This window comes from Streptomyces venezuelae, assembly GCF_008642355.1.
GTDB classification, from domain to species: domain Bacteria; phylum Actinomycetota; class Actinomycetes; order Streptomycetales; family Streptomycetaceae; genus Streptomyces; species Streptomyces venezuelae_B.
The window spans coordinates 1027123-1075566 of sequence record NZ_CP029193.1 but is presented as its reverse complement, the minus strand read 5'-3'; the positions used below and the strand labels follow the sequence as shown (position 1 = coordinate 1075566).

90 protein-coding genes and 1 pseudogene (2 of these 91 cut by a window edge) are annotated in these 48444 nt (G+C 68.5%); 82 read left to right on the top strand and 9 right to left on the bottom strand.

Translation table 11 applies throughout. The annotated features are described in order from the left end of the window. From DEJ47_RS04945 to DEJ47_RS36295, 30 genes and pseudogenes are all read left to right on the top strand, one after another. Nucleotides 1-288, top strand: the 3' portion of a protein-coding gene (locus tag DEJ47_RS04945) for a hypothetical protein (protein WP_150165315.1). The gene continues 51 nt to the left of window position 1, outside the view; the window shows 288 of its 339 coding nt (coding positions 52-339); its start codon lies beyond the left edge, outside the window; the stop codon is at nucleotides 286-288. After that, nucleotides 285-1322 (top strand): DUF5131 family protein, encoded by a 1038-nt coding sequence (locus DEJ47_RS04940; protein WP_150165313.1) that lies wholly within the window; start codon nucleotides 285-287, stop codon nucleotides 1320-1322. Before DEJ47_RS04945 ends, DEJ47_RS04940 begins: the two co-directional genes overlap by 4 nt. After that, the gene (locus DEJ47_RS04935; RefSeq protein WP_150165311.1) at nucleotides 1319-1663 is read left to right on the top strand and encodes a hypothetical protein; all 345 of its coding nucleotides are present in this window, start codon (nucleotides 1319-1321) and stop codon (nucleotides 1661-1663) included. The genes DEJ47_RS04940 and DEJ47_RS04935 overlap by 4 nt, the downstream gene beginning before the upstream one ends. Continuing rightward, the gene (locus DEJ47_RS04930) at nucleotides 1663-1857 is read left to right on the top strand and encodes a hypothetical protein (protein ID WP_150165309.1); all 195 of its coding nucleotides are present in this window, start codon (nucleotides 1663-1665) and stop codon (nucleotides 1855-1857) included. Before DEJ47_RS04935 ends, DEJ47_RS04930 begins: the two co-directional genes overlap by 1 nt. Continuing rightward, nucleotides 1854-2729 carry an AAA family ATPase gene (locus DEJ47_RS04925; protein ID WP_223828238.1) on the top strand — a complete coding sequence of 292 codons (876 nt, stop codon included), beginning with the start codon at nucleotides 1854-1856 and terminating at the stop codon, nucleotides 2727-2729. Before DEJ47_RS04930 ends, DEJ47_RS04925 begins: the two co-directional genes overlap by 4 nt. Nucleotides 2730-2791: 62 nt before the next feature. Then, nucleotides 2792-3085: a hypothetical protein gene (locus DEJ47_RS04920; RefSeq protein ID WP_150165307.1), complete on the top strand. Its 294-nt coding sequence runs from the start codon at nucleotides 2792-2794 to the stop codon at nucleotides 3083-3085. After that, nucleotides 3082-3453, top strand: coding sequence for a hypothetical protein (locus DEJ47_RS04915; RefSeq protein WP_150165305.1), 372 nt, complete (start codon nucleotides 3082-3084; stop codon nucleotides 3451-3453). Before DEJ47_RS04920 ends, DEJ47_RS04915 begins: the two co-directional genes overlap by 4 nt. Next, nucleotides 3450-3632, top strand: a complete 183-nt coding sequence (locus DEJ47_RS04910) for a hypothetical protein (RefSeq protein WP_150165303.1) — start codon at nucleotides 3450-3452, stop codon at nucleotides 3630-3632. Before DEJ47_RS04915 ends, DEJ47_RS04910 begins: the two co-directional genes overlap by 4 nt. Nucleotides 3633-3735: 103 nt before the next feature. Continuing rightward, the gene (locus DEJ47_RS04905; RefSeq protein ID WP_150165301.1) at nucleotides 3736-3930 is read left to right on the top strand and encodes a hypothetical protein; all 195 of its coding nucleotides are present in this window, start codon (nucleotides 3736-3738) and stop codon (nucleotides 3928-3930) included. After that, nucleotides 3927-4736, top strand: a complete 810-nt coding sequence (locus DEJ47_RS04900; protein WP_150165299.1) for a hypothetical protein — start codon at nucleotides 3927-3929, stop codon at nucleotides 4734-4736. Before DEJ47_RS04905 ends, DEJ47_RS04900 begins: the two co-directional genes overlap by 4 nt. Then, nucleotides 4733-4972 (top strand): WhiB family transcriptional regulator, encoded by a 240-nt coding sequence (locus tag DEJ47_RS04895; protein ID WP_150165297.1) that lies wholly within the window; start codon nucleotides 4733-4735, stop codon nucleotides 4970-4972. Before DEJ47_RS04900 ends, DEJ47_RS04895 begins: the two co-directional genes overlap by 4 nt. Beyond that, on the top strand, nucleotides 4972-6324 hold the full coding sequence (locus tag DEJ47_RS04890) for a DNA cytosine methyltransferase (protein ID WP_150165295.1): 1353 nt from the start codon (nucleotides 4972-4974) through the stop codon (nucleotides 6322-6324). The genes DEJ47_RS04895 and DEJ47_RS04890 overlap by 1 nt, the downstream gene beginning before the upstream one ends. Nucleotides 6325-6410: 86 nt before the next feature. Continuing rightward, nucleotides 6411-7685 (top strand): hypothetical protein, encoded by a 1275-nt coding sequence (locus DEJ47_RS04885; RefSeq protein WP_150165293.1) that lies wholly within the window; start codon nucleotides 6411-6413, stop codon nucleotides 7683-7685. 33 nt (nucleotides 7686-7718) lie between these two features. Next, a complete protein-coding gene (locus tag DEJ47_RS04880; RefSeq protein WP_150165291.1) occupies nucleotides 7719-8888 on the top strand; it encodes a hypothetical protein in 1170 nt (389 codons plus the stop codon). Then, a complete protein-coding gene (locus tag DEJ47_RS04875) occupies nucleotides 8885-9634 on the top strand; it encodes a hypothetical protein (protein ID WP_150165289.1) in 750 nt (249 codons plus the stop codon). The genes DEJ47_RS04880 and DEJ47_RS04875 overlap by 4 nt, the downstream gene beginning before the upstream one ends. Continuing rightward, nucleotides 9631-10035 (top strand): hypothetical protein, encoded by a 405-nt coding sequence (locus DEJ47_RS04870; RefSeq protein ID WP_150165287.1) that lies wholly within the window; start codon nucleotides 9631-9633, stop codon nucleotides 10033-10035. Before DEJ47_RS04875 ends, DEJ47_RS04870 begins: the two co-directional genes overlap by 4 nt. Next, entirely contained in the window at nucleotides 10032-10265 is a 234-nt protein-coding gene (locus DEJ47_RS04865; protein WP_150165285.1) for a helix-turn-helix domain-containing protein, read from the top strand. The genes DEJ47_RS04870 and DEJ47_RS04865 overlap by 4 nt, the downstream gene beginning before the upstream one ends. A gap of 239 nt (nucleotides 10266-10504) precedes the next feature. Further along, nucleotides 10505-10732 (top strand): hypothetical protein, encoded by a 228-nt coding sequence (locus DEJ47_RS04860; protein WP_150165282.1) that lies wholly within the window; start codon nucleotides 10505-10507, stop codon nucleotides 10730-10732. Nucleotides 10733-10761: 29 nt separating this feature from the next. Then, on the top strand, nucleotides 10762-10914 hold the full coding sequence (locus tag DEJ47_RS36305; protein WP_190415282.1) for a hypothetical protein: 153 nt from the start codon (nucleotides 10762-10764) through the stop codon (nucleotides 10912-10914). Further along, on the top strand, nucleotides 10914-11360 hold the full coding sequence (locus DEJ47_RS04855; protein WP_150165280.1) for a hypothetical protein: 447 nt from the start codon (nucleotides 10914-10916) through the stop codon (nucleotides 11358-11360). Before DEJ47_RS36305 ends, DEJ47_RS04855 begins: the two co-directional genes overlap by 1 nt. Nucleotides 11361-11435: 75 nt before the next feature. Then, nucleotides 11436-12812, top strand: a complete 1377-nt coding sequence (locus DEJ47_RS04850) for a hypothetical protein (protein WP_150165278.1) — start codon at nucleotides 11436-11438, stop codon at nucleotides 12810-12812. Next, on the top strand, nucleotides 12805-12933 hold the full coding sequence (locus DEJ47_RS37330; protein WP_263398886.1) for a hypothetical protein: 129 nt from the start codon (nucleotides 12805-12807) through the stop codon (nucleotides 12931-12933). Before DEJ47_RS04850 ends, DEJ47_RS37330 begins: the two co-directional genes overlap by 8 nt. Before the next feature lie 19 nt (nucleotides 12934-12952). Beyond that, a pseudogene (locus tag DEJ47_RS04845) lies at nucleotides 12953-13333 on the top strand (hypothetical protein); the annotation flags it as partial. 337 nt (nucleotides 13334-13670) lie between these two features. Then, entirely contained in the window at nucleotides 13671-13844 is a 174-nt protein-coding gene (locus tag DEJ47_RS36300) for a hypothetical protein (RefSeq protein ID WP_190415280.1), read from the top strand. Beyond that, a complete protein-coding gene (locus DEJ47_RS04835) occupies nucleotides 13841-14023 on the top strand; it encodes a hypothetical protein (protein ID WP_150165276.1) in 183 nt (60 codons plus the stop codon). Before DEJ47_RS36300 ends, DEJ47_RS04835 begins: the two co-directional genes overlap by 4 nt. After that, on the top strand, nucleotides 14020-14148 hold the full coding sequence (locus DEJ47_RS37325) for a hypothetical protein (RefSeq protein ID WP_263398885.1): 129 nt from the start codon (nucleotides 14020-14022) through the stop codon (nucleotides 14146-14148). Before DEJ47_RS04835 ends, DEJ47_RS37325 begins: the two co-directional genes overlap by 4 nt. Further along, nucleotides 14145-14609, top strand: a complete 465-nt coding sequence (locus DEJ47_RS04830) for a helix-turn-helix domain-containing protein (protein WP_190415278.1) — start codon at nucleotides 14145-14147, stop codon at nucleotides 14607-14609. Before DEJ47_RS37325 ends, DEJ47_RS04830 begins: the two co-directional genes overlap by 4 nt. Nucleotides 14610-14718: 109 nt before the next feature. After that, nucleotides 14719-15093 (top strand): hypothetical protein, encoded by a 375-nt coding sequence (locus DEJ47_RS04825; RefSeq protein ID WP_150165272.1) that lies wholly within the window; start codon nucleotides 14719-14721, stop codon nucleotides 15091-15093. Nucleotides 15094-15149: 56 nt separating this feature from the next. Then, complete coding sequence (locus tag DEJ47_RS04820; RefSeq protein ID WP_150165270.1) at nucleotides 15150-15449, top strand: hypothetical protein; 300 nt, start codon at nucleotides 15150-15152, stop codon at nucleotides 15447-15449. Between the two features lie 9 nt (nucleotides 15450-15458). Next, nucleotides 15459-15632: a hypothetical protein gene (locus DEJ47_RS36295; protein ID WP_190415276.1), complete on the top strand. Its 174-nt coding sequence runs from the start codon at nucleotides 15459-15461 to the stop codon at nucleotides 15630-15632. A 30-nt stretch (nucleotides 15633-15662) separates the two neighbouring features. Here DEJ47_RS36295 and DEJ47_RS04815 read toward each other — a convergent pair whose 3' ends face one another. Next, the gene (locus DEJ47_RS04815) at nucleotides 15663-16016 is read right to left on the bottom strand and encodes a hypothetical protein (RefSeq protein ID WP_150165268.1); all 354 of its coding nucleotides are present in this window, start codon (nucleotides 16014-16016) and stop codon (nucleotides 15663-15665) included. On the opposite strand from DEJ47_RS04815, the gene DEJ47_RS04810 reads away from it, so the two are divergent. From DEJ47_RS04810 to DEJ47_RS04790, 5 genes are all read left to right on the top strand, one after another. After that, complete coding sequence (locus tag DEJ47_RS04810) at nucleotides 15985-16290, top strand: hypothetical protein (RefSeq protein ID WP_150165266.1); 306 nt, start codon at nucleotides 15985-15987, stop codon at nucleotides 16288-16290. The two genes, DEJ47_RS04815 and DEJ47_RS04810, sit on opposite strands and share 32 nt — an antisense overlap. Beyond that, complete coding sequence (locus DEJ47_RS04805) at nucleotides 16287-16550, top strand: hypothetical protein (RefSeq protein WP_150165264.1); 264 nt, start codon at nucleotides 16287-16289, stop codon at nucleotides 16548-16550. Before DEJ47_RS04810 ends, DEJ47_RS04805 begins: the two co-directional genes overlap by 4 nt. A 341-nt stretch (nucleotides 16551-16891) precedes the next feature. Beyond that, nucleotides 16892-17077 (top strand): hypothetical protein, encoded by a 186-nt coding sequence (locus DEJ47_RS04800; protein WP_150165262.1) that lies wholly within the window; start codon nucleotides 16892-16894, stop codon nucleotides 17075-17077. A gap of 72 nt (nucleotides 17078-17149) precedes the next feature. Next, nucleotides 17150-17416 (top strand): hypothetical protein, encoded by a 267-nt coding sequence (locus DEJ47_RS04795; RefSeq protein WP_223828237.1) that lies wholly within the window; start codon nucleotides 17150-17152, stop codon nucleotides 17414-17416. Between the two features lie 28 nt (nucleotides 17417-17444). Then, on the top strand, nucleotides 17445-17975 hold the full coding sequence (locus DEJ47_RS04790; protein ID WP_150165260.1) for a hypothetical protein: 531 nt from the start codon (nucleotides 17445-17447) through the stop codon (nucleotides 17973-17975). A gap of 7 nt (nucleotides 17976-17982) precedes the next feature. On the opposite strand, the gene DEJ47_RS04785 is transcribed toward DEJ47_RS04790, so the two are convergent. The 3 genes from DEJ47_RS04785 to DEJ47_RS04775 form a co-directional block, all read right to left on the bottom strand. Then, nucleotides 17983-18246 (bottom strand): hypothetical protein, encoded by a 264-nt coding sequence (locus tag DEJ47_RS04785; protein ID WP_150165258.1) that lies wholly within the window; start codon nucleotides 18244-18246, stop codon nucleotides 17983-17985. Beyond that, entirely contained in the window at nucleotides 18243-18605 is a 363-nt protein-coding gene (locus DEJ47_RS04780) for a DUF6247 family protein (protein WP_150165256.1), read from the bottom strand. Before DEJ47_RS04780 ends, DEJ47_RS04785 begins: the two co-directional genes overlap by 4 nt. 163 nt (nucleotides 18606-18768) lie before the next feature. Further along, nucleotides 18769-19176 carry a DUF6907 domain-containing protein gene (locus tag DEJ47_RS04775; protein ID WP_150165254.1) on the bottom strand — a complete coding sequence of 136 codons (408 nt, stop codon included), beginning with the start codon at nucleotides 19174-19176 and terminating at the stop codon, nucleotides 18769-18771. A gap of 1025 nt (nucleotides 19177-20201) precedes the next feature. Between DEJ47_RS04775 and DEJ47_RS04770 the strand changes: the two genes are divergently transcribed. Continuing rightward, complete coding sequence (locus DEJ47_RS04770; RefSeq protein ID WP_150165251.1) at nucleotides 20202-21053, top strand: hypothetical protein; 852 nt, start codon at nucleotides 20202-20204, stop codon at nucleotides 21051-21053. A 51-nt stretch (nucleotides 21054-21104) separates the two neighbouring features. Here DEJ47_RS04770 and DEJ47_RS04765 read toward each other — a convergent pair whose 3' ends face one another. The 3 genes from DEJ47_RS04765 to DEJ47_RS04755 form a co-directional block, all read right to left on the bottom strand. Next, nucleotides 21105-21506: an NUDIX hydrolase gene (locus tag DEJ47_RS04765; protein ID WP_223828236.1), complete on the bottom strand. Its 402-nt coding sequence runs from the start codon at nucleotides 21504-21506 to the stop codon at nucleotides 21105-21107. Continuing rightward, entirely contained in the window at nucleotides 21503-22984 is a 1482-nt protein-coding gene (locus tag DEJ47_RS04760) for a peptide deformylase (RefSeq protein WP_150165249.1), read from the bottom strand. Before DEJ47_RS04760 ends, DEJ47_RS04765 begins: the two co-directional genes overlap by 4 nt. A 101-nt stretch (nucleotides 22985-23085) precedes the next feature. Beyond that, complete coding sequence (locus DEJ47_RS04755; protein ID WP_150165247.1) at nucleotides 23086-23331, bottom strand: hypothetical protein; 246 nt, start codon at nucleotides 23329-23331, stop codon at nucleotides 23086-23088. Between the two features lie 379 nt (nucleotides 23332-23710). On the opposite strand from DEJ47_RS04755, the gene DEJ47_RS04750 reads away from it, so the two are divergent. From DEJ47_RS04750 to DEJ47_RS04700, 13 genes are all read left to right on the top strand, one after another. Beyond that, the gene (locus tag DEJ47_RS04750) at nucleotides 23711-24097 is read left to right on the top strand and encodes a DUF6907 domain-containing protein (RefSeq protein WP_150165245.1); all 387 of its coding nucleotides are present in this window, start codon (nucleotides 23711-23713) and stop codon (nucleotides 24095-24097) included. Between the two features lie 107 nt (nucleotides 24098-24204). Continuing rightward, a complete protein-coding gene (locus tag DEJ47_RS36290) occupies nucleotides 24205-24381 on the top strand; it encodes a hypothetical protein (protein WP_190415274.1) in 177 nt (58 codons plus the stop codon). Beyond that, entirely contained in the window at nucleotides 24378-24563 is a 186-nt protein-coding gene (locus DEJ47_RS04745) for a hypothetical protein (RefSeq protein WP_150165243.1), read from the top strand. The genes DEJ47_RS36290 and DEJ47_RS04745 overlap by 4 nt, the downstream gene beginning before the upstream one ends. Next, entirely contained in the window at nucleotides 24560-24982 is a 423-nt protein-coding gene (locus tag DEJ47_RS04740) for an NUDIX domain-containing protein (RefSeq protein ID WP_150165241.1), read from the top strand. Before DEJ47_RS04745 ends, DEJ47_RS04740 begins: the two co-directional genes overlap by 4 nt. Before the next feature lie 80 nt (nucleotides 24983-25062). Further along, complete coding sequence (locus DEJ47_RS04735; RefSeq protein ID WP_150165239.1) at nucleotides 25063-25323, top strand: hypothetical protein; 261 nt, start codon at nucleotides 25063-25065, stop codon at nucleotides 25321-25323. A gap of 78 nt (nucleotides 25324-25401) precedes the next feature. Then, a complete protein-coding gene (locus DEJ47_RS04730) occupies nucleotides 25402-25599 on the top strand; it encodes a hypothetical protein (protein WP_150165237.1) in 198 nt (65 codons plus the stop codon). After that, a complete protein-coding gene (locus tag DEJ47_RS04725; RefSeq protein ID WP_150165235.1) occupies nucleotides 25599-25796 on the top strand; it encodes a hypothetical protein in 198 nt (65 codons plus the stop codon). The genes DEJ47_RS04730 and DEJ47_RS04725 overlap by 1 nt, the downstream gene beginning before the upstream one ends. An 11-nt stretch (nucleotides 25797-25807) precedes the next feature. Then, nucleotides 25808-25957: a hypothetical protein gene (locus DEJ47_RS36285; protein WP_161236728.1), complete on the top strand. Its 150-nt coding sequence runs from the start codon at nucleotides 25808-25810 to the stop codon at nucleotides 25955-25957. 94 nt (nucleotides 25958-26051) lie between these two features. Then, nucleotides 26052-26183, top strand: coding sequence for a hypothetical protein (locus DEJ47_RS37320; RefSeq protein ID WP_263398884.1), 132 nt, complete (start codon nucleotides 26052-26054; stop codon nucleotides 26181-26183). Between the two features lie 196 nt (nucleotides 26184-26379). Next, the gene (locus tag DEJ47_RS04715; RefSeq protein ID WP_150165231.1) at nucleotides 26380-26577 is read left to right on the top strand and encodes a DUF4236 domain-containing protein; all 198 of its coding nucleotides are present in this window, start codon (nucleotides 26380-26382) and stop codon (nucleotides 26575-26577) included. A 346-nt stretch (nucleotides 26578-26923) separates the two neighbouring features. Further along, entirely contained in the window at nucleotides 26924-28357 is a 1434-nt protein-coding gene (locus DEJ47_RS04710; protein ID WP_150165229.1) for a hypothetical protein, read from the top strand. Between the two features lie 45 nt (nucleotides 28358-28402). Continuing rightward, nucleotides 28403-29014, top strand: coding sequence for a hypothetical protein (locus tag DEJ47_RS04705; RefSeq protein ID WP_150165227.1), 612 nt, complete (start codon nucleotides 28403-28405; stop codon nucleotides 29012-29014). Nucleotides 29015-29072: 58 nt separating this feature from the next. After that, entirely contained in the window at nucleotides 29073-31340 is a 2268-nt protein-coding gene (locus DEJ47_RS04700) for a hypothetical protein (protein ID WP_150165225.1), read from the top strand. A gap of 90 nt (nucleotides 31341-31430) precedes the next feature. Here the strand turns inward: DEJ47_RS04700 and DEJ47_RS37315 are convergent, their stop codons facing one another. Continuing rightward, nucleotides 31431-31562 carry a hypothetical protein gene (locus DEJ47_RS37315; protein ID WP_263398883.1) on the bottom strand — a complete coding sequence of 44 codons (132 nt, stop codon included), beginning with the start codon at nucleotides 31560-31562 and terminating at the stop codon, nucleotides 31431-31433. On the opposite strand from DEJ47_RS37315, the gene DEJ47_RS04695 reads away from it, so the two are divergent. From DEJ47_RS04695 to DEJ47_RS04675, 5 genes are all read left to right on the top strand, one after another. Further along, nucleotides 31561-31971, top strand: coding sequence for a hypothetical protein (locus DEJ47_RS04695; protein ID WP_150165223.1), 411 nt, complete (start codon nucleotides 31561-31563; stop codon nucleotides 31969-31971). The genes DEJ47_RS37315 and DEJ47_RS04695 overlap by 2 nt on opposite strands. Nucleotides 31972-31988: 17 nt before the next feature. After that, nucleotides 31989-32180 carry a hypothetical protein gene (locus DEJ47_RS04690; RefSeq protein ID WP_150165221.1) on the top strand — a complete coding sequence of 64 codons (192 nt, stop codon included), beginning with the start codon at nucleotides 31989-31991 and terminating at the stop codon, nucleotides 32178-32180. An 88-nt stretch (nucleotides 32181-32268) separates the two neighbouring features. After that, nucleotides 32269-32790 carry a hypothetical protein gene (locus tag DEJ47_RS04685; RefSeq protein ID WP_150165219.1) on the top strand — a complete coding sequence of 174 codons (522 nt, stop codon included), beginning with the start codon at nucleotides 32269-32271 and terminating at the stop codon, nucleotides 32788-32790. Nucleotides 32791-32813: 23 nt separating this feature from the next. Next, nucleotides 32814-33116 carry a hypothetical protein gene (locus DEJ47_RS04680; protein WP_150165217.1) on the top strand — a complete coding sequence of 101 codons (303 nt, stop codon included), beginning with the start codon at nucleotides 32814-32816 and terminating at the stop codon, nucleotides 33114-33116. A gap of 49 nt (nucleotides 33117-33165) precedes the next feature. Then, nucleotides 33166-33354, top strand: coding sequence for a hypothetical protein (locus DEJ47_RS04675; RefSeq protein ID WP_150165215.1), 189 nt, complete (start codon nucleotides 33166-33168; stop codon nucleotides 33352-33354). Here DEJ47_RS04675 and DEJ47_RS04670 read toward each other — a convergent pair. After that, complete coding sequence (locus DEJ47_RS04670) at nucleotides 33351-33545, bottom strand: hypothetical protein (RefSeq protein WP_150165213.1); 195 nt, start codon at nucleotides 33543-33545, stop codon at nucleotides 33351-33353. The genes DEJ47_RS04675 and DEJ47_RS04670 overlap by 4 nt on opposite strands. Before the next feature lie 343 nt (nucleotides 33546-33888). On the opposite strand from DEJ47_RS04670, the gene DEJ47_RS04665 reads away from it, so the two are divergent. The 28 genes from DEJ47_RS04665 to DEJ47_RS04530 all read left to right on the top strand — a co-directional run. After that, the gene (locus DEJ47_RS04665; RefSeq protein WP_150165211.1) at nucleotides 33889-34425 is read left to right on the top strand and encodes a hypothetical protein; all 537 of its coding nucleotides are present in this window, start codon (nucleotides 33889-33891) and stop codon (nucleotides 34423-34425) included. Between the two features lie 190 nt (nucleotides 34426-34615). Then, nucleotides 34616-34858 (top strand): hypothetical protein, encoded by a 243-nt coding sequence (locus DEJ47_RS04660; RefSeq protein WP_150165209.1) that lies wholly within the window; start codon nucleotides 34616-34618, stop codon nucleotides 34856-34858. Nucleotides 34859-34969: 111 nt separating this feature from the next. After that, nucleotides 34970-35209 (top strand): helix-turn-helix domain-containing protein, encoded by a 240-nt coding sequence (locus DEJ47_RS04655; protein WP_150165207.1) that lies wholly within the window; start codon nucleotides 34970-34972, stop codon nucleotides 35207-35209. Between the two features lie 532 nt (nucleotides 35210-35741). Further along, nucleotides 35742-36140 (top strand): hypothetical protein, encoded by a 399-nt coding sequence (locus DEJ47_RS04650; protein ID WP_150165205.1) that lies wholly within the window; start codon nucleotides 35742-35744, stop codon nucleotides 36138-36140. 15 nt (nucleotides 36141-36155) lie between these two features. Then, on the top strand, nucleotides 36156-37511 hold the full coding sequence (locus tag DEJ47_RS36280; protein ID WP_190415272.1) for a hypothetical protein: 1356 nt from the start codon (nucleotides 36156-36158) through the stop codon (nucleotides 37509-37511). A 13-nt stretch (nucleotides 37512-37524) separates the two neighbouring features. Beyond that, nucleotides 37525-37812 carry a hypothetical protein gene (locus DEJ47_RS04640; RefSeq protein ID WP_150165203.1) on the top strand — a complete coding sequence of 96 codons (288 nt, stop codon included), beginning with the start codon at nucleotides 37525-37527 and terminating at the stop codon, nucleotides 37810-37812. Nucleotides 37813-37884: 72 nt separating this feature from the next. Continuing rightward, nucleotides 37885-38217, top strand: a complete 333-nt coding sequence (locus DEJ47_RS04635; RefSeq protein WP_150165201.1) for a hypothetical protein — start codon at nucleotides 37885-37887, stop codon at nucleotides 38215-38217. 12 nt (nucleotides 38218-38229) lie between these two features. After that, the gene (locus tag DEJ47_RS04630; protein WP_150165199.1) at nucleotides 38230-39072 is read left to right on the top strand and encodes a hypothetical protein; all 843 of its coding nucleotides are present in this window, start codon (nucleotides 38230-38232) and stop codon (nucleotides 39070-39072) included. Next, nucleotides 39063-39356, top strand: coding sequence for a hypothetical protein (locus DEJ47_RS04625; protein ID WP_150165197.1), 294 nt, complete (start codon nucleotides 39063-39065; stop codon nucleotides 39354-39356). Before DEJ47_RS04630 ends, DEJ47_RS04625 begins: the two co-directional genes overlap by 10 nt. A gap of 12 nt (nucleotides 39357-39368) precedes the next feature. Next, entirely contained in the window at nucleotides 39369-39584 is a 216-nt protein-coding gene (locus DEJ47_RS04620; protein ID WP_150165195.1) for a hypothetical protein, read from the top strand. Nucleotides 39585-39596: 12 nt separating this feature from the next. After that, nucleotides 39597-40307 carry a glycosyltransferase family 2 protein gene (locus DEJ47_RS04615; protein ID WP_150165193.1) on the top strand — a complete coding sequence of 237 codons (711 nt, stop codon included), beginning with the start codon at nucleotides 39597-39599 and terminating at the stop codon, nucleotides 40305-40307. Next, nucleotides 40304-40900 (top strand): class I SAM-dependent methyltransferase, encoded by a 597-nt coding sequence (locus tag DEJ47_RS04610; protein ID WP_150165191.1) that lies wholly within the window; start codon nucleotides 40304-40306, stop codon nucleotides 40898-40900. Before DEJ47_RS04615 ends, DEJ47_RS04610 begins: the two co-directional genes overlap by 4 nt. A 93-nt stretch (nucleotides 40901-40993) precedes the next feature. Continuing rightward, the gene (locus tag DEJ47_RS04605) at nucleotides 40994-41470 is read left to right on the top strand and encodes a helix-turn-helix domain-containing protein (RefSeq protein WP_150165188.1); all 477 of its coding nucleotides are present in this window, start codon (nucleotides 40994-40996) and stop codon (nucleotides 41468-41470) included. After that, nucleotides 41455-42336, top strand: coding sequence for an NAD-dependent epimerase/dehydratase family protein (locus tag DEJ47_RS04600; RefSeq protein WP_150165186.1), 882 nt, complete (start codon nucleotides 41455-41457; stop codon nucleotides 42334-42336). Before DEJ47_RS04605 ends, DEJ47_RS04600 begins: the two co-directional genes overlap by 16 nt. Before the next feature lie 26 nt (nucleotides 42337-42362). Next, nucleotides 42363-42722: a hypothetical protein gene (locus DEJ47_RS04595; RefSeq protein ID WP_150165184.1), complete on the top strand. Its 360-nt coding sequence runs from the start codon at nucleotides 42363-42365 to the stop codon at nucleotides 42720-42722. A 215-nt stretch (nucleotides 42723-42937) separates the two neighbouring features. Then, nucleotides 42938-43240, top strand: a complete 303-nt coding sequence (locus tag DEJ47_RS04590; protein ID WP_150165182.1) for a hypothetical protein — start codon at nucleotides 42938-42940, stop codon at nucleotides 43238-43240. 8 nt (nucleotides 43241-43248) lie between these two features. Then, the gene (locus tag DEJ47_RS04585; protein ID WP_150165180.1) at nucleotides 43249-43539 is read left to right on the top strand and encodes a hypothetical protein; all 291 of its coding nucleotides are present in this window, start codon (nucleotides 43249-43251) and stop codon (nucleotides 43537-43539) included. Nucleotides 43540-43662: 123 nt separating this feature from the next. After that, nucleotides 43663-44022, top strand: a complete 360-nt coding sequence (locus DEJ47_RS04580) for a hypothetical protein (RefSeq protein ID WP_150165178.1) — start codon at nucleotides 43663-43665, stop codon at nucleotides 44020-44022. Between the two features lie 21 nt (nucleotides 44023-44043). Then, the gene (locus tag DEJ47_RS04575) at nucleotides 44044-44229 is read left to right on the top strand and encodes a hypothetical protein (protein WP_150165176.1); all 186 of its coding nucleotides are present in this window, start codon (nucleotides 44044-44046) and stop codon (nucleotides 44227-44229) included. After that, nucleotides 44229-44441: a hypothetical protein gene (locus DEJ47_RS04570; RefSeq protein WP_150165174.1), complete on the top strand. Its 213-nt coding sequence runs from the start codon at nucleotides 44229-44231 to the stop codon at nucleotides 44439-44441. The genes DEJ47_RS04575 and DEJ47_RS04570 overlap by 1 nt, the downstream gene beginning before the upstream one ends. Beyond that, entirely contained in the window at nucleotides 44441-44803 is a 363-nt protein-coding gene (locus DEJ47_RS04565; protein ID WP_150165172.1) for a hypothetical protein, read from the top strand. Before DEJ47_RS04570 ends, DEJ47_RS04565 begins: the two co-directional genes overlap by 1 nt. Further along, entirely contained in the window at nucleotides 44796-44963 is a 168-nt protein-coding gene (locus tag DEJ47_RS36275; protein WP_190415270.1) for a hypothetical protein, read from the top strand. The genes DEJ47_RS04565 and DEJ47_RS36275 overlap by 8 nt, the downstream gene beginning before the upstream one ends. 41 nt (nucleotides 44964-45004) lie before the next feature. After that, the gene (locus tag DEJ47_RS04560; protein ID WP_150165169.1) at nucleotides 45005-45364 is read left to right on the top strand and encodes a hypothetical protein; all 360 of its coding nucleotides are present in this window, start codon (nucleotides 45005-45007) and stop codon (nucleotides 45362-45364) included. Between the two features lie 295 nt (nucleotides 45365-45659). Beyond that, nucleotides 45660-45908 (top strand): hypothetical protein, encoded by a 249-nt coding sequence (locus DEJ47_RS04550; protein WP_150165165.1) that lies wholly within the window; start codon nucleotides 45660-45662, stop codon nucleotides 45906-45908. A 3-nt stretch (nucleotides 45909-45911) separates the two neighbouring features. Next, entirely contained in the window at nucleotides 45912-46124 is a 213-nt protein-coding gene (locus DEJ47_RS04545; RefSeq protein WP_150165163.1) for a hypothetical protein, read from the top strand. 851 nt (nucleotides 46125-46975) lie between these two features. Continuing rightward, the gene (locus tag DEJ47_RS04535) at nucleotides 46976-47452 is read left to right on the top strand and encodes a hypothetical protein (RefSeq protein ID WP_150165159.1); all 477 of its coding nucleotides are present in this window, start codon (nucleotides 46976-46978) and stop codon (nucleotides 47450-47452) included. A 41-nt stretch (nucleotides 47453-47493) separates the two neighbouring features. Beyond that, entirely contained in the window at nucleotides 47494-47679 is a 186-nt protein-coding gene (locus tag DEJ47_RS36770; protein ID WP_223828235.1) for a hypothetical protein, read from the top strand. Nucleotides 47680-47733: 54 nt separating this feature from the next. After that, a protein-coding gene (locus DEJ47_RS04530) for a terminase (protein WP_223828234.1) crosses the window boundary here: on the top strand, nucleotides 47734-48444 show its 5' portion. 648 nt of this gene lie beyond the right edge of the window; 711 of the gene's 1359 nt are visible here — the first part of the coding sequence; it begins with the start codon at nucleotides 47734-47736; the stop codon falls past the right edge of the window.

The window sequence follows — 48444 nt, the reverse complement described above, 5'->3', positions numbered from 1 at the left end:
TCGATCTTCCGTCCCGGCGACTGCACCGGCTGCGGCCTCACCTACGCCGACCACGAGGCCGAGCTCCGCCGCCAGGAAGAGGCCCTGATCGTCGGCAGCTCCCGCGACGGCCACTGCCCCGACTGCAGCCAGGCCCGCCGCCTGTTCCGGTTCCAGCCGCCCGCCCAGCCCTGGCACGACCCCGACTACGAGCCGCCCGTCACGTTCCTGTGCACCGACTGCTTCAACAACGCCGCCGACGCCCACAACGCCATGGTCAACGCCGTCTTCGAGGAGGCGGCCCGATGAGCGCTACGACAACGATCGAGTGGACCGACGCCACCTGGAATCCGATCACCGGCTGCACCAAGGTCACGCCGGGCTGCGACAACTGCTACGCCGAGACGTTCGCCGAGCGCTGGCGCGGCATCCCCGGCCACCACTTCGAGAACGGCTTCGACCTCACTCTCCGCCCCAACGCCCTGACCATGCCGCTGCGCTGGCGCAAGCCCCGCAAGGTCTTCGTAAATTCCATGAGCGACTTGTTCCACAAGGTCGTCCCCGACTCGTACATCGCTCACGTCTTCGCGATCATGGCGTTGACGCCACAGCACACCTACCAGGTGCTGACCAAGCGCCACGGGCGGATGCGGTCCCTCCTCAAAAGTCACGCGTTCGTCGCCCAGGTCGACGGCTACCGCGAGGAGATCCGGCCTGGCTGCGGTGACTTCGACTGGCCGCTGCCGAATGTGTGGCTGGGCGTGAGCGTGGAGGATCAGAAGCGCGCCGACCTCCGCATCCCGGCGCTAGTGGAGACTCTGGCCGCGGTGCGATTCCTGTCGTGTGAACCGCTCCTCGGTCCCGTCGACCTGTCGGCGTGGATGCCCGCCGGGCCCGCGAACTGGCGCTGCCAGGAACCGTCCTGCCGCTGCTACTTCACCGGCCCTCTCCAGCGGCACTGCCCGAACTGTGGAGCCGACGGCATGTGGACCGGCAGCCACACCGGCAACGGTCGCCCGAACGGACAGCCGATCGGATGGGTCATCGCAGGCGGAGAATCCGGTCCTGGAGCCCGGCCGATGAGCCCCGACTGGGCTCGCGCCCTCCGCGATCAGTGCTCCGCCGCCGAGGTCCCGTACCTGTTCAAGCAGTGGGGTGCCTACCAGCCGACCGGCTACATGGCCATCGGCGCCTCCGACAAGGGCTGCGTGTTCGTCGGCGAGCCCATTGACGACCTTGGCCATCGCTGGGAGATGCGCCGTGTCGGCAAGAGGGCCGCCGGCCGTGAACTCGATGGCCGCACCTGGGATCAGTTCCCCACCACGACGGGAGTTGCCTCATGACCGCGACCGTGCAGCCCGCTCTCGACGGTAGCGTCCCCGCCCCGCACAAGACGAAGACGCAGCGGCAGGCGGAGGACTACGAGTCGTGGCTCGCAGAGGTCTGGCCCAAGTTCATAGACGCCGCCGCGACGGGCCGCGTCTTCACCTGCTACGAGATCGCCGACACCCACGACCTCCCGTCGCCGCCTGTACCTCAGGCGCACTGGGGCCGGCTGATGACGCTCCTCCGCGACGAGGGCTACGTGCGGACCGCGGGCTGGGCCTGCACCAACCGGCCCACCGCCCACCACTCCGGGGTCCGCACCTGGAAGGGCACCCCCGCCGCGAGGGGGCGGACGTGATGGCCGCCGATCCGCGCCAATTCCGCCTCCGTAACGAGGGCCCCGACGTGTTCGTCCTGATCTGCCTCATCTGCTTCGAGCCCTTCACGGACAACGCGCACGCCGAGATCCGCATCCAGGACCCGAACCCGCTCCTCGACGACATCCTCACCGCCGCCAACGACCACCAGCACGGAAGGGAACCGGACCTGTGAGCAGCCGCAGCAAACGCAACCAGCCGGTCGGCGACATGTTCCCCGGCATGACGGACGCCGACGTCATCATCAAGGGGCGGGCTCACAAGCTCCCCAAGAGGCCGCCGAAGACTGAACGAGGCGCCGCCTCCAAGTACGTCGGCATTAACGGCATCCAGTTCGATGTCCTGCAGATGCAGCGCTTCGACCCCCGCGACCTCGTCAAGGCCCTCGCCGCCGCCGCACAGGCCGGATACGAGGTCGTCCTCGTCGACTCCCTCTCCCACTTCTGGAAAGGCACCGACGGAACCCTCGAACAGGTCGACAAGGCCAAGTCCCGCTACGGCGGCAACTCCTTCGCCGGTTGGAAGGAGGGCACCCCGATGCAGAACGAAATGATCGACGCCCTGCTGTCCTTCCCCGGGCACGTCGTCGTCACGATGCGCTCCCACACCGAATGGGTCCTCCAGGAGAACGACCGGGGTCGCAAAGAGCCCGTCGCCATGGGAATGCGCGCCGAACAGCGCAAGGGCGTGGAGTACGAGTTCGACGTCGTCGGCGCCATGGACGTCACCAACACCCTGCGGATCCTCAAGTCCCGCTGCCCAGCCCTCCACAACCAGGTGCTCGAGCGGCCCGACGGCAGCACGGACATCGCCAAGCCGCTACTCGACTGGCTCAACGACGGCGTCGCGGTCACCGACCCGTCGGCCTGGATTGACGCCGCGACCGCCCCGGACGCCACCGCGGAAAGCCTCCTCGCCACCTACCGCGACGTCGAATCGCGCGGCGCGCTCGCCACGCCGCTCCTGCACCCGCAGACCGGCGAGCCGACCAACCTCGGTGACTTCATCAAGGAACGCGGCACCGCGCTCAAGAACGCCCAGCGGTAGCCCGCGCACGCCTGAGCCGGCCGCGGGCAAGGCGGCCGGCTCCTCTCCAAGGAGACCACACGATGCCTCAACTCCTCGTCCAGATCGGCGGCGAGACCCTGCCGCTCCGCTCCTGCCACTGGGTGCTGTTCGGCCCCAACGGCTGCGCTTATGCCTCCGAGTACGGAGACGGCGCCACCGGCCCGGAAGAAGCCCACCGCAACTTCACGCCCCGCCAACGCGACCGCGACCGGGAGACCCGGCAGGGCTACCACGTCGAGCTCCTCAGCAAGAAGCAGTGGCGTAAGCAGGCCGGGCCCTGCTTCTACCGCACCTGCACCCACACGCCCGTGCAGCAGGAAGTGGTGTCTCGATGATCAAGCGCCTCACGGTCGCCGAGCGGCTCGCGTCCACCGAGAAGGACGCGCTCCTCGCCGACATCACGAAGCACTCCGAGTGGGACCGCTTCCTCGTCGAGCAGGCCGTCCTCCACTTCGGGGAAAAGCACCAGACGTTCTCCTGCAACCAGATCCGCGACGTCCTCCCCGACCTCGGTACTGGCTTCCTCGGCGCCGCGATCAACTCACTCCGCACCGCCGGGATCATCGAGCGAACCGGCCAGTACGTGCCCTCCACCAGCGGCCCCACCCACGGACATCCCATCGCCGTCTGGCAACTCACCGCCAAGGGCCGCCGCATCGCCGCACAGCGACGCACCGCCCGCCAGCAGGGGAGGGCCGCGTGATGGAGGTGATCGTCTGCTACTCGCGCTGCTGGAACTGCATGTTCGGCCACTGCTACGACCCGCCGAAGCCACACCCCTGGTGGGGCAGCGAGGACGTCGAGCACGCCGTGGCCACCGGCCAGCCCACGCCCAGAGGTAACTGCGCCTGCCCCTGCGCCAAGCCGGAGGTGGCCGCCTGATGTGTCACCTCGCCCTCGTCGCAGGCCTGTGCGGCCTCGCCGCCAGCACCTTCGGAGCCCTGTACTCGATCACAGCCAATCGCCGGGGCAGGAGGCGGATGTGATGGCCGACGCCCTCGCCGTGATCCACACCTACACCACCGTCCTCACCTGGGCCGAACGCAGCTGGTACGTGGCCCTCGGCTTGTCCGCCCTCGTCGGCCTCGGCTACCTGGCGTGCAACCGCATCGGCGCCAGCTTCACCCGCGCACACCAGACCATCACCGACATCCAGACCCGGCAGGAGGAACAGCCGTGACCACCGCCGACCACACCCCGAGCCGAGCCTGCTACCTCCGCGGCTGTGACTCGAAAGGATGCAGGCAGGCCAACTACCGCTACATGAGCCGCTACCGCCTCGACCGAGAACGCAACGGCCGCCGACGCGTCGACGCCTCACCCGCCGCCGCACACGTCCGCAAGCTCGTCGACGCCGGCTGGTCCCGCCATCAGATCGCAACCGTCGCCGACTGTGCCGAACGCACCATCGTCTCCCTCTGCAACGGCCACTACCCGACCATCCGCGCCGACATCGCCGCCCGCATCATCACCGCACAACCACACGTATCCACCGTCGACGCCAAGTCCTACGTCGACGCCACCGGGACGATCCGACGAGTCCGCGCCCTCATGTACATCGGGCACCCGCTCAACGCCATCGCAGCCACAGCACGCGTCCACAGGGCGCCCCTCGGGAAGCTCATCAGCCACGAGCACCACCACGTCACCGCCGGCTACGCCCGCCGCATCGCCGCCGCGTACACGGCTATGACCAAGCTGCCCGGCAACAGCGTCCGAGCACGCAACCGGGCTCAGTCCAGCGGCTGGCACGGCCCCCTCGCCTGGGACGACATCGACGACCCGGCCAGCAAGCCCGAGACCGGGTGGCACAGCGAAGCCAAGGCCAGCACCAGGACCAGGACCAAGGTCTACGCCGATCCACAGCGCGTCGCCGCACTCACCGCGCAAGGCCAATCCGCCGCCGACATCGCCCTCCAACTCGGCTGCCACCAGCGGATCGTCGTCCGCGCCCGCGGCCGTGCTCGAGAGCAGGTGGCGGCATGAGCTTCGACTGGATGGCCGACGCCTTGTGCGCGCAGGTCGGGCCGGACCTGTTCTTCCCCAACAGTGCCGCCGGCTACCGGCAGGCCAAGCAGATCTGCGACCGCTGCCCCGTCCGCGAGGACTGTACCGAAGCCGCCGCCGCATACGAGGGCACCAGCCACCGCCACCTCCGCCACGGCACCTGGGGCGGACTCACACCCACCACCCGCACACGACAAAACCGGGAGGCCTCCTGATGTCGCTCACCTTCACAGACATCTTCTGCGGCGCCGGCGGCTCAAGCACCGGGCTGGTCGCCGCGGGCTTCGAACTGAAACTCGCCGCTAACCACTGGTCGCAGGCCATCGAAACCCACGCCGCGAACCACCGCGACGCCGACCACCTGTGCGCCGACGTCAACAACTACGACATGCGGCGCCTGCCCAAAACCGACATCCTCTGGGCATCCCCGATCTGCACCGAGATGAGCCCCGCCGGAGGACGCCGCCGCACCCGCGGCCAGATGGCCCTCGAAATCGACGAACTCGGCTCCGTGCCCGACGCCGCCTGGGAACGCACCCGCGCCACCGCCTACGACGTCATCCGCGCCACCGAAGTCCACCGCTACCAGGCCATCCTCTGCGAGAACGTCGTCGAGTTCGCCGTCGACTGGGAACTCTTCGACTGGTGGCGCAAGGGCATGGAAATGCTCGGCTACCGCTCGCAGGTCGTGTCCGCCTCATCCGCGCACATCGGTGGCCACGACAATGCTCCAGCGCCGCAATGGCGGGACCGCATCTACATTGTCTTCACCCAGCAGAGCATCCCGCTGCCGGACCTGAAGCCCACCCCGCCCGCCTGGTGCACCGCCTGCGAGCAGGACGTCGACGCCGTACAGACGTGGCGCAACGGCCGCCGCATCGGCAAGTACAAGCAGCAGTACGACTACCGCTGCCCCCACCGCGCCTGCGGCCACGCCATCGTCGAGCCTTACATTCGCCCGGCCGCCAGCATCATCGACTGGACCAACCTCGGCGTCCGCATCAGCGACCGCGCCCAGCACGGACTCCGGCCTCTCGTCGCCAACACCCGCAATAGGATCCAGGCCGGCCTCGACCGGCTCGGCGGCGACAAGCCACTGGTCCTCACCGTCAACCACGGCGGGCATGACGGCCGCGGCGTCCGCGCCGATGAATGGCCCCTCGCCTCCCGCACCGTAAAGATCGGCGACGCCGTCCTCACCCCTCCCGCCGCCCGCGACGCGTTCGTCGTCGAATACCGGCGCAACGGGGGAGCCGAGCCCGCCCACATCGCGCCACTCGCCACCGTCACCGCCAAGGGCAACCACCACGGGCTCGTCATCCCCTACCGCGACATCACCGACCTCACGGCCGTGATCCCCGCGCCGGAGATCGAAGACTGCCACTACCGGATGATCCAGCCCCGCGAACAGCTATACGCCCAGCGATTCCCCACCGACTACATCGTCACCGGCGGCAGAGCCGCCCAGACCATGCAGGCCGGAAACGCCGTCAGCTGCAACGTCGCCCAATGGGTCGGCACTCGCGTCGCCGACGCGCTCAACCGCACCACGGCAGCCGCCGCGTGACCGCGGCCCGCCCCCGCGCCGGACCCTGACCCGCGCGCCACCACCCCGCCGACCCATCCGCACCGCCTGATCGAAAGGAGCCGGACGTGAACTACAGCGACGACGACCTCGAGCCAGAGACGGACGAAGAGCTCTACCGCAACCCCGTCTGCTACGAGCCTGCGGGCCGCAATCTCGACCTGGACCGCCCGGACCTCGGCATCCCGGAGATCCCGGGGTTGCGCGAGAAGCTGCTGAAGATGCGCGGCCGCGTGCCTGTCGAGAAGCGCGGACTGATCTGCCCCGATTGCCGGGACCTGCGCCGCCGGCGCGCACCGATGTACTTGGTCCAGCGGGACGGAGTCTGGCTTCCGTCGCACTACCGCAGGCCGGGCGAGAAGCCGATCAGCCACGAATCCGACGAGCACATGGCCCGCAAGGAGCGCGTCGCCAAGGACTCCGAGGACCACGGCTTTCACGCAGAGGCAGAGTCGTCTACCCCGGACGGCCGTGCGCGCCTCGACGTCCGCATCACCGGCGACAACGGAATCGTCCTCGGCTACGAGCCGCAGCTCAGCGAGCAGACCGCTCGTTCCATGCGTCTGCGCGAAGGATTCCGCCGCCGCTCCAACGTCCGCTCCGTATGGGACTTCGTGGACCCCGGCCACGCTGGGGTCGGGACAGTGCCCTACGTCCGTACCCCCGGACTGCCCGCCTCCGTAATCCGGGTGCAGAAGAACCCGATCGAAGTCCGAGACGGCAACTACGTCGTCGAGGAGGGGCACTGTACCCCGGGCGGGTCCATCAACCGCTGCCCCAACAAGCCGTTCGACCCCAACAACCCCATTGCTGAAGCCTATTGCGGTGACTGGCACCGCATCCTCGTGCCCGAGCACCAGTCGAGCGCCGCGTCCGATACGGGGAAGGCGGCACTGACGCTGACCCGCTTCATCGTTGAGGCCGCCGGGGGAGCCCGCATTCCCTTCCAGCGCGAGGGAAGGTGGGGCTGGCTCCCTGCTGACCATTGGCACCGCTACACGGAGGCCAACGGGCCCGAGGAGAAGCCGGCCGACCGGGAGCGCACCGTGGTCCGTGACGGCGACAGGCGGTCGCTGTGCACGGAGGACCGGCCCGCCTCGGACTTCCGCTCCGAGCCCAAAGAGCTGCATACGAGCCGCACCGTCGTCCTTGAGACCCGCAGCGCGGTGCAGCCGGAGGCCTCTAGGAACATCGCCAAACCCCAGCCGCCCCTGCTCCGCCGCGTCACGCCAGGCCTGTGCGAATCCGGCACTACAGCGTGCGGCGCACCGGCCCGCCTCTACCCCTGCGGCTGGCGGTGCGACCCGCACAGCCCCGCCGCCATGGCGCGCCGCACCGACTGATCTCCCATTCGTTTCGTTCGAAAGAAGACCCTGATGGCACGTGGCCACGGCAGGATCCTCACCAGCATCTGGGAGGACGCCGACTTCCTGGCGCTCGACGAGAAGGAGCAGCGCCTCTACCTGTTCCTGATCTCGCAGCCCAACCTCAACCACGCCGGGCTGCTGCCTCTCACCCTTCGGCGCTGGTCCCGCAAGGCGCACGGGTTGACCTCTGCCGAACTGGAGAAGAGGCTCCAGGCGCTCGAGGCTGCCCACTTCATCGTCATGGACGACGACACGGAGGAAGTCCTCATCCGTTCGTTCGTGCGCAACGACGGTGTCTGGCGGATGCCGAAGGTCATGGGCGCGATGATTTCCGGCGCCCTGGAGATCTCCTCCCGGCGGCTGCAGGCCGCGCTGCTGGCAGAGACTGACCGTATCCCGCTCGACGAGCTCAGCGACGAGCCGACCAGGATGAAGGGGCAGAGCGGGCCGTCGATCCGGCAGCAGGTCGCCTCGCACATCGAGACCCTCCGCAAGGCCTTCCGCACCCCCGAACCAGACCCCACGGGAGGGGGTTCGCGAACCCCCTCCGCACCCCCTTCGGCAACCCCCTCCGATACCCCTGGCGAACCCCCTCAGGAAATCCCCTTTGGGGTGAATCGCGAAGATGCCCGAACCCCCTCCGATACCCCTCCCGAGGGGGTTGCCGAAGGGGTTCCTCAGGGGGGTCCGAAACCCTCTACGCGCGGGCGCGCGGGCGCATCACGCGCGCATTCCCCTGCCCCTGCCCCTGCCCCTGCCCCTGCCCCTGCCCCTAACCCCCTTGTGGTTGAGGTAGGAGTCAAGACCTCAGGTAGTAGCGAGGCGAGCACCACGCCGCCTGACGGCGACGCCCCCATCGACCTCGACGGGTTCGCACTCAACGACGGCATGCGCCGCTGGGCCCACCGCGACGGTTACGCCGACCGCGTCGACATCGACTACGAGACCGCCCAGTTCGTCAGCCACTTCCGCGGCAATGGCCAGCGACGCAGCAACTGGCACGAGGAGTGGCAGAAGTGGATCCGCCGCGCCCACAAGTGGGCCGTCGAGAACCAGCAGCACCGCGCCAGCAACGTCGTTCAACTGCCCTCCGGCCAAACCCTCACCGGCACCGACGCCAAGGTCGCCGGCTGGGCTGCCATCGCCGACCAACTTCGCGATCAAGGAGACTCCGCATGAACCCGACCGAGGCGGCTGAGCTTCTCGGCCACGCCGCCGCCTTCGACAACCGCAACCCCTCCGCCGCCGCCGCTGTCGCCTGGGCCGCCGCCCTCGACGACGTGCCTCTCGACGCGGACGCCAAAGCCGCGGTAGCGCTCTACTACCGCACACCGCCGCAGGACCCGAAAGACCGCCTGTGGATTCTGCCGCACCACATCAAGGCCCTCCGCAGCAAGATCCGCAGCGAGCGACTGGAGAACTTCCAGTACGAGCCGCTGCCGGACGAGACGGTCCCGGAGTACTTGGTTCGCTACAAGGGCCAGGTGCAGGCCATCGCCTCTGGTCGCGTCGCTGCACCGTCGGGCCGTCTGGAGCTCGAGGGCGGGGCCGACCGGTTCATGCACGAGCTCGAATCCCGCGGGCTGAGCTTCGGAGGCGAGGCCGCCGATGCGGAGACCGCCGAGGCTGATCTTGTCGACTCGGTTCGCCGCTCCGGTCCTCTCGGCGTCGAGTGCCCCGCCTGCCTGGCGGCGATAGGCCGTCCCTGCAAGTCGCCGGGCGGCTCGGAGAAGCAGCCGATGGGAAAGCCGCGCGCCACCCCGCACAGCGCCCGACTGCGGGCCAGCAAGGGAGAGTCCGAGCTCGCGGCGGAGGAACGGCTCGCCCGCGAGAACGCGATCAAGGCGCGGTCCGCGCAGCACCTGGCCCGCGAAGCCGAGGACATCCCCGACGCCGTGATCGTCGACGAGGGGGCCGCGTCGTGAGCACCGACTGGCAGCCCACTCCCGCAGACATCGACGCTACCCGCCAGGCCCGCAAGTCCGGTGACTTCAAAGCCGCACTGCGCCAGCAGATAGCCGACGGCCGTAACCGGCTCCAGCCCGGCGGCTCCAGCTGGCCGGTCAGCGGCAAGCGTAAGGACCTGTACGGGATCAGCTGCCCACGCTGCACCGCCGGCCCTGACCAGAAATGCCACCTCCGCACCCGCGACAAAGCCCTGCCCAAACCGCACCAGCAGCGCATCGCCGCCTGGGCCCAACTGGTCGCCTGCTGCCCCGAATGCGATGTCGCCCCGGGGACTCCCTGCCGCCTCGACGGGTTCGCCCTGCCCGCCGACACCGTCCACGCCCGCCGCTACCAGGAAGCCGAGGAAGTCGCCGCATGAGTGCCTGGCATGCCGTCCGTCCGTGCTGGACGGAGGCCGACGAGTTCGACGTCGAGATCATCGTCCGTGAGAAGCGGGCCGCTGAGGGACTCACTCGGCTCGAGCGGGTCCTCGTCGCACGCGGCCTGACCGAACGCCAGGTTCCCGGTGACGAGATCGCCCGCATCGTCGGGGTCTCACCGCGCACCGTCTGGCGATGGCGGTCCGAAGGCTTCCGGCAGGCCGCCTGATCCCGCACGTTGAACCGCGCCCCGTCGCCCCTGTGGCGCCTCGCAGCCGCTCGTTGCCCCTCGGGGTGTCCCGGCCGCTCCCAGGCCCGCAGACGGCCGTACAGCAGATCCGGGTCAACTCCGTCCGGTTACTGGCCGGTTAAGTCCCTGACGGCCTCGACCCCCCGCCCTCGACGCTCACCCGCACGCTCCCGCCAAAGGCCGCCCACGGCCGCATAGCCCGCCGATTTGAGGCATGAATGCCCGACACCCAAGACCCCTGGCAGCCAACCCGACCCATTCCCGCCCACCGACGGAAGGGCGCCGGCGCCCTCAACCCCGCTCAACTCGCCCTCGCCGACGACCTCCACACCCGAGCCCTCGCCCTGCGCGCAGCCTCCGACGGCGACCTGTCGATACGCGAAGCCGTCCATCTCGCCGCCGTCCAACTCGGCCTCGAAGCACCCACACCCGAAGACACCCCGTGATCCCCGACCCGACCCGAAGGAGCAGCACCGTGGCCACAGCCGAGTCCGATTCGTCCGCCCGCCCGGAGTCGAACAGGTCAGCCCGCCATGTCGTCGAGCATGCACTGGTCGACTACGGCTACAGGCCCGAAGTCGCCCGCGAGCTCGTCGACCAGCTCATCGCCGAGGGGCGTGAAACCTGATGCCGATCCACCTCAAACCCCCTGCGCACAACCCGAAAGGCCCTGACGGGCAGGGTTGGAACCGCATCTCGCTCGGCAGCCTGGCCGGCGACCAGTGCGCGCTGCGCCCCCGCGACTACAGCCACCTGCTCGAGTCCCAGAACACCATGCGCGCCCACTACGGCGGCTACGGGCCGTGCACCTCAAACGGCGACTGCACGAACTGCCCCCTCTTCCAGGCGGCCCCGCGCCGCCTGCAGGCCTTCGATGACCGGGTGCTGGTGCGGGTCAACGAGCGAGACGGCGAGCCGTACCTGATGAACCGGGAGGAGGACGGCTGGGGCTCGCTGGCATGGCGCTGGACGTGGCAGGACCTGGCGCGACTCGACGGCTGGACTGTCGGCCGGCGGTACTCAGACGAGCACTCCGACGGGTTCTGGCTCGAACGCGCCACCCCCGCCCCGTGACCGCGTGTGTGCAGCGCCCGGCCGCTATCCGGGCGCTGCACCCTCCGACCCTCCCAGACCCGACCGGAGTTGACCATGAGTGAGATCGACTACGAAGCGCACTACGAGCCCCTCCCGCCCGCTGATCGGTACCAGTTGGCGTGGCGGAACGCCCGAGCGCGGGCCCTGTTCCTGTCCGGCGAGCTGACCCGCCGCGCCCCGCTCCTCGGCGAGTACGCGGCCGAGAACACGAAGCTGCACCAGTGGCATGACGAAGATCGCGCCGCGCTCACGGAGATGCGGGCCACGATCGAGCGGCTACGCAAGGAGCGTGACGGGTTCCGGGATCAGCGGAACGCCGTGTTCGCGGACAACGAGCAGCTGCTGGCCCGGATCGAGGAAGCCACCGAGGCGCGACTGTGGGCGGAGAACGAGGCCCGCGCAGCATCCCACCACCCCACCGTCCCGCCAGTGCCCGCTGACACCGACCTCCGCGACCACTGCCTGGACAACCCGCGTCTGACGGCGCGGATCGGCTATCCCGTGCGATGCCCTCACTGCCCGTCTGACGCTGCTCCGGTGCCACCGACGCACTGGACCAAGCACGTGCAGCGGCACCACCCGGAGGCGCCAGCCACGGTGCCCGCCGACGCCGACCTCCGCGCCCAGGTGACACGGGCGCTGGACGCTGCGTTCGCGTCCTTCGACCCCGAGCGCACCGAGGACGCCGAGCTGTCCGGCCACCTCGCCGAGGCTGTCCTGCCCGTCCTGCTCGCCCGCCGCCCATTCGACGCGCAGGCCGGACTGCAACGCCTCGCCGACGACCAGCAGCGCGGGGAGGAGCTGGAATCCGGATGCGCACACTGCGGTGGCGACCACGCCTGGGACGACTGCGAGACGTACACGGCGGTGGTCCGCGACGACAAGGTCGCCAACCGGGACGCCGAGGTCGCCGCGACTGCTGACCAGGTGGAGCGAGCCTTCGCTGCTGAGCTGAACGATGAGCGCGCTCTGAGCCTTCACGACGCGCTGGTCGTTCTCCGCGCGAAGCTGCCGTGCACGTGCGCTCGATCACAGGGACTGCACGCAAAGGGATGCCGACGGTACGTGGCGGGACACGAACTCCTCAGCCCTGTACGGCGGCTGGCCCGTGCCCGCGAAGAGATCCGCCGCATGGCCGACGAGGCGCAGCAGGCGATGCCGTTCACCCCCACCGATGCTGGCCCGCCCTGCATACCCGATCACAGCGTCGCCGTGCACTGCCCCGGATGCGCTGCCGACGAGGCGCAGCAGGCGGGGTCCGGTCGGATCGTCGCCCGTCGAAGTCCCGCCACCGGCAGCGTCTACTGCACCACCCACGCCACCCCCGAGATGACCCCGCTCACCTCCAACGACCTGCCCGACGGCGCGCAATGCCAGATCTGCGGCATCGACGTGCTCATCGAGCAGGCGGGGGAGTCCGGCCGTGGCTGACTTCACGACGGAGACCGTGACCCGCACGATCCGCCGCTGGATCATCCCCGCCGCCGAGCCGTGGGGTGCTGCGGCTGAGGAGATCGTCATCGAATTCCAGACCGAAGCCCACGCCAACTAGCCCACCGCCAGGAGGAACTATGTCGTACCCGCAACTGCTCACCCCCGAAGAGAAGCTCGCCGACGCGAAGGCCCGCCTCGACATCCCGAAGATCGTCGTGATCTGCGGCTCCACCCGGTTCATGCCGGAGATGGTCGAGGCGGATGTGCAGGAGACCGCCGCCGGGAAGATCGTCGTCAAGCCGGGCTGCAACATGAAGGCCGACCACCCGCTGTGGGCAGACCCTGCCGAAGCCGAGGCGCTGAAGGCCCGCCTCGACGAACTCCACCGGGCGAAGATCCGGCTCGCCGACGAGGTGCTCGTCGTTGGGGGCTACGTGGGGTCGTCGACCCGAGCGGAGATCGCCTACGCGCGGGAGCTCGGGAAGCCCGTCCGGTTCACCCACCCCGCGGTCGATCCCGACCTCACCTCGCTGTCGAGCTGCAGTGGCTGCGGCGGCACCGTCGGGTGGATCGACTGCCCGACGGGCGGTTGGTGGGCGCACGAGCAGCACCCGGGCGATGGCCACGACGCCCAGCCGGGGCCTTCGGGCTGCCACGCAGCGCTCATGCCCCTCGACTCGCGGCCGGTCGAGAGCTGCGTCGTCCATGGCGGGCACCGCCGTCACCGCTCACGGAGCGGTGAGGCGTGGACTGATGCCGACTCCGGCCTGAACGACGAGCCCGCCGCCTGACCACCCACCCCCGGGGGCGGCGGTCCGGCCGCCGCCCCACCCCGAACCGCAAGGAGCACGCACCGTGAGTAGCTACATGCCGCCCGTCGGCGGATCCAAGCACGAGTACTTCCCGTTGGACGACGAGTGCGTCTACGCCGACGGCGACAGCTTCCCCGAGCACGACTTCCCGCCGGTCGGCGAGGGCGACGAATGCCGTCGCTGCGGCGCCGAAGCAGACCCCGAGGACCCGTCGTGACCGCCCGGCAGCCGGTGCGGTGGATGCCCGACGAGCGGTCCCGTCAGATCCTCGCCGCGTTCGCCGCGAGCAAGGAATCCACCCCGTCCGTGCTGCGCCGCGCCCTCGAACTCCTCGCCCAAGCCGACGGCATCGTCGACCACCGCGGCAAGGTCAAAACCAGCGGGAGGCAGACGTGACCGTCACCTGGTCCGAACCGTGCGACCTGTCCGACACCGACCTGATCACCGAAACCGACCCGGACGAGCGGCCCGCCGAACAGTGGGCGGACATCGAGGACGTGGACACGGGGGAGTGGCTGTGAAGCCGACCCTGACCGCACGCGAGCTCAAGGTGCTCGAGCTGATCGCTACCGGGTTTACCTACGCGGAGATCGCCGAGCAGCTGTCCATCGGCGTCGACGGCGCAAAAGGGGCGGCGAGCCGCATGATGATGCGCCTCGGCGCCCTGAACGCCCCGCACGCCGTCTACCTCGCCACCCAAGCCGGAATCCTTAAGCGGCGCCGCGGCAGGCCGTCAGGGCCCCCACGGCAGCCCCTCACGGCCCGGCAAGCTCAAGTCCTCACCACCGCGGCAGACGGGGCCAGCCTCACCGTCGTCGCCCGGCGGCTCAACAGCACCCGCGAACAGGTCGCCGCCCGACTCGCCGAGGCGTACCTCCGCCTCGGCGTCACCCACCTACCCCGCGGCCAACGCCGCACCGCAGCCGTCACCGTGGCCCGCAAGCGCGGGCTCATCCCCAACCCCGCCAAGGAAACCGCATGAACACCGCCCTGACCGCCCTCATCTGGCTGGCCTGCGCCTGGTTGATCGCAATCTTCGTCGCAACAGCCGTGGCCATCCACCGGATCCGCCGAGACCGCAAGGAGCAGCCGTGACCGATCGCCCGGCCCCCGCCGACCGCAGCCGCCTCCTGGCCTGGGCCCGCGACCTCTACATCGCCGCCGACCCCGACCTGGCCGCCCGCCACCAACACGCCCTCGGCCAGCTCGAAGACGCAGACCCGGAGGTGAGCCGCGCCGCCGTTGATGAACTGTCCGCCATCCTGCACGACGCCATCGACGCGGTAGGAGGACAGCCGCAGCACCGGGGATGGGCCAACGATCGCCGAAGCCGCCGCGGACGACCGGGCGCACTGGAACGACAAATACGCGGGAGGCAGCCGATGAGCAGCAGTCTCAGCTGCCGGCCCACACTCGAACAGCCCACGAATATCCGGCCCCTGCGGCTCCGCGCCACCCACGCCTGAACCGCGGCATACGCCCCATCAAGCAGGGCAGCCTCACCACCCCGTAAAGGAGACACATGCCCCCAACCCCAGACCCGATCACCGACCTCGTCGAACTCCTGCACCAGGCCGGACTCGGCAACACCACGGTCGAACGCAACGCGCACGGCCACATCCTCATCCGCCTCACGCCCGACGACACCACCACTCTCGTCCGGCTGCTGAAACTCGACAACGATTGGGATCTCGCCCTAAGCGGCCTGCGGACGCTCGGCGTGCGGTTCATCTCCTGCTGCATTACCCCCGAGACCAGCGCGATCACCCTGACCGACAGCAACACCAGGCACCTCGCCACCCGCATCCGATACGCCCTCTAGGAGGCGATCATGTACGACGATGAGATTCTGCCCGGCACCCCCCTCTTCGACGACGAAGAAGACGACGGCCTCGGGCGCCGCATGGCCGGACCCTCACCCGACACCGCCCGCCTCATCGGCCAGCACCTCGTCGACCGGCAGGCGGAAGGCCGCGCCCCGTACTGGCCCGACTGGGACGAGTAGCCGCAGCGCTCAAGGCGGAGCTGCCGCCCGCTAGTCCCGCGACGGCACCCGGGCGGCAAGCTCCGACAGCAGCCGGCCCGCCACCTCCCCATCCACCCGCTGGCCGGCCACCACCGCGGCCAGCACCCCCACCACCCCCTGCGCCTCCGACAACGTCAGCAGAGGGAGGAGCTCGTCATCGTCCATGACCAGGGCAACGACGACGGCGCCGGCCGGACACCGCTGCAGCAAATCCCGCGTCACCCGGCCGCCCGCCCGGCCGAGCGGTACCATCCGACTGTCAGCCGGAATCACGATCCGTGAATCCACATCCTGAATCACGATCCGCGAATCCCCAGCCGGGAGGACGACGATGAGCGACCAGCCGTGGACCATCGACGCCATCGCCCACGCGATCCCCGCAGCCGACACCCGGCAGACGTTCCTCCGCGAGGTCAACCTCACCCCGCTACCGGACCTCCCCGACGTTCTCGCCCGCTGGCAGCGGTTCGTCGAACACTGGCGCGACGAGACCGCCCCCAAGCTGGACAGCCTTCTGGAATACGCCCGGAAACACGGCGGCGAGCTGCCCCCCGAGTACGCCGACGACGGCAGTACCCCGGACTTCCTCAACCAGCTGCGCGAGAACACCCAGAAGCGGCAAACTAACGCGGCGTGACCTATGAGCTCATCGTCCCGCCCAGCATCCAGCGCCAGATCGCCGGGTTCCCTGTAGGCGACCAGGCCGAGCTCATCGCCTTCTTCGACCGGCTACCGGACGAGTGCGAGCAGATCACCGAACCCCGCGGGCTCGAGGTCCCGGACAGCCCCGTCCGCATGCGCATCAAGGGGCTCAGCAGGCTCGTCGTCACCGTCCTGCTCAACGACACCACGATTACCGTGACAGTCATCGAAATAACCGAACCACACGGCGACTGACACGCGAGAGCCCCCGCCCGGAACACTCCGGCGCGGGGGCTTTCGTGTGTGCGGCCACCAGCCGCTGTCGGGGACCTGCTCGCACCTACGGCGCCCTCGCCGAGCCCCGATGACTGGACGTATATCCAACCGCGCACGAAAGCGTCCGAATGGTGGGCGCCGTGGCGCCATGCGCCCCCTCATGCACCGCGCCCCGTACATATGCCCCGCTATCCGACCGCTCCAAGGGGAAGGGACACAGCACGGCTAAACGCCGAAGCCCTCCGACGCAGGACAACGGCTTCCCAACCAGCCTGCACCAGAGGGCCACACCAACCAGGCGAACCTAGAAGGAGAAGCACGTGACCGTACCTCAGTGTGTGAATGCCCCCGATGACGGGTGGGCACACGGCGCGAATGAGTGGCACATAGTCGTGATCACCGTGACAATCATTGTGATTGTGCTCGGATGCGCCGGGGTGACCCCCGACTGGATCATCACCGCTGCCACGCTCGTCGGCGTGGCAGCCGGAGCGGCCCGCCGGTAGATCGAAGCAACGTCCCCTCCCGCCCGGAGGGGACGTCGCGCACTGCCGCTATGACGCGGGACCCTGGCGGCAATGCACGGAGTCGCCATGGCCTGGGGCGACCGCGAGCACATCCCCGCCTTGGAGCAGGACTGGCGCTACACCCGCCTCCTCAACCTCACCCGGCGGCTCCTGGACGCACCCGTGCCCGCCTGCGGTAACTGCACCGGCGGGACGATCACCGTGCAGGACGCCGACGGGAACGAAACCACCATCGACTGCGGGGAATGCGGCGGCAGCGGGGAAGTCGGGGCCATGGTCGACAATGAGGACGACGGGCAGGCTGGCGGCGGGTGGTAGCCCGACGTCGAGATCAGAGGACTCCACCGTGGATGCAGGACTCGCAGCGCTGCTCGGCACCGGCATTGGCGGCGTCCTCGGAGCAGGCGGCACCCTCGGGGCCGCCTACCTCACTGGCCGGACGCAAGGCCGCAGCCAGCACGTCCATTGGCGCCGGCAGGGACGACGCGACGCGTACAGCAACCTCATCGCCGCCGTCACCGCGTTCAGGCATGAGACTGACCTCTACTTCGGCGATCGAGACCGCGAAGCCCCGCCAGAACAGCTAGCGCATCGCCGAGAGCGCATGGAAGGACTGTGGGCCGCAATCCGGGCAGCAGTGCCCGTCGTGCTGGTCGAAGGACCAGCAGACGTCGCAGACCAGGCAATGAAGATTGATCACTGCGCGGAGAACGTCATCATCAACCTGGACCTCGCAGAGGGCGGCACCGGCGGCCACTTCGCCGAGGCCCACTCGAACCTGGTGGCAATCAATTGGGGCCTACCCGAGTTCGCCGAGCTCGCCCGCAACGCACTCGATACACCAGACAGCAAAACGCTGCCGGAACCGCAGGACTGAACAGCCGCTAAGCGGACGGCCCGAGGATCTGCACGATGTACACGCGCCGCCGCGGGCGGTGCAGCTGATACGACACCACCCACGGCGTCTCCGCCACCTGCAACAGAGCGCTCACCCCCGGGTCGCCGTACTCCGGATCATCCGGATACTTGACCTCGGCCGCGGCGACCAGCCGCGCCGCAATCCCATCCAGGTGCAGTCGCTGCTCTGCGGGCAGGGCCGACCACGATGCAAGCGCATGCCCGTCGTACTCGAACTCCCAGCCAGTCACGGCAAGACAAGATCAGCCGTGATCTTGTGCAGCAGTTCACTCATCTCCACCGCCACCGCCCGTGCTTCGTCGTCGGTTTTCGCTGCACCCATTGCAGCCTCCAGCTCACGCACCCGCGCCGCCGTCGCCGGCACCCGCATGCGCTCCACCCACACCGCCCACTTACGCAGAAACGCCGAAACCGGCGCGCCACTCCCAGAAGCGGCCGACTCAGCCGTAAAGGCAGCGAACTCCCTGTCGAACGCGGCTGTCTGCTCCGGATCCAGACGATCCACCGCGGCACGCAGCGCCCCCACCGTCACAGCAGGACGAGGAAGCACCGGCTCCGACGGGGACGGGCTCATGGGCTGGTCAGACACGATGAACACTCCTGTACACACAGGGGATTGAAGAAAACACAAGGGACCAAGAAGACCCCGCACGGCACACTCTCAAGCCGCACGAGATCGACTGGCCAGAACGGGAAAAGACACCCCGCAGACGGCCGGAAGGGGCGAGGCCCGAAGACCCCGACCCACACGATCAAACGTCGGCAGCTACACGCCCCAGCTCTCGCAGTCGCGCCTCGAACGCGGCCACACGATCCGCCGCGGTCTGAACCTCATCCGGCGACAGATACAGGGACTGCACGTCCTCGAAGTCCACGACGACCATCGGTCCGTCTTCCGGCCCGCCGCGATCCGACATGAGGACCCGCGCCGACGCCAACAGTCGGAGGGTGCCGTCCGGGCGCGGAACCAGCAGATCCACGGCCGCGCCCTCGTGCGTCACGTCCTCCAGGAACCGTTCGTTCTCCGCGACATGATCAGTGACGCACCAAGGTTCGCAGCGAACCCACACCTGCTGGCCATTCACCAGCGCCGGACGAAGACGAGGCGGGAGAACGGTATCCGCGGCAGATGCCGCCTCAATTGAGTGCGCTAAAGTCATTGTGAAGCCTTCTCTCTGATACGGAGCGGGTTGAACTGATCAGCAGCTGGAACTGCTGGTTGCGGCGGCCGGGCGGAAGCCCGGCCGTTTCGCGTTCGTGCTCTGACCCGACGGAGCTGGGCTAGTGCTGACAAGGCGAGCACCAGCTACGGCCGACAGGCAGAACCTAACCGGTCCTCAAGGCGGACAGCAAGCGGATCCAAGAACAAAACCCCAGGTCAGGCAACGGTTGTTGCCCTAGAGTGGGGTCGCCACCCAGGGCCCGCGGGTTCAGTGGCCGGGGGTTCCAGCGCCTGGTCGTTCACGTTCCTGGGAACCTACCGGACCAGTACGGACAAGCCACTGGCCTAAGCAACAGATCCGGAAGGATCGGATCTACACGAGGTAGACGCGCTCCCAACATCGAGAGCAATACCAGGTTCTGACCTGCACACTCTGACCTCACACTTCCCGCCCCACGGGACGGGCGGCGCCCTGCAAGTCCCGCAGTGCGCCCCTGTCCGGCGTATTCCAACATGGCCGGAACTGGACGACGTTGTGACGCAGTACGAACCTACCGGCCCCGCAGAACCGGCCATCGAAAACCGGCGCCACGAGAACTGCCGAGACTCGCCGAGACCCGTGCGACGTAACTGCAAAACTGAAAGTGCCAAAGTCACCGACCTGCAACATGAACCATTAGGGCATGTCCGCGACCACCTCCTCCCCGTCGAGCGGGACGGCTGGAAGTCGACGTTACGGGTGCGCGACGGCAGCGCCGGCACGTACCAGACGTCGACCGCCAAGCCGCTCACCAGCACCACGCCCGACTTGCCCGAGACGGTAGGGTCTGACGCGCGCCCCACGAAGTGCGCGGCACAGGCGAGGCGCAGGGGCCGAACGGCCCGAAGACGCCAAGCCGGAGGGCGGTAGCGCGGGCTGGCACGTGCGCCGGTCACGTGCCCCTGTTGACCGGTTCACGCGCTTGTCGACCATTCAACCGGGCCCCACGCTGGCGACGTCAGCTGACAACCACAGGGGGGCCCATGGCGATTTTCGGCAACGACAACGCAGACCTGCTACGGCAGATGTTCGACCAGCTCGGACGGATCGGCACAGACCTCGCCGCCCTCAAACAGCAGGCCGCAGACCAGCAACTCGCCATCGACCAGATCCGGCAAGACACCACCGCCGCCATCACCACCGGCCTCACCGAAAACCGCGCCGTGATCCGCGACGGGCTCGACCGCACCCGTGACACGATCGGCGACCCGCTCACCCGCATCAGCACCGAACTCGTCGCCATCCGAAGCAGCGTCAACAGCCTCGACAGCCAGCTGAAAGCGCGCGCAGAGCAGCAGGTACCGCCGATCCCGCGGCCGGCTCCTGAGTCCGCACCAGAGCCGACTCCGGCACCGCCCCCGGAACCCGTCGAGGACGCCGACAGTGAGCATGTCGTCGGCTTTACCAAGCCCGTCGACTACGACCCGGACATGCCCGACGACGAGATCCTCACAGCCGCAGCCGGCGTAGCTCACGCCACGCTCGAAGCCCACCGAGACACCTGGGCCTTCCTTGTCCAGACCGCAGGAAACGCTGAACACTTCCACATCCCCGGCGCCGTCAACGACGAGGACGGCTTCGTCGAAGTCCGGCTGTCGGGCCCCAGCCTCGTCGCCGCGATCATCAGCCTCGCCCACGTCACACGCGACACCGACAGCCCCGTCACCCGCGCCATCGCCGGACACATCCAAAACAAGATCACCCGGGCGGTGCAGGCCATCATCGACCACCCCCGCACCAACGGCACCGGCACACCCGTCCGCATCACCATCGACGACCAAACCCAAGCAGACGAACCCGAGGGGGGTGACGAGCGGCCGACGACCGGCGGCTAGACAACGCAATGCCCCCGCACCCTGGACCGAGTGTGGGGGCGGTGCCGCGGCTCAGGAGGGCAGAGCGGGCCCGGCCAGGTATTCCCACACCGGCCCGTACACGCCGCCAGGGATCCGAGCCTGCATCTCGTCGACCGTCACCCACTCCGCCGCCGACACTTCACGTGGCGACGCCACGCCGGCGGCACCCGACAGCCAGCGGCAGGCGACGTACACGACCCGCCGCTCCGTCACCGGATGCACCCGCTCACCAATCACCGCCAGCGGCTCCACGACGACACCCGCCTCCTCCAACGCCTCCCGGGCGGCGGCTTCCAGAGGCGTCTCGCCCACGTCGACCTTGCCCGCCGGGAATTGCCAGACAAGGCTGCCCTCAGAGATGGTGCGGCGGATCAGCAGCACATCGCCCTCGTGCTGCACCACCGCACCCGCGACCAACGGCAGGTCCGTCACGGACTGCCGTACTTCCAGCCACTGCCGGTCCCGCGGTACTCCGACACAGGGATCGGCTCTACGCCCTCGCGCATCCGCGACCGGTACAACTGGCCGTGCAGGTGATCGACTTCGTGGGCGACGAGGCGGGCCAGGCCGCGCTCGAAGATCGTGATCCGCTCGGTACCGTCGATGTCGGTGTGCTCGACGGAGATGGCGAGCGGCCGGGGGACCTTGCCGCGGACGTCGAAGAAGCTCAGACAGCCCTCGTACTGCTCATCGGTGTCGGGCGACTCTTCGACGATCTGTGGATTGAACAGCGTGATCGACTCGCCGTCCGGGGTGCGGACGATTGCCGCAGCCCGGTCGATGCCGATCTGCGGGGCAGCCATACCCATGCCCTTGCCGAACACGTGGACGGTTGCGGCGCGCTCGCACGCGGAGACGAGCTCGGCCACGACTCTGCGGGCATCCTCAGCCTCGGCCGGGAGATCGAACCTCCGCGCCGTCTTGGCGAGGATCGGATCGCCCTCCTGGACGACACCGACGGCGCGCATCCTCTCGCTGGCCTTCGCTTCGGGCATGGTCTCTGTCACCTGCTGGGACTCCTCAAGATCGGGGCGCTGGCGGAACTTCCATTCGAGCCGGTACCTGGCGTGCAGCGGCGGGTCCTCCGTCGACCACGAATAGATCCGTCGGCCGCCCCCTTCGGTACGCCGGATCGGCGTGCGCAGGGGGCCGCCCTCGGCGGTCATGGTCGTCTCGGTGCCCCACACCGTCGGGTCGATCTCAGCGGGGAAGTCGAGGCGCACGCTCATGCGCTGCGTTGGCAGGCGCACCGCACGCTGGAACCAAGATCCCCATTTTTCATCGGTAACGGTGTAGCTGTACTCAAGCCAGGATGATTCGCCAGGATAGAGCGGAGACTGGTCGAAGAGGAGCCACAACTCCTTGAACGCGTCCCGATCGTGCTTGACGCGCCACGTCAACGGTTCACCGTCGAGAGAGGCACTGAGACCGATCTCTTCCCAGGTGAGCGGGTTCTCGCGGTAGTGCCGATTCGAGCGCTCCGGGTCGCCGGGGTAGCGGTCGACTGAGATCCGGATCAGGTAGCGGGTGACTGGGTCGGGGGAGTCGTTGTACAGGCGGCGTCGCTGTGTGGCCCGGTACACGTGTCCGTCGTAGTGCAGCGTCGTGTCCTCGTGCTCGACGATCAGGTTCGTCGTGTGCGAGTCCTCGCCATTCGATGCAGGGTGCGGGGCCACGGGGTGGCCGTGCTTCACGATGTCCCGGAACGCTCGCCGGATCGCCCCGCCAGCCTGCAGGGCATCGTCCGCCAGGTTGGCGAACTCCTCGGAGGCGGGCAGTTGTCCGCCCTCGACCTTCGACACGTAGGACGGCGTGTAGCCGACCTCGCGCGCCAGCTTGGACTGACTCTTGCCGCGAATGTCGCGCCAGTGCTTCAGTTCGGCGATGAACGCTTCGGCTGCCGCCTGCATGGCCGCCCCCTGTGACTGTGATTGATCTGTGAGTGATCGGCTATCAGGCTGCCGTCACATCTGCGTTCGGGGATTCCCTCATGGGCATGAAGGATCTCGATTCACCTGCCCTTGGCGATCTGCTCGGCCCGCTGGGCTGTAACGCCGCCCATGATCGAGCCGACCTCTCGGTATGGCCTAGCCCCGCCGTCGTAAAGCTCAACGGCGATGCGCTGGCGCACCTTCCGGAGCTCGTCGTCGAGGCGAGCCTCCGCAGTGACAGTCGCCTGGAACCGGAGTGCTGGGTCGCTGATGGCTTCGAGTTCGGCGATCAGCGCATTGATTGCCGGGTCCAGGTTGGTTGTCATGTGTCGAGCGTAGAGGTGCCTCCAATGGTCTTCAAGTCCGCGCTTGACAGCTGGAGTTGGGGAGGTCTACCTTCGGAGGTGTCTTCAAGTCTTGACTTGAAAATCGGTGCCGATCACTCCTACCGGACCCAGTCCGCGATCAGCGCTTCACAAACAAAAACGGGCTGGACGCTTGCGACTCCTACATCGCGCACGCCCAGCCCTGACCACCAGGTTCTGTAGAGGAGACCCTGTGGCTACCCCGTATCTTACGGCTGCCTCTGTGCAGCCCGCGGCGGCCCCTTCGGCCGCTCACCCCGACACCCCCGTCCCGTACTCGGTGACCGACGCTGGCGCTCGTGCCCTCGCTGCTCCCTGCGTCAAGCCCGGCTATCGGCTGGTGCCTGCGAGGGTCGGCAGACCCGGCGAGCGGGTCACGATCTATGTCGAGTGCCCGACGGATTGGTGCATCGTCGATCATGTCGCCGAGCCTGTGGGCGCCGCCGAGGACATCAATCACCAGGGCGCCCCCGCAGTCCTGAATCTGGCGGCCGACCAGGCGGCCGGTGTGCCGACCGCGGTGTACCTGTCGTGGTGGCCCGGCTCGCACGATGTCGCCGCCCAGCCGTGCCTGGCCGTCGACGTTGACCGCGACGTGGCCGTGTACGGCCGCACCGGAGCGCTCGCCATCGCCGACCAGATCATCGCCTTCGGGCAGGACGTCCGCCGGCTGGCGGAGACCCTGCCCGAGGACATGGTGCTCCCGACCGGCGGTGAAGAGTCGTGACGACCGCAACCCCCACCCCCCGCCCGACCGCTCCGCTCCCTCCCGTCGCTGTTGAGGCTCTGTCTCGTCTGGAGCGCGCGTTCGCTCCGCCCGCGGTGGTCGTCGCTGTGACGCGCTACGAGGTCGCCTCCGAGCGCACGGCGGAGTTGTCGCACCTGATGGATGTCCGTGATCTGACGCGGTCCGAGTTCGACGCCCTGTTCGACGCGCAGACGGTGATGGCCGGGGCGCGGGCGACGCTCGCTGAGGCCGGGCAGCTGCACCTGATCGAGGTGCAGTCGTGAGCGCCGCGGTGGTGGCGCCGGAGCCCACGGTCCTGCACCGTGTCCCGGCCGGTAATCCGCGCGGCTCCTGGCCGGCAGATGAGTTCGCCGCTGCCCGCCGTGCGGAGGGTGTTCCGGCGGAGACGATCTACGACTATCCGTCGGACGACTTCCTGGTCGTGGTGAAGCCGGTGCAGTCATGACCGCCCCCGACACGATCCTCACCGCCGATGTCGTGGTCCTGTCCCGGGACCGGCGGGTGCTGCTGGTCGAGCGTGGCAAGCAGCCCTTCAAGGGCTACTGGGCGCTTCCCGGCGGTCACGTCCAGGCGGGCGAATCCACTCTCGCAGCCGCTGTGCGTGAGCTGCTGGAGGAGACGGGCGTCGAAGTCGACCCGGTCGGCCTGGACTGCGCGGGCACGTTCGATACGCCGGGCCGTGACCCGCGCGGCCAGTACGTGACGGTCGCCTACCTGACTGTCCTCCCCGCTGTGGTGCCCCCGACTGCCGGTGACGACGCCAGCGCTGCCGTGTGGTGGCCGCTCGACCAGCTGCCGATGCTCGCGTTCGACCACGCCGAGATCCTCGCCGCGGCGACCGCTGTCTGCCGCTCCACCCCCTGATCGCCGTGGGCGGCGGTGTCCGCGGCTCCCCTCCACCCGCCGCCCACGGCTTCCACTTCTTGATCCCTCGAAGGAATCTCATGTCTAAGCCTGCATGGCTGCAATCCCAGCTCGATGACCGCGCCCGCACCTCCGATGCGATGAGTGCCGCCGCGGACCAGATGAACGTGTGCCGCGGGATCGCAGCCGACCTGAACGCGAAAGGCCAGGACCACACGTCGGATCCGTTCTGGCGGGCCGCCGTCGGCGAGTCGCACCGCCTGGCCGCTGAGGCCGAGGTCCTCGGCATCGACGTTCACGACATCGGTGAAGAAGCCGCCCGACGCCGCTTCACCCCCTGATCGCCGTGGTGGCGGGGTGCCGACATCCCCCGGGCCCCCGCCACCACGGCCCAACCCTGATCCCCGAGAGGATCCGTCATGTCTGACCTTCTGTCTGTCGCGCCCGCCCCGACTCCGCCGCCGTTGTCGGTGGAGGAGCAGCTGGTGGCCGACTGGATGGCGGCCCGCGCCGACGACGACCAGGACCGGATGCGGTCGCTAAGGAAGTTCGCCCGCGCCATCGACCCCGACCTGCTCGCCGAACTCGACGGCTTCAACACCCCGGCGGTGGCGTGATGGCCCGCTACACCGTGACTCGCCGCGGCACGTCCGGCCCTGGCGCCGGGGGCGACTACACGTACACCGCCCGCGCCGACAGCCCCGAGGGCGCGGTCACCAAGACCGCCGCCAAAGCAGCCCGGCTGCTTCACCGCCTCAACCGGGGCGGCACCGAACTCGACCCCGAGCCGGTGAACGTCACTCGCATCAACTGAAGGAGACCGTCATGGCGTTGCCCGAATGGATGGAGAACTACCCCGGGGCGCCGCAGCCCATGGAGCCCGACGCCGACGAGCCGGTCGGCATCAAGACCCACCGAGCCTGTGGCGGCGAGGGCTGCGGCGCCTGCGATGACACCGGGGTTGTCTACCCCTGAGAGCCCAGGCCCCGGCATCCATGCCGTGAGGGCGCCCGATCGACTCGGGCCCGGGGCGCGCACCACCACACCTGCCACCTAGAAGGAGAACTTCATGAACGACTTCGAGCGCCGCATGTTCGAGAACAGCGAAGAGGTCTACGAGCAGATCGAGCAGGGCCAGTGCACCGACGTTGAGGTCGCCCTGCTGGACGCCCAGTACAAGGCATCCAGCGACGACGACTGACCGGGGTCGCGATGGCTGAGAAGAGGGCTGTTCCGCCCGGCGAGTGCACGCAGTGCTGGTCGCATTCCAAGGTCCACAGCAGGTGGATGGGGCTCTTCGACACCGAGGACTGCGCGCCCTGCCTGAACCACAAGGACCACGGATGCCCCCCAAACATGATCGTTCCCAAGCCGAAGAACAGCTGGTGGTGACCCCCGTGCCGATCACATTCCGCAAGAGCTTCCAGATCTTCCCCGGAGTCCGCCTCAACAGCAACCGCCGATCGTGGTCAATCACCGTCGGCCCCAAGGGCGGGCCCAAGCGCACCTGGTCCAGCACCGGACAGACCACCACCAGCTACGACCTGCCCGGCCCCTTCGGCTACAGGTCAACCCGCCGCCGCAACCACCCCTGATCGAAAGGACCGTCGTGTCCACAACGAACAAGTGCTGGATCTGCGGAGGGCCCGGAGCAGTGCCGGAGCGGACACTCCTCGGTTTCAAGAAGCCCGTCTGCCCGCCCGGTAAGGGCTGCTCCCAGCCCCGGGAGCGGTGACCGTCATGGTTCCCGCCGGCGTCCGGGTCGGCTGAACCCTGCTGCTGATGACGGTCGCGCTGTACGTCGCGTACCAGCTCGGCTTCGGCGACCCGTTCGGGGTCGGCGTTCTCGACCACTGGCTCGGGGCCCTGTTCGAGCCGATCCGCTAGTCCCATCGCAAGTCACCCGAACCCCCATCGAGCCCTGAAGGGACGTCGATCACCGTGACCGCCTCATCCGTCGAGAAGAAGGTCAACGGAACGCCCGTTGCCTCGCCCGAACTCGGGGAGGGGCGGCCCCAGCCCGTCGAGGACCAGCGCACACCCGCGCCTTCCATAGCTCCGAGCAGGCAAGAGGAGAAGCGTCGCAGCATCAAGACCAGCCGCGCAGAGAAGCGTGCCGACAAGGCGCAGAGGGCCGAGGAACGGCGCAGGAACACCGAACACAAGCAGAAGCTGAAGCACGACGCCAAGCAGGCCAAGGCGGAACGCACGGAAAAGGCCCGCGCCGAGAGGGAGAAGCTTCGTGCCCGCCGCCGCAAGGAACGGCGCGCGACCTGGCAGCGGATCCAGACCCGCTTGGCGCACCACATGCCGGTGTGGGGGCTGCCCGTGGTGGCGGTCTCCCTGGTTATGGGCTGGTCCGGGCAGGCGGGCGCGGCAGCGCACCTTGGCATGGGCATCGCCGCGGTCGGCGTCCCGGTGCTGACCGAAGGCATGGTCCTCACCTTCGCCGGGCTCACCGGTCAGGCGATCGACAAGGGGCGTCCCTACAAGAGCCTGATGCGGATCACCTGGGTCACCACCGTGATCGCAGCGACGATCAACGGTGCGGGGCACCTCATTGAGGATGACTCCCTGCCGGGCATGTACCGGGCCGGGGCCTACGCTCTGGCTTCCCTCGCCGCGATGATCCTTTGGTGGGTGGTGATGCGGTCGAAGCGGGCCGCGATCTCCGGTAAGACCGCTGAGGAGATCGCCCGCTGGAGGCGCCTCGGGCGTCGCCACCCGATCCTGATGCGGCGTGCCCGTCGCGTCTCCGACAACACAGGGGTATTGCTTCCGGCAGCGTGGGCCAAGGTGTGGGAGCGGGCGAACGGGGCAGCTCCGGGTGAGCCGTCGATCAGGGAGATCCGCGCTTCCCGCCGGGCCGCCCACCGCCGCCGCGTGGCGCAGGCCTGGGATGGGCAGCGCAGTTTGCGGAAGCGTCCGGAAGTGCCCGCCGCGGCGGTTCCGGCATCGAAGGCGGATGCACCGGGCGGGCGTGAGAGCGACGGGTCCAACGGTGCGCGTACCCCCGTACAGCCTCCCTTTCTGCCGGTGGCCCTGCTGGTCCCTGGAGGGCAGGGGGGATGGGTTGAGCACCCGGTGCCGGTGCTCCCCATGCCATCCCCGAAGCGGTTCCGGACCGACAGTGACCGGAAGGCCGCTACCCGCTTCCCGCAAGGGAAGGACGCGGTTTCCAAGCGTGTCCGCAAATCCGTCGAAGACAGCCGCCTCGCTGCCGTCCGCAAGCTCGTGATGGAAGCCGCGAAGCGCAACCAAGACCTCCGGAAGCACCCGTCGAACCGGGCCACCGCAAAGGCGGTCGGCTGCCGACCGGGAACCGCCCGCGAACTCCTGCGGACCGTGCTCGCCGAACACGGAATCACTCGCTGAACTTCGCCCGAATATCCGCCACCTACCTTTTTCGGAGAGATCGTCATGAAGCCCACCATCCGTCGGATTGCCGTCTCGGGCAGCGCCGCGGTAGCCCTCCTCGGAGGTGCCACAGCCCTCGGTGCAGCGACCGCGCCGACCGCGTCCGCCGCCGACATGGACACCGCCATCACGCGCGCCACCGGAGCACCGGTGAACATGCCGGACGGTCGCACCACCTACGTGCGCGGCATGGACGCCGCCACCTACCGGATCAGCGACGAGCACACCCGCACGATCACCCTCGCCGCCGCCAAGACAGAGGACGACCCGGGCAGCGAGATCAGCAACGGCCTCACCCCCGGCGAGCGGCCCGGTTCCGGCGCGGCCCTCGACAACCCCAACCAGCCGAACGTGAACGGGCCCACCGGCACCAATCCGCAGGAGATCCAGACCCAGGCCAGCGGCGGCACTATCGCCGTCAGCATCGTCGCGATTCTGATCCTCGGGATCCTCGTGTGGGTGAAGGTCAAGCACAGCGGCCTGAAAGCCATGGACGCCGCCCTCGGTGTCCTGCTCGGTATCGCCCTCTCCGGCACCATCATCGGCTCCATGGGCTCCCAGATGACCAACTCTCTTGTCGGCTCGCTGGGCACGATGCTCAGCGGCATGGGCTGACCGCACCGCAGCGGGGACCAGCCCGGTCCCCGCCCTTCCCCCTGAAAGGACCAGACTGGTGGCCGCCGACGCGCCCGTAGAGCAGCAGCCCAGCATGCCGCCCATGCCCGACCAGCCGCCCACCCCGACCAAGCCTGGCCGCGGCAAGCGCGCCAAGGCCGCACTCAAGCAGCAGCGTAGCCACGCCGCCGCCCGCACCAAGGACTGGCTGGCCGCGGGCGACCTCGACCAGGTCGACCTCATCCAGGCCGCCACTCAGAAGAAGCAACGCAAGCACAGCGAGGAGATCGCCCAGCAGCAGCGCATCGTCGCCGAAGCCCACGGCCGCCTCGCCCACGCCAAGATGCGGACTGAGATCGATGGCGCCCAGCCGGTGTCGGCGGCGACCCTGGCCCACCTCGGCGGACGGGTAGCCGCCGAAGAATCCAAGCTCGCGGGCATGGAAGCCATGCCTGTGATGCCGCCCACCGAACGGGAGATCAACGACTTCCGGCACGGCAAGCAGGCCGGCCGCGCCGCCGTACTCGCCGCGGGCGGCTTCGGTTCCCTGTCCGTCCTCGGCGCCGCAGTCGAGCAGGCCGCCACCGGCCAGCCCGTGATCCTCGCCGCCCTCGGCACCGCCGCAGGCTACGGCTGGTACCTCATCTCCCGTCCCTTTGTGGCCCACAGCCCCCAGGAGGCCAGCGCCCCTTTCCTCCCGGCCCCGGCCAGCCTGCCCGCCACACTGATGGCTGGGCCGGCCGGGGGAGCGGCGCCGATCGTCGGCGGAAACGTCGTCATGTCCGTCGAGCAGCTTCCGGAGGACCTCAAGCCGTTTCCGATCCGCGGGGCGCGCACGCCTGAACAGCTCGCCCAGTGCGTGCTCCTCGCAGCCCTCGCGGAGGGTGTGCCGATCGTCGAGGTGTCCGATGTGCAGCGGCAGCCCTGGGGCTGGCAGTGCATCGTCCGCGTCAGCGAGGGCACGCCCGAGGCGATCATCGCTAAAAGTGGTGCCCTGGAGACCCGCTTCGACCTGCAGACCAACGGCGTGAAGCCGCAGCCCATCCGGGCTCGGCGAGCGTGCGCTGTGATGCGGTTCGTCGAGGGCGACCCCTTCGCCACCGCCCCCGGTCTGCCCTACCGCGCCCCCAAGTCCCTGTCGATCACGGACCGCTTCCGGATCGGCACCTCTGTCGGCGGTGACCCGCTCGAAGTATCGCTGGCTGGCGTCATGGGCCTGTGGGTCGCCGCATCCGGCGGAGGGAAGACGGGCATCCTCCAAGCCCTCGCCGAGGGCACGACCGCCTGCTACGACAACATCACCATCGACTGTGACCCGCACGGTGACGGTCTTGAAGACCTTGGTGACGCCGTCCGTATCACGGCGCGCAGCAACGAGCAGATCGAAGCGGTGCTGCTGTTCTTCCTGGTCATGTCGAAGTCACGGGCCCGGCTGCGGGCCAAGCTCGGCATGGGCAAGAAGTGGAAGCCGTCGGCCGCGCACCCTGCTGTCACGATCTTCATCGACGAGTTCCCGAAACTGTCCGACCTCGCCAAGCTCCTGGCTTTCGAACTTCTCCTCGTTGGCCGCAAGGAACTCATCGAGGTTCAGTACGCCTCGCAGGGCGGCACCACCCGCTACCTCGGCGAGAACATCGCCCAGATGATGGCGCTCAAGGCCGTCGGCCCCTGCAAAGTCGGCGACACGCGCGCAGTGTTCGGCGACGACTCTGTCCGTGAGGGCTATCTGCCGCACAAACTGTCCCCGGCCACCGACACCGACCCCAAGGACGCTGGCCACATCTTCATCCAGGGCGTGCCCGGGATGGCGGACGAGCCGATCGAGTACGCCATCCACGAGGCGCCGTCCGCGGTGCTGCGGCAGCTCGCCACGGAGCGGCTTGAGGCCGGGCTGCTCGACCCTGATCAGGACAGCCTCGACGGCATGCAGGCCGTGGATCTGCCGGAGTACGTCGAGGCCACTTATGACAACGACGGCAACATCAAGAAGCCGGCCCCAGTCCGACTCCTCGCCTGGGACCAGCTGTTGCGCCTGTGCAACGCGCAGCCCGCCGAGCGCGGGCCGCTCGAGGACGGTGCTCCGCGGCAGGCCGTCGAGGATTCTGTCGACGTCATGACCAAGGCAGGCGTCGACCGGATGAAGACCGCGACGCTTCTGGCAGCCCTGGTCGAACACGACAGCAACGCCTACGGCGAGATGGAGCCCGACGATCTCAAGGCGTTGCTGAAGGCCGCGGGCGCGGGGGCACCGATCACCCTCGGCCCAATCGGTGACGAGGCCAACCCGCGAGGCTTCAAGCGGGACCGACTGCGCCACCTGCTGTAGCCGTTATGTGAAGTATGCACCCCTGATCAGGGCTTGCTCCGTCCTGATCGGACCTTAAAGCCCCAGGTCAGGGCTGCTCGACCTCCTGATCTACGGCTGATCCGGCGGCGCTTCGAGCGCCCGTCGAGCATCCCCCAGATCGGCGCTGACCTGCGGCTTCTCTCTCTGACCAGCAAGGATCAGCAGGAATAAACCACACCAAACCGGAATGGAGATCGTCATGGTAGGTAAGACCTGGGAGTCCACCAGGAAGGGCGTCCGCGACCTTGAGAAGCACGTCCGTAAGGGCACCGTCGTGTACACCGTCGCCGACGTCGCCACGAACCTCGCCCCCTATGAGGACGGGCAGCTCTACATGGAGCACACGTTCGACCGCCGTAGTCCGGTCACCGGCAAGTGGATGACCGGCCACCTCACCGCGCAGTCCCTCCTCGCCCAGTCCGGCACCGTCTACGAAAACCCGCCCGCCCGCATGCGCGGTGTCGCCGCCCCCACGCCCCAGGTCGCATCCCCGCTCGGCGACGACTACGAAGGCGTCCTCGACGAGGCCGAACTCCGCGGCCTGGAAAAGCACGTCGCACAGGGAAGCGACCCGCGCTCACGCCGCAAGCTCGGCACCTGGCGCGTCTGACCGGTCAAGGAGACCTCATGTCCGAAATGAAGATCACCCACCAGTCCGTGCACGACTACATCGCGGCAAAGAAGCGCGGCGACCGCGCCACCACCGACCGCATCGTCCGCGAAGTCGGCGAACGGTTCGCCACCCGCACCACCGACGGCAGTGAGGCAGCCCAGCTCCTCCACGCCTCGATGCACGTCACCTTCGGCGAAGACCAGTAGCTCAGCCGGGGCGCCCCTCCCAGCCTGGCAGCAGTCAGGGGCGCCCCTTCCACCCGCTACACGCGAACGTGCAGGAGGCACCACGTACATGACCATGCCCACCCTCGCCTCGGCAAGCCCGCCGCCGGACCTCACCGCACCCCCGGACATCGGCCTCGAAACCCGCCTCGCCCTCACCGACGCCGCCATGACCGCCCGCCTCGCCCAGGCCGCCGTCGCCTTCGAGGTCAACACCGCCCACATCCCCACCGAACCCCCACTCGAGATCACCGCGCCGCTCCCGCTCACCCCCACCCTGCAGCCCGCCGTCGGAACGCCGATCGCCGCACTCCTCCACCGCGCCCGGCACCGGCTCGAGCAAGACGGCTGGTGCCGCGACGCCCTGCACGACGAGGACGGCGCCATCTGCCCCATCCGCGCCATCCGCCTCGAAGCCCACGGCGACCGCGGCCTCGCCGACGACGCCTGCGTGCTGCTCCTCGAAGCCATCCAACGCGACTTCACCTGGGCGCAAACCATCCCCAGCTGGAACGCCCGACAGACCTCCATCGCCCCCGTCCTCCTCGCCTTCGACCGTGCCGCCCAACTCGCCGACACCCGCAGCCAGTAACCGGACCAGAAAGGAACACGCTCATGGGATTCAGCATCAGTCACGGAGTCGCCGGAACCCGCTCCGCGCTCACCATCAGCAATCTCGGGAACCAGCTCGCCCACGTCCTCGCCGCCAACGAATGGCGGGAGATCAAGTACCTGTTCGGCGGCCAGTTCTCGGACATCGTCACCATCCCGCCCCAGGAGGCCTTTCGTATCGGCGACCTCCTGCACCAGGCTGCCGACCACCGGCTGATGGACCCGAGTTGGGGCATCCTCGCCCGCGAGATCGGCGACGCCGCACGCATGGCGGGCGCGAGCGGGCAAAACTGGACCTGGAGCTGACCGTGCCTGCGGAAGGCACAGTGCAGCCTGGAGGCAGCGAGGAGGCCTGATGGTTCGACTGCCCGTCATCCCGGACTGTCCGACCCCAGCTGAGCTCGCCGCGGTCCGCGCCCGCGACGCCGCCGACACCGAGGCGTGCATCGCCTGGTACGCCGCAGCCACCGGAATCCCCGAAGAGGAGATCCGGGAGGCATACCAGCGACTCGGCGAGCAGCACGTGCCCGCGGCTGAAGGCTAGGCCCCGGTCGCCAGCCCCCGGTCATCGGCCGGGGGCTTCGGCGTGCCCGGGACGGCGCGGGCCATCCACCGGTTGTCGGACAGGAGCCGAGGAAGCAGGACCGGCTCCAAGCCGAGTCGACGGCACAGGAGTTCGAGGGCCTGCTGGCACTCCCGTTCCGTGGAGGCCTGTACCGCGAAACGCACCGACATGCAGGCAGTGTGACCGACCGCTTGACGCGGCGGGGGAGTGTTCCGGGAACCGGCGGCAGAAACCTCGGAGTGTGCCAATGGTCCAGCATTGTCAACCCTTTGGTGCATCATTGGCTCAAGCATGCCCCCGCTTCCCGTGCCACCCGAGGAGCCCGCCGTGCACAACCACCCCACCGACCTCGACGAGTATTCGTGGCCGATATGCGTGACCCCGGGCTGCGGACGGCAGCTTTGGGTCAGCGAGACTGGGCGGTGGGCTTGCCGTCCATGCGAGGACAGCACCGCGAAGCGGATCAGTGAATTCCCCGCCCTGTTCCGGCGGCTGGACACGACGGCGGCCCTCATGCGCGGCGCCAGGCGCACCGGCGGCGGCACGTCCGGCAGTAAGACCCCGCCGATCCCGCCCCGCCTGGAAGTCCTCGCCCTCGTTGGCCCCGGCGGTGTCGCAGCCCGGCTGTCTGCGATCGAGGACGCGTGGCGGCAGACGCTGGGCTGGACGATCGCCCCGTGGCGCGGCAACCCCGCCCAAGCCGTGCCCGTGCACGCCGAGTTCCTCGTCAACAACCTCCTGTGGGCCTGCTCCAGCTACGACGAGGTCGGGCAGGACATCGTCGAACTCCGCAAACTCCACGGCGAGTGCTCGGCGATCGTCAACGACGAACGCAGACCGGGTCGCGTGCAGATAGGTGCCTGTCCGGCCCTCGTCGAAGACGCCCGCTGCGGACAGGCGTTGACTGCGTCCGCCGCATCCCACCGCGTCCGCTGCGGGGCATGCGGGGCACGGTGGGAGACCCTGGGGGAGTGGCGGGAACTGAGGGCTGCACAGAAGACCGTGCTCGCCGAACTCGCGACGCAGCAGCAGGAAGGGGTGGCGGCGTGACCATTACCGAGAGGATCCGAGCAGGGGTGGAACGTGCCCTAGTACCCGAGATGCAGCGCGTGGACGGAGAACTCCGAGCCAAGGCACCACTCCCTGACGACACGGCGCCTCCGTTCGAAGAACTCCACCGGATCCTCGGCACCCTCCAGAAGCGGCAACCGCGCCGCAGCCCCTATCTGGGAGCACGGCAGTGACCGCCCCACCCTCGCACGCCGACAGCGTGCCGATCGTGACGGCGAGCAACGGGCAGCCGTTCATGCCGTGCGATGCGGTCCTCACCCTCCTGCGAGCGGTCGCCGAGTCCTGCCGCAACCTCTCCGACGACCCCGACTGCGACCTCCACTCCGCCGGGGCGGCGATCGACATCGAAGCCGACGCCCTCGAAGCGCGCGCCATCGCAGCCACCACGGGTGGGACGCACCACGCCCGATGATTGAGAACTTGACAAACACTGATCACCGAAGTCACTCTGTGCTCAGATAGCAGAACTTCGCGCTGAGGCCACCCACCACCCGGGTGGTCTTCGTCGTTCCCGGAGGTGACCATGCCCTCCATCGCACTCGCCACCGCAGCAGACGTCGCCTACTGGACCGGGCGCCCCGTCGGCACGATATGGCGCTGGGCATCCGAAGGCCGCATCAAGGTCTACGGCAAGGGCCGCAACGCCCGCTACGACCTGATGGAGATCGACCCAGCCGAGCGGGACAAGGAAACCCAGCAGGTCATCAGCCCCACCCCACCCCCGAAAATCAAGGCGCGCGAGGCAGACACCCACGCCGCCTGATCCCCTGCGTTGGTGGTCGCGCAGGCGGGCCTTGTAGCGCCCCCAGCGCTCGGCCCTTGTCCGCCCGGTCCTGTGGGGGGCCGGGCGGACACACACAGCCGGGGCGGCAGCTCATCCGCCCCGCCGTCCCGCGGCCTCCTCACCCACCGCCGGCGGCGGGACACCCCCAGACCGGGTCTCCGTCTCGGGGCCCGGACATCCTCGGGTAGCGCCCGAGGGAACCCGCAAGGGGCGAGACAACCCGCCGCCTGGCGATGGGACCGAAGAGGTCTCCCCGCGGGCCATCCGGCTCCCGGTGCGCTAGCAGCGACCGGGCGGCGGGGCACCCCCGAAGACGAGGACGTCGTCGGCAGACGAGGGCTGTCGTCCACAGCTGGCCAGTACCGGTTCGACTCCGGAACGGCGGCGCTCCTTGAGGACCCCCGCACCAGGAGGCATCCATGCCCGACGAGTACGTGCTGCGGATAGAGGCCTCCGGCGAGGTCACCCCCGCACCCGACACCACCGACCCGGAGCCTGAGGAGGCCGAGGAATGACCGCAGGACTCGCCCCCAGCCTCGTCTCCGGCTGGCTCAACACCCTCCGCACCGCCGGAGCCGCCTACGGTCCCGTGGCAGGCACATTCGTGCAGCTGCACACCGGCGACCCCGGCGCAGCCGGAACCTCCGCCGTATCCGCCGGCTCGACCACCCGCAACAGCGCGACGTTCGCCGCCTCCACGTCCGGTTCGGCGCTCGCACTGAGCAGCGCGCCGTCCGCGTGGACCAACGGCGGCACCTCGGAGACGCTCACCCATATCTCCGTGTGGACCGCCAGCACGTCCGGAACGTTCCTGTTCTCCGTCGCGCTCACGGCGTCGAAGGCCTGGGCGTCCGCCGATTCCTTCTCGCTTTCCACACTCGGGGTAGCCCTGACTCCGCAGTCTGCGTAGCAGGGAGGCGTCGCCGTGACGTCCTTCACCGACGACTTCAACCGCGCCGACAACACGAACCTCGGCGCCGGCTGGGTTGAGGTGTCCGGCGACTGGTCGATCATCTCCGGGCAGCTCTCTTCCGGCTCCTCAGGTGGCACGATCATCCTGCGCGCCGCCGGGGCGATGGCGACCAACGACAACTCGGCGCAGGCCACGATCGCCGCCACCGCGGCCGTCAGCCACGGCGTATGGTGCCGAGGAAACGCGAACATCACCAGCGGCTACCTGTGGCGCAACGACGGCACCAGCTGGAACCTCTTCTCCGTCGTCTCCAGCACATTCACCGTGATCGGCACCTACGCCGTCCCGGCCGCACCAGGCGATGTCGCCAAAGTGCAAGCCGTCGGCTCGACGATCAAGGGCTTCGTTAACGGTGTCGAGCGCGTCTCCGTCGTTAACACCGCCGTCGCCGCCGGCACCAGCGTAGGCATCCGCGCCGAGAGCACCAGTGCCCTCCGCTTCGACGACTTCACCGCAGCCGACGTCGTCTCCGGCGTGACCGGCGACGCAGCGCTCTCAGGCACTGCGACAATGGCAACGTCAGGCCTTCGCTCGGCGGTCGGCTCCGTCGCCCTCACCTCTACTGCTTCCCTGACCACGTCAGGCGTGCGAGCGACCGCCGACAACACCACACTGTCGACCACGGCAACCCTGGCTGCAGGTGGGCAGCGCGCCACGAACGGCGACACCGCCCTCGTAGCCTCGGCCAGCCTCGCCGCCGCCGGACAGGTCACGGTCGCCGGCGACGGCACCATCGAGGGCGCAGCCGAGCTCACGGCGGCCGGACAGCGCAACGTCACCGCCGAAGCAGACCTCGCCCCCACCGCCAACCTCGAGGCCAGCGGGTTCGCTAGCCACACCGGGCAGGTCGCGCTCACCACGACCGCCGAGCTCGCCGCTGTCGGAACACGACAAGCCGAGGCGGAGGCTGGCCTAGCAGTCGACGCCAGCCTCTCCGCGCAAGGCCGAGCCGACCACAGCAGCGCCGCGGCCCTGACCGCCTCGGCCACGCTGGCAGCCGACGGGGCTACAGGCACGCCACCCGTCCTCGGCCACGCCGCCCTCCCCGTAACAGCCCTACTGTCCGCGGGAGGGGACCGCAAGGCAACGGCAGGAGCCGCCCTGGCAGCCGCCGCGACGCTCACCGCCGCAGGGGCCACCGCAGCCGCCGTCAGCGCCGCGCTCGGTGTCACCGTCACGCTTACGGCCAGCGGCACGACGCTCTCCACCCACGACGACATCGACATCACCGTCGGCCCGCCCTACAGCCCGTGGGCGGCAGGAGCCCCGTACACGTCCGCGTGGACCGCGCACCCACCGCATCTGTGAGCAGGGGGTGGGCGTGCAGATCCCCGCCAGCAGCACCGAATACCTGCACGTCCCCATCGACGGCCCGGCCGGGGCCGACCTCACCGCATTCCCCGTGAAGGTCGCCGTCGTCGCCCACCGCGACAACCCGTCGGGCTCCGAATGGCAAGAGGCGGACCTGATCGACGGTGAAGCACGCCTCCTCATCGGACCAGGTACCGAACTCACCCTCGCCCGCGGCGACTACCGCGTCTGGGTGTCCGTCGATCCGCCCGGCGCTGAGGCCATCACCCGCATCGCCGGACACCTCGGCGTCACCTGATCCGGAAGGAGGGCAGTAGAGATAAGCGACAACCTTTCGAATACGGCCGAAAACCGGGCACTCGACTGGCTGATGGGCACGTCAACTACCGCCCCCACCCTGCCGCTGAAAGTCGCCCTCGTCACCGCCAACGGCACCGACGCGGCGGCCGGCACCGAAGCGACCGGCGGCTCCTACGCCCGCAAGAACCTCTCCGTCGCCGCTGCATCCAGCGGCGCCACCTCCAACTCCGCTGACCTTGTGTGGACCGGAATGCCAGCCGGAACGTTCGTCGGCGTAGAGGTCTGGGACTCCGCGGGCACGCCCGTGCGCCTCTGGTACGGCGCCCTCGCCGCGAGCCGCACGCTGCTGGCAGGGGATGAGCTCCGTATCACCGCTGGCCAGCTCACGTTCTCGCTCTCCTGATCGGGGCGTGCCATGCCCCTGATCTCGACGCTCGTCGACAGCTTCCAGGACAACATCATCGGCCCGGAATGGGGCAACTCCTACGGAGGTGTGAGCGAGACCGGTGGCCGTGCGCGTATCCCGTGCGTGGCCGGCTCGTATGCGGGCTATCAGACCGCGAAGGTGTACACCCTCGCCGGGAGTTCGGTGTACCTGCAGGTGCCCGTCGTAGCTGCCGCCGCCTCGGCGACGGTTGAAGCGCAGACGGTGTTCGCGATCACCCCGGACCCGACGCAGGGCACCAACCTCGCCATCAACATCAACACGGTGGCCGGGACGATCCGCTTCGAGTCGAACGTCGCCTACACCGACGGCGCCGCGGTCTCCCTTACCTACAGCGCGGTCACGCACCTGTGGCTGCGCATCCGCGAAACCGGCGGCAACGTGCTGTGGGACACGTCGACGGACGGCAGCTCCTGGACCAACCGGAGGACGCTCGCCACTCCCGCCTGGGTCGCCTCCTCGACGACCCTTGCCCTTGACCTGTGGTCCTACCGCAACAACGGCACCACCAACTTCGCCGAGTTCGACAACGTCAACACGCCCGCATCCAGCGCCAGCGTGTACTTTGCGTCGGCGGCGCTCACCGCCGACGGGGCGCTCACCGCGGCAGCCACCCGCTCCATCGTTGTCTCCGCCACCCTCACCGCCGAGTCAGCGCTCGACGCGGCCACCGTGCAGACCGCCGTGGCATCCGCGGCGCTGTCCGGCGGCAGCGAACTCGGGGCGAAGACCGACGCGGTCGACACCGACGACATCACCGTGCAGTTCAGTGAACCCCGCGGGGGATGGACGGTGAGCGAGCCGTGGATCTAGCCGCCATCAGCACCGAGTTCGTGAAGGTCACCGTCGTCGCGAAGGCGGGCGGACAACAGGTCCAGCTCGCTATCCCGCCGCAGTTCGCGTTCCTCCTCACCGACACCAGCCCCGTGGAGGACGACTGGCTGGTCGGCGAATGGCTCGCCCCCCACGGACGCATCCTCATCGGACCCAACGGCGGCGTCACCACTCTCGAGGCTGGCGAGTACAGGTTGTGGATCAAGTTCTTGGGCGGCTCCGAAACCCCCGTCTACCGCACCGGGACGATCACCGTCTACTGAGAGGCCCGCGCCATGGCCGCCCCAGACGAGCACCGCATCCGCTTCAGCACGAATGTCGCCGACACCCTGCAGTGGGCCAAGCGCCACGGCTACCGAACAGCCATCACCGGGGAACGTATCGGGCCGGACGCTGTCGCCCTCCTGCTGCAACGTGACACCGAACTGATCATCGTGAACGTGCCCGCCACGCTGCACTGGGACGGCGAACGCATCACGGTCGAGTCTTGAGGAGCCCGCGCCATGGCCGACGACCTGCTCGTCATCATCCCGACCAGAGGCAGGCCGCAGGCTGTCATGTCCCTCGTCAGGGCGTGGCACGAGACCGGGGCGACAGCAGATCTGCTGTTCGCCGTCGACAACGACGACCCGGAGCTCGACGCGTACAAACGCGAGGCCGCGAAGTTCATGAAGGGCGGCCAAGTCCGTTTCGTGTTCGGGAAGCGGCTGCGCCTCGTCGGCACCCTCAACGCCCAAGCGGTCAAGGCCGCGAAGAAGTACCGTTACCTGGCCTTCATGGGCGACGATCACCGGCCTCGTCCTGCTGCGGTGGCGTGGGATGCGCGGATCCGCGAGTGCCTGTCGGGCGGGCCCGGCATCGTCTACGGCAACGACCTGCTCCAGGGCGAGGCCATGGCGACCGCTGTGGCGATGACCTCGGACATCGTCGACACGCTCGGCTACATGGCGCCTCCGGCCCTTGTGCACCTCTGCGTCGATCTTTGTTGGGTCGACTGGGGTCGCGGTATGGGGCGGATCACCTACCTCGACGACATGGTCATCGAGCACCTGCACCCTGCCAACGGCAAGGCCGTCGTGGATCAGGGCTACCAGGAGTGCAACAGCCCCGAGCAGGTGTCCGCCGACTCGGCCGCCTACTACGACTACCGCAACAACGGCGGCCTCGAAGCCGACCTGGACAAGCTGCGGAAGCTCGTCAAGGAGGCAGCGTGACCGCCGAAGCCGTCATCCGAGCCTGGGATCATGCTGAGCCCGAGGCGATCCATCCCACGCGCCACGTCTCTGAGGACGCCTACTGGGAGTCCGGGAAGGCGCAGGCCGACATGCTCGCCAGCGTCATCCCCGACGGGGCGAAGGTGCTCGACTTCGGCTGCGGTGACGGCCGCGTCGCCGTGCCCATGGCCGGGCTCGGATACGACGTGACCGCCATCGACGCCTCGCAGCGAATGCTCGACCGGCTCACCGAACGCGCCCCCGACGTGACGACCGTGCAGGCCGACGCCGACGGCATCGCCGCCCATCTCGGCCGTCGCCGCATGGACGCCGTGTACGCGCTCGCCGTCCTCATCCACCACAACTGGGCCGACTGCCTCCACATCATCGGCAGGCTCCGGGCCGCCACCAAGCTCGGCGGGATCCTCGTCCTCGACTGGCCCGTCTCCGAGACACCCGAAGAAGCCGACAGCTGGATCGGCATCACCACCTGGGCGCGGCAGCAGCAAGACGCTATCTGCGCCGAACTCGGCCTGGAGCCCGTCGAGTCCGAGCTGCCGTGGGGCGTCTACCGGGCGATCAAGACCAACTGACCCTGAAACATCCATACGCCTGCGGCCTGATCACCGCAGGAAGGTAGCCCCGAGTCTCCAGGCTCGGGGCTTCCGCCTTCCCTGGAGACGAAGATGACAGAGCAGCCTGCACAGCCGCGCCGTCCGCGCCCCTCGGTGGAGCATGGGCCCACAGCCCAGGCCGTCGCCGCCAACGTCCGCCGGATGCGCAAGCGGCGGAGTATGTCGACGTATGAGCTCTCGGCTGTGCTAACGAAGATGGGGCGTCCGATCGCGGCGTCCGCTATCGCCAAGCTGGAACGGGGGGAGAGGCAGGTCAACGTCGACGAGCTCATGGTCTTGGCCTGCGCGCTGAGGACGCCGCCGTCTGCGCTCCTACTGCCACCGGATGACTCGCCGGATGCAGTCATCGAGATCACTGGCGTCGGCACCGTCTCGGCGGACGCCGCTTGGGACTGGGTAGATGGCAAGCGGCCATTGAATGCTTCAGAGCGCTTCGAGCGGCCGTACAGCCATGAACGATTGGAGCACACGCTCTACTCCCGCCCTCCCCTTCGTGGTGAAAAGGAGGTCGGATGCGTGTCTTCCTGAGCGGCGCGTCCGGCTTCGTCGGCCGTCACCTGCACCAGACCCTGCGCGACCGGGGCGACGACGTCCTCGCGATCGACCTCAACTGCACCCCGCTCGTGAAGAGCGGCGACGCTCTCGACTTCTTCCGCACCGACGACCAGCGCTTCGACCTCGCCATCCACGCTGCGGCAGTCGTCGGCGGCCGGGCCAGCATCGACGGCAGCCCCCTCGGCGTCGCCACCAACCTCGCCCTCGACTCCTGGTACTTCCGCTGGCTGGTCCGCACCGGCACCCCGCGCGCCGTGTACTTCAGCTCAAGCGCGGCCTATCCGATCGCGCTTCAGCAGCCCGGCCCGATCCACCGGCTCGTCGAGACGGACATCGACTACGCGCAGCCCGGACGGCCCGACGCGACGTATGGGCTGGCCAAGCTGGCGGGGGAGCAGCTCGCCCGGTACGCCGAAGCTGAGGGAACGCGCATTCACATCCTCAGGCCGTTCTCCGGTTACGGCGAAGATCAGGCGGACTGCTACCCGTTCCCCGCGTTCATCCGCCGCGCCAAGCAGCGGCAGGACCCGTTCGAGATCTGGGGCGACGGCAGCAGCACCCGCGACTGGATCCACGTATCGGACCTGGTGGCCGCCACGCTCGCGGCCGTCGACCAGGACTTCACCGGGCCCGTCAACCTCGGCTGGGGACGGCCCGTCAGCTTCGACGAACTCGCCGGACTCGTCACCACCATGAGCGGCTACCAGCCCGAACTGAAACACCTGCCGACCGCACCGCAAGGCGTCCACCACCGAGTCTGCGACCCCAAGCGGATGCTCGACTTCTTCAGCCCGAAGATCTCCCTCGAAGAGGGGATCCAGCGGGCGCTCAACACCTGACCACCCCACACAGGAAGGCCCGCGCCATGGCCCTCGACAGCCTCCCCACCCTCGGCCCCGACGGACTCGCCGCCGCCGAGCGGAACCGCCTGACGATCCGCGACACCCTTCGCGCACACCTCCCGGACATCGACGACGGACAGATCTGGCAGATCACCGTCGCCATCGCCGAGGACCTCCCCTTCACCTTGCCCCCGTCACCGACCAGCCTCACCTACGCCTGGAGCAACGGGCAGACGTTCAGCGCCGTGGACCACCTGGGCGGCATCCCAGACAGCGCCCGCGAACGCGCCCTGCTGCGAGGCCTGCTGACGTACACGGTCTCCCAGCTCGACCAGTACGAACTGGCAGGGCCCTCGCTCGCAGTGGCCGAGCGTGATCTGTGATGTGCGTTCCAGCGGTCGCCTTCAGCGCCATCGCGGCAGCGCTTTGGACGGCGGGAGCAGCCCTCGCGGCGGGAGTCGTGATGCTTCCCCCGGAATGGGGGCCAGCCCTACCGCTCGCCGTCGTTATCTGGATTCCGGCACTTCTGTTCACCGCCACTGCAGCCTGGCTCGGCCTTTCCGACCACGGCTGCTAACCCCACGGAAGGCCCGCGCCCATGGCCACCACCGTCATACCCATCAACACCAGCGACAGCCACGGCGGCGACATCCCCTGGCAGTACGTCGTCGGCTACATCACCATCGGCCTCATCGGCTGGCTGATCACGGCCATCCTGATCCTCCGACACGACCTGACGGACAGCGGTGAGCCGATCGACAACGACGAAAAGATCTTGGCCGTCATGATGGGTCTGGTCACCGCCGCCGTATGGCCTCTCGCCCTCGTCGGCTTCGCCATCTGGAAGATCGTCGAACGAGCCATCCGCCAGCCGGTCAACATGACCAAGCGGGACCGGTAGGGCGCCCCATGGCCGTCCCCGCCCTGCCCCTTTGGGGCTGGAATCTGATCATCGCAATACAGCGGCACGAAGAACTGCACGGCAAGGAAGACACCTGCCTCAACGGAGTCCTCAACGCGGTGCCAGCAGATGTCCGTCTCCAAGCCGCCGCCATCGGCGCCTACGTCCAGAAGGCCAGAAACGACGAGCTCGGCAAACGGATCAGCGATCACATCAAGTGGCTCACCGACTCCCTATTCGCCGACCAGTCGACGGGCTCCCACGAAGAAGGGCCGCCGCAGGAAGACGAGACGCCGTGACCGAGACCTGGCCCAGCCTCCTCGCCACCCTCGCCCTCCTCGGCGTAGGCGCCGGGCTCGGATGGGCCGTCACCACCCTCATGGACAAGATCGACCGCCGATAGCAACACGGAGCCCGCGCCTATGGCCCGCCATCAGATCACCATCGCGATGCGGCCACCGAAGCCGATCGAACGCCTCTGGTACTGGAGCCTCGGCATCCCCGCGCCCCTCGCATGCGGCCCGCCGAAGAAGCGGGAAGCCTGGGTTCGGCTCCTGCCGCAATCGTGGACCCGCATCCACCAGCGGTACGCCAGGGCCAACGGCTTCTACTGGCTGCCCTGCCTGCTCTGCTCCCGCCCCTACGGCGGCCATCAGCACGCGGGCAGCATCCCCGACCCCGAGTACGGGCCCGGCTCCGGCCGCAGCATCGGCATCTGCCCGCACTGCACCCGACACGGACGGCACATCGAACTCTCCGACGAAGACTGCCCCACCCTCTGATCATCACAGGAGCCCGCGCCCATGGCCCGCTACACGATCAAGTACCTCGACGGATGCACCGACACGATCACCGCCCACAGCGTCGTCAAGCAAGCCGAGGAAGACCAGTACTACTTCGGCAACGCCACCGGGCAACCCGTCGCCCTGATCCCCAGCGACGGAGTCCGCGCCATCATCCGCGAGGGCGTCGAGACGGTGGACGCCTGATGGCCGCCGTACCCAGCTACCGGGAACTCGCCTCCCGCACCCTCGGCCAGGCCGCGCAGCACCTCAACGCGATGCCCTCGGGGAACGTGGCCACCGCCGAGATCAAAGCCCGCGCCGCCCACGGGCAAGCCGTCGCGACAGTCGCCATCGCCCAAGCACTCCTGGAAATCGGCGACGTCCTCCGCGAAGCACTCCGGCGAGGTGACGCCTGATGGCCCGCCTCCAGATCCTCGAACTCCCCACCGAACACCACGGCGACGACATGACCACACCGTTCATCCTCGTCATCGACCAAGCCGACGAGAACACTGCCAGCACCCTGGACGGGCCGGATACAGAAGACGCCTCCTACGCCACAGCAATCAAGCGGCTCACCGGACGATCCCTCGCAGAGCAGATCGGCGCCCGCGCCATCCTCGTCTTCGAGACCACCGTCGACATCCCCGCCAACGACACCACCGCCTACAGCGCCACGCCGCCCGCCAAGCGAGAGCTCGTGGTCAACGTCGGCGACCATGAAGTGGGCTCGCTCATTGACGAGTTCGTCCGCAAGAACCACCAGGGCTATGCCTGACGTGACGGTGAAGCTGTCCCAAGGCGTCTGCGAGATCACCGTCGAGATCCACGGCAGCGACGACGACCCCCTCACCCGCGCCGAAGACGCAGCCGTCCGACTCCTCGGAGCCGCGACGACCAAAGCCCCGGCCGGACAGCGGACCGGGTTCGCAGGATAGGCGCTCGGCAGCGACACCGAACGCAGCCCCGAGGAGTAGACGTGGTTCCCGCATCCGTCATGGAGCGCCTCAAGGCAGAAGGACGCGCCATCACCATCTACCCCGTCGGCCTCCTCGCCGACCTATCCCGCTTCGTTCACGAAGCAGACAGGACCGTCGCCCGCCGACACCTCCGCGCATCACTGCACCGCGAGTGGGAGCGGATCAAGGCCCGTAAGTGGCGTGAGGCGAAGAACTACTTCAACGGCTACCTCGCCGAACACGACACGCTCGGCACTCGATGCGGCACCGGCTGGACGAGAGGGCGTGCACTGCGAGACCTGGCCCGGCACCTCATAGAGCTCGAATCGCTCAAGGAGATCGAGCGGGTCATCTCGGGGATACGCGCGGGTGGGCCGTGAGCGGCGGCTGGCAGGGCAGCGACCGCAAGGCTCGGCTGCCGTCGAACTGGTCAACCATCCGCGCCAAGGTGCTCGCCCGAGACGTGGTCTGCCAAATCTGCCGAGTTCGGCCCGCCACCCACTGTGATCACCCCAAGGCCAAGACCGATGACCATGCGGAGGACCGACTCCAAGGCGTATGCGCAACCTGCCACGGGATCAAAAGCAGCGCCGAAGGCCACGCCGCCAAAGCCGCCAACCCGCCACCCGGACGCAAACGACCGAGCGAGGCGCACCCAGGGATCAAGGAGTGACCATGCTCAGCTTCCCCATCAACGTCGCCCCCGACGAAGACCCCGAAGAAGCCGCCCGCGAACACGTCCTCTGGCGAGCCCACGTCGCACAGGTCCACCTCACCCGCCCGATCAGCCTCACCGTCACCCGCACCACCGAAAGCATGCGGCAACTCGCCAGCATCCTCGGCCTGGAAGACAACCTCACCGAGGTCTACCGCGTCGACGCCAAGACCAACGACTGCCCTGGTGACCACACGCAAGGCTACTGACCGGTGCCCGCATACCTGATCATCTACCCCGCCGGGCAGCGACGCGATGACATGCACCTCGAAGACAACCAGCTCACCGTCGACTTCAACCAAGGCTGGGCGATCTTCCGCGACAGCAAGGGCGTCTGCCTCTCCCTCCCCGCCGAACTTGGAGCCATGGTTCAGCGGGTAGACGAGGAACCAGAAGACCGGGCACCCGCGCAGCAGAAGGAGTGAGACCTGTGGCCAGCAAAGGACGAGGCAATCGCAGCCGACGAGGCAACGCCGAGACTCTGCGCCGATACTGGAGCAGCGGGCCGGGCGCAGCCAAGATCCGATGGGGAACGCCAGGCGACTGGACCAGGTGCAACCGTCAGCTCAGCCGCTACATGGGAGCGCGAGCACGCGGATACTGCCAGCTACTGCACCGCCGCAACACGGGCGTCTTCACGGGGAGCAGGCTGAACCCTGGTCGACGCAGGACCCGTTGATGCCAGCTGTTGCGTACTCACGATGCGTCGTGTGCTACGACCCGATCCCTGTTGCTATGACCTCCGATCTTGTGCGCGCACCAGGCGAGCCGCTCACTCTGGTCGCGGACGCGACGGACGTGTGGGCGCACGCGTGGACCCACGGGGAGCAGGCCGACGCCGGCCAGTGAGGGCAAGCCGTGCCGCTGCCCCTACCGTCCACTCCTACCGGCCCAGACGGGCAGCGGGCACGGGCGAGGCCGTGCATGCGTGGTCGTGTCGGCGTGGTGCTGCGTGGCGATGCGATGGCGATCGCGCGAGAGTGATCAGATCTTGATCATTGATTGAAGTCGAGGAAGATCGAGAGAAGATCGGTTAGAGACCTCAAGGCTGACCGACAAGCCCTCATCGATCTCCAAGCCGTGATCAACGCGCCTCCCGGATGATCTCCGAGTGATCCGAACGATCTCGGATCCCATCAGCGAGCCGATCACGCCTCTGACCTGGGGGCATGACCCTGACCTGCGGTTATCCAGATCGGGACCGTTTACGCGCTAAGGATGGCCCTGGGTCTGGGGATTTTGGATCTTGGATGTGAGCGGGCGGGGGTGAGCCTCTATGGCTGGCCGTGGACCCGCGCCGAAGGACCCGAAGCGACGCGCTGGTCACAGCAAGGACCCTCACGCCCAGACGATCCTTCGCTTCGAGTACGCCGAACCTCCTGATCTGCCGACGCTATCGGTCCTCAAGGACGGCGACCTCGTCGAGTACGCGTGGCCGGCGCGGACGCTGGACTGGTGGGAGATGTGGAAGGCGTCGCCTCAGGCGGAGCACTTCTCGTCGACGGACTGGGACTTCCTCTTGGACACGGCCGTGGTGCATGCGCGGCTGTGGTCGGGGGAGATGTCCGCAGCCGCTGAGCTGCGGCTGCGCGTTGCGAAGTTCGGTGCGACTCCGGAGGACCGGGCGCGGCTGCGGATGCAGTTCGCGCAGGCCGACGAGGCTGACAGCAAACGCCCTGAGGGGCATCGGTCTGCCCGTGAGCGCCGGGGCACACTGCACGCGCTGCCCCCGCCGGAAGCCGCTGGGGGTTAGTCGTGCCGTGGAAGCCGCCGGAGCCTGGAGCAGTCCCGACCTTGGGGTTTGAGGTCATCGACTGGATCACCGAATTTCTGGCAGCCCCCGACCGCGGCGACTACGAACCGTTTCTGCTGTATCCCGAGCAGGAGGACTTCGTTCTCCGCTACTACGAGATCAACCCTGCGTCTGGGAAGCGTCGCTTCCGCCGGGGGGTGATCTCCCGGCCTCGCGGCTGGGGTTGAGGCAAGTCTCCGTTCCTGGCCGCCCTGGCCATCGTCGAAGCCCTCGGCCCTGTAGTGCCCGACGGCTGGGATGCGCAAGGCCAGCCGGTTGGTAAGCCGTGGTCGGAGGTCCGGACGCCGCTGGTGCAGATCGCCGCGGTGTCGGAGACGCAGACGAAGAACACGTGGGCGCCACTGCTGGAGATGCTGCAGGGCCCGGTGATCGACGCGTACCCCGGCCTTGAGCCTCTCGACACCTTCGTCAATCTGCCCCGTGGGCGCATTGAGCCGATCACGTCGTCGGCCCGGACGGTGAAGGGCAACAAGCCTGTCTTCGCTGTGCTGGACCAGACCGAGGAGTGGGTGCGTTCGAACCGCGGCAACCGGCTCGCGGAGACGATGAGGATCAATGCCGCCAAGGTGGGTGGTACGACGATCGAATCTCCGAATGCGTTTATCCCCGGCGAGGGCAGCGTGGCCGAGGAGTCGGCCGCCTTCTGGGCGAAGATCCGTGAGGGCCGGGCCCGTGATGACGGCCTTTTCTATGACCACCGCGAGGCTCCGCCTGAGACCGACATGACGGACCGCCAATCGCTGTTGGCTGGCCTGACCTTCACTTACGGAGACTCAGCTGACCGCAACGGTGGCCACGTCGACCTCGACACGATCGTGGCGACGATCTGGGATCCGGGCACGGATCCGCAGACCGCGCGCGCCGACTTCCTCAACCAGATCACCCACGCCTCGGACTCGTGGATCTCACAGCCCGAATGGGCAGGCGTCGCC

Bases quoted from the DNA above. Each gene is read 5' to 3' on its own strand.
- DEJ47_RS04655 (WP_150165207.1), top strand. From the start codon at position 34,970: ATGCCCTCCATCGCACTCGCCACCGCAGCAGACGTCGCCTACTGGACC.
- DEJ47_RS04535 (WP_150165159.1), top strand. From the start codon at position 46,976: ATGGCTGGCCGTGGACCCGCGCCGAAGGACCCGAAGCGACGCGCTGGT.
- DEJ47_RS37315 (WP_263398883.1), bottom strand. From the start codon at position 31,562: ATGACGATCTCCATTCCGGTTTGGTGTGGTTTATTCCTGCTGATCCTT.
- DEJ47_RS04860 (WP_150165282.1), top strand. From the start codon at position 10,505: ATGCCCGACACCCAAGACCCCTGGCAGCCAACCCGACCCATTCCCGCC.
- DEJ47_RS04855 (WP_150165280.1), top strand. From the start codon at position 10,914: ATGCCGATCCACCTCAAACCCCCTGCGCACAACCCGAAAGGCCCTGAC.
- DEJ47_RS04815 (WP_150165268.1), bottom strand. From the start codon at position 16,016: ATGGCGTCGATGGTCCACGGCTGGTCGCTCATCGTCGTCCTCCCGGCT.
- DEJ47_RS04880 (WP_150165291.1), top strand. From the start codon at position 7,719: ATGGCACGTGGCCACGGCAGGATCCTCACCAGCATCTGGGAGGACGCC.
- DEJ47_RS04580 (WP_150165178.1), top strand. From the start codon at position 43,663: ATGGCCCGCCATCAGATCACCATCGCGATGCGGCCACCGAAGCCGATC.
- DEJ47_RS04795 (WP_223828237.1), top strand. From the start codon at position 17,150: ATGCACGGAGTCGCCATGGCCTGGGGCGACCGCGAGCACATCCCCGCC.
- DEJ47_RS04725 (WP_150165235.1), top strand. From the start codon at position 25,599: ATGGCCCGCTACACCGTGACTCGCCGCGGCACGTCCGGCCCTGGCGCC.
- DEJ47_RS04670 (WP_150165213.1), bottom strand. From the start codon at position 33,545: ATGTCGGTGCGTTTCGCGGTACAGGCCTCCACGGAACGGGAGTGCCAG.
- DEJ47_RS04865 (WP_150165285.1), top strand. From the start codon at position 10,032: ATGAGTGCCTGGCATGCCGTCCGTCCGTGCTGGACGGAGGCCGACGAG.
- DEJ47_RS36275 (WP_190415270.1), top strand. From the start codon at position 44,796: ATGCCTGACGTGACGGTGAAGCTGTCCCAAGGCGTCTGCGAGATCACC.
- DEJ47_RS04915 (WP_150165305.1), top strand. From the start codon at position 3,082: ATGATCAAGCGCCTCACGGTCGCCGAGCGGCTCGCGTCCACCGAGAAG.
- DEJ47_RS04590 (WP_150165182.1), top strand. From the start codon at position 42,938: ATGGCCACCACCGTCATACCCATCAACACCAGCGACAGCCACGGCGGC.
- DEJ47_RS04890 (WP_150165295.1), top strand. From the start codon at position 4,972: ATGTCGCTCACCTTCACAGACATCTTCTGCGGCGCCGGCGGCTCAAGC.
- DEJ47_RS04635 (WP_150165201.1), top strand. From the start codon at position 37,885: ATGGGCACGTCAACTACCGCCCCCACCCTGCCGCTGAAAGTCGCCCTC.
- DEJ47_RS04730 (WP_150165237.1), top strand. From the start codon at position 25,402: ATGTCTGACCTTCTGTCTGTCGCGCCCGCCCCGACTCCGCCGCCGTTG.
- DEJ47_RS04675 (WP_150165215.1), top strand. From the start codon at position 33,166: ATGGTTCGACTGCCCGTCATCCCGGACTGTCCGACCCCAGCTGAGCTC.
- DEJ47_RS04735 (WP_150165239.1), top strand. From the start codon at position 25,063: ATGTCTAAGCCTGCATGGCTGCAATCCCAGCTCGATGACCGCGCCCGC.
- DEJ47_RS04605 (WP_150165188.1), top strand. From the start codon at position 40,994: ATGACAGAGCAGCCTGCACAGCCGCGCCGTCCGCGCCCCTCGGTGGAG.
- DEJ47_RS04770 (WP_150165251.1), top strand. From the start codon at position 20,202: ATGGCGATTTTCGGCAACGACAACGCAGACCTGCTACGGCAGATGTTC.
- DEJ47_RS04760 (WP_150165249.1), bottom strand. From the start codon at position 22,984: ATGCAGGCGGCAGCCGAAGCGTTCATCGCCGAACTGAAGCACTGGCGC.
- DEJ47_RS04895 (WP_150165297.1), top strand. From the start codon at position 4,733: ATGAGCTTCGACTGGATGGCCGACGCCTTGTGCGCGCAGGTCGGGCCG.
- DEJ47_RS04810 (WP_150165266.1), top strand. From the start codon at position 15,985: ATGAGCGACCAGCCGTGGACCATCGACGCCATCGCCCACGCGATCCCC.
- DEJ47_RS04615 (WP_150165193.1), top strand. From the start codon at position 39,597: ATGGCCGACGACCTGCTCGTCATCATCCCGACCAGAGGCAGGCCGCAG.
- DEJ47_RS04695 (WP_150165223.1), top strand. From the start codon at position 31,561: ATGGTAGGTAAGACCTGGGAGTCCACCAGGAAGGGCGTCCGCGACCTT.
- DEJ47_RS04565 (WP_150165172.1), top strand. From the start codon at position 44,441: ATGGCCCGCCTCCAGATCCTCGAACTCCCCACCGAACACCACGGCGAC.
- DEJ47_RS04775 (WP_150165254.1), bottom strand. From the start codon at position 19,176: ATGACTTTAGCGCACTCAATTGAGGCGGCATCTGCCGCGGATACCGTT.
- DEJ47_RS37320 (WP_263398884.1), top strand. From the start codon at position 26,052: ATGAACGACTTCGAGCGCCGCATGTTCGAGAACAGCGAAGAGGTCTAC.
- DEJ47_RS36295 (WP_190415276.1), top strand. From the start codon at position 15,459: ATGTACGACGATGAGATTCTGCCCGGCACCCCCCTCTTCGACGACGAA.
- DEJ47_RS04850 (WP_150165278.1), top strand. From the start codon at position 11,436: ATGAGTGAGATCGACTACGAAGCGCACTACGAGCCCCTCCCGCCCGCT.
- DEJ47_RS04740 (WP_150165241.1), top strand. From the start codon at position 24,560: ATGACCGCCCCCGACACGATCCTCACCGCCGATGTCGTGGTCCTGTCC.
- DEJ47_RS04585 (WP_150165180.1), top strand. From the start codon at position 43,249: ATGGCCGTCCCCGCCCTGCCCCTTTGGGGCTGGAATCTGATCATCGCA.
- DEJ47_RS04620 (WP_150165195.1), top strand. From the start codon at position 39,369: ATGGCCGCCCCAGACGAGCACCGCATCCGCTTCAGCACGAATGTCGCC.
- DEJ47_RS04820 (WP_150165270.1), top strand. From the start codon at position 15,150: ATGCCCCCAACCCCAGACCCGATCACCGACCTCGTCGAACTCCTGCAC.
- DEJ47_RS04685 (WP_150165219.1), top strand. From the start codon at position 32,269: ATGACCATGCCCACCCTCGCCTCGGCAAGCCCGCCGCCGGACCTCACC.
- DEJ47_RS04905 (WP_150165301.1), top strand. From the start codon at position 3,736: ATGGCCGACGCCCTCGCCGTGATCCACACCTACACCACCGTCCTCACC.
- DEJ47_RS36285 (WP_161236728.1), top strand. From the start codon at position 25,808: ATGGCGTTGCCCGAATGGATGGAGAACTACCCCGGGGCGCCGCAGCCC.
- DEJ47_RS04600 (WP_150165186.1), top strand. From the start codon at position 41,455: ATGCGTGTCTTCCTGAGCGGCGCGTCCGGCTTCGTCGGCCGTCACCTG.
- DEJ47_RS04940 (WP_150165313.1), top strand. From the start codon at position 285: ATGAGCGCTACGACAACGATCGAGTGGACCGACGCCACCTGGAATCCG.
- DEJ47_RS04875 (WP_150165289.1), top strand. From the start codon at position 8,885: ATGAACCCGACCGAGGCGGCTGAGCTTCTCGGCCACGCCGCCGCCTTC.
- DEJ47_RS04630 (WP_150165199.1), top strand. From the start codon at position 38,230: ATGCCCCTGATCTCGACGCTCGTCGACAGCTTCCAGGACAACATCATC.
- DEJ47_RS04595 (WP_150165184.1), top strand. From the start codon at position 42,363: ATGGCCCTCGACAGCCTCCCCACCCTCGGCCCCGACGGACTCGCCGCC.
- DEJ47_RS04575 (WP_150165176.1), top strand. From the start codon at position 44,044: ATGGCCCGCTACACGATCAAGTACCTCGACGGATGCACCGACACGATC.
- DEJ47_RS04690 (WP_150165221.1), top strand. From the start codon at position 31,989: ATGTCCGAAATGAAGATCACCCACCAGTCCGTGCACGACTACATCGCG.
- DEJ47_RS04650 (WP_150165205.1), top strand. From the start codon at position 35,742: ATGACCGCAGGACTCGCCCCCAGCCTCGTCTCCGGCTGGCTCAACACC.
- DEJ47_RS04665 (WP_150165211.1), top strand. From the start codon at position 33,889: ATGCGCGGCGCCAGGCGCACCGGCGGCGGCACGTCCGGCAGTAAGACC.
- DEJ47_RS04755 (WP_150165247.1), bottom strand. From the start codon at position 23,331: ATGACAACCAACCTGGACCCGGCAATCAATGCGCTGATCGCCGAACTC.
- DEJ47_RS04705 (WP_150165227.1), top strand. From the start codon at position 28,403: ATGAAGCCCACCATCCGTCGGATTGCCGTCTCGGGCAGCGCCGCGGTA.
- DEJ47_RS04550 (WP_150165165.1), top strand. From the start codon at position 45,660: ATGCTCAGCTTCCCCATCAACGTCGCCCCCGACGAAGACCCCGAAGAA.
- DEJ47_RS04930 (WP_150165309.1), top strand. From the start codon at position 1,663: ATGGCCGCCGATCCGCGCCAATTCCGCCTCCGTAACGAGGGCCCCGAC.
- DEJ47_RS04680 (WP_150165217.1), top strand. From the start codon at position 32,814: ATGGGATTCAGCATCAGTCACGGAGTCGCCGGAACCCGCTCCGCGCTC.
- DEJ47_RS04935 (WP_150165311.1), top strand. From the start codon at position 1,319: ATGACCGCGACCGTGCAGCCCGCTCTCGACGGTAGCGTCCCCGCCCCG.
- DEJ47_RS04920 (WP_150165307.1), top strand. From the start codon at position 2,792: ATGCCTCAACTCCTCGTCCAGATCGGCGGCGAGACCCTGCCGCTCCGC.
- DEJ47_RS04570 (WP_150165174.1), top strand. From the start codon at position 44,229: ATGGCCGCCGTACCCAGCTACCGGGAACTCGCCTCCCGCACCCTCGGC.